This window comes from Mesorhizobium qingshengii, from assembly GCF_027563465.1.
Taxonomy (GTDB): Bacteria; Pseudomonadota; Alphaproteobacteria; order Rhizobiales; family Rhizobiaceae; genus Mesorhizobium; species Mesorhizobium qingshengii_A.
Window position 1 is genome coordinate 336,388 of the sequence record NZ_JAPFQA010000004.1, and the last position, 55,629, is coordinate 392,016.

Consider the following 55,629-nt stretch of genomic DNA (forward strand, 5'->3'; position numbering starts at 1 on the left):
CGGTTACGCTTGGGGCCGAGACCATATCCAAGACGAAGACCTCACAGACGGCTCTTCGGATTACTCGGATAGCTTCAGGGTCCGTGGAGTCACCGGAGGTGTTTTTGCCGGCTATAATATGCAATGGGGCAACATCGTCGGCGGCATCGAAGGCGATATCGAGGCCTCCGGAATTGTCGGCCACAATCCGGACTGGCCGTTTGGCAGTGATGACAATACCCATGTCAACGCCCAAGGCTCATTGCGCGGGCGCTTGGGCTATGCCTTCGACAATTGGCTGCCCTATGTCACCGGTGGTTTGGCGCTGGGAGATATTCGCACGAAGTTCGAGGATGGCGCGGCGACGGATTCCAAGTCGGAAGTCAGAGCTGGCTGGACGATCGGCGCTGGCGTCGCCTACGCTTTCAACAAAAACTGGGTCGGTCAGGCCGAATATCGTTATACAGATTTCGGGAAGGTCACGACTGTCACCGACAACACTGACCCGGGCTGGGAAGAGCACGAACACGTCAAGACCAACGAGCTCCGGATCGGGATCGCTTATAAATTCTGATTTGATTCTGTTCCAAGGCTAGACAGTGGTCAGCACCGCGCCAACCCGGCTTCTAGAACTGCTCACGACGTAGGTGGTTCTTGGCTCGTCGATCGATGCGTTCATACTTCTCGTCCCCGCTCGTTCCTAAACTACCATGAGCTGGGCCTGTTCAGCGGGGTCGACCAGCACGCCGGCAACGATCTTCTGTGGCAGAATCCCGGCCGCCAGCACGTCAGACGGAAGAGCTTCCAAAAATCAGCGAGACATTGCCGCCGGCATGGCGCTCCAGCCGGCCGGCGAGGTCGAGTTCGAGCAGAACCATGAAGACCTGGGCCGGGTGCAGGCCGGTGTGGCGGATGATCTCGTCGACCGGGACCGGCGTCGGGCCGAGCGCCTCGATCACCTTGGCGCGGTCGCTCTCACCGGGTGGCGTTGCGGCCGAGAAGTCGGGCGGCTCCTCAAATGGCGGCACTTCCGGCGCCCGCATGCCGGTCAGTGGGGCGATCGCCCTGGAAATGTCGGACGCTTCGGTAACCAGCGTGGCGCCGTCCTTGAGCAGGCCGTTGGTGCCGGCGGCGCGCGGATCGAGCGGTGAACCGGGCACGGCGAAGACCAGCCGGCCCATCTCGCCGGCAAGCCTGGCGCTGATCAGCGAACCGGAACGTTGTGCTGCCTCGACCACGACCAGCCCAAGGGCGGCACCGGCAACAAGGCGGTTGCGGCGCGGAAAATCCTGGGCGCGCGGCTGCCAGCCGAACGGCATCTCCGAGATGATGGCGCCGCGCTCGGCAATATCCTCGCACAGGCCGGCATTCTCGGGCGGGTAGGGCAGGTCGAGACCTCCCGCCAGCACTCCGATCGTGCCGGTCGAGAGGCTGCCCTGATGCGCCGCCGTGTCGATGCCGCGCGCCAGGCCGGAGACGATCGAGTAGCCGTCGCGGCCGAGATCCGCCGCCAGCATGCGCGCCATCTTGATGCCGGCCAGCGATGCGTTGCGCGCACCGACGATGGCGACTCCGGGCAGCCGGAACACGGCCGCATTGCCCTTGATCGCCAGCAGCGGCGGCGGATTGTCCATGCTGCGCAGCAGCGGCGGATAGTCTGGCTCGCCAATGCCGACAAAGCGTGCGCCCGCCCGCCGCGCTGCCTCCAGCTCCGCTTCGGCTTCGGCAACTGGAGTGATGCGGGCGATCCTGCTGGCACCACCGGAAATCATCAGTTCCGGCAGTATTTCCAGGGCCACCTCGGCCGAACCAAAGCGGTTGATCAGGTCGCGAAAGGAGGCGGGGCCAACATTCTGGGTGCGGATCAGCCGCAGCCAGCTCAGCCGCTGCCGGTCGCTGAGGCGCGGCCCGGCGGACGGCTCGCTCACCCCGGTGGCGCAATCGCTCACCCCTTGGCTCCGATCTTGCCCTCCGCGCCGGCAAGCAGGCGTGAAATGTTGGCCCGATGCTTGATGAAGACGATGATGCTCATCACCACGAACAGGCCGGCAATCCGCGGCGTGCTCAGGAGATAAAGCGCGATCGGCACGACGACGGCCGCCGTCAGTGCCGCCAGCGAGGAGTAGCGGAAGAGGTATGCCATCACCAGCCAGACGACGGCGAAGATCAGCGCCACCTGCCAGGCAAGGCCGGCCAGGACGCCGAGATAGGTGGCGACACCCTTGCCGCCCTTGAAGCCCAGCCATGCCGGGAAGAGATGGCCGAGAAAGGCGCCAAGGCCGGCCCAGATCGCCAGGTCAGGCGCGAAATGGCCTGCAATCAGCACGGCGGCGGTGCCCTTCAGCGCGTCGAGAAGCAGCGTCGCGGCGGCAAGCCCCTTGTTGCCGGTGCGTAGCACATTGGTGGCGCCGATATTGCCGGAGCCGATCTTGCGCACGTCGCCCAGGCCGGCGGCGCGCGTCAGCAGGAGCCCAAACGGGATCGAGCCCAGGAGATAGCCGAACACCAATGCTAGGATCAGGCTGTAAGTCATTGTTTCCCCCGCATTTCCCCTGGCCAACCGGATCAGGTTCGACGCCCCGTTCCCGGTCTATGCCGAGTACACTGTGCGGCCCGCAACTAGCGTTTGCAAGACCTTGCCCTGCAGTCGCGCACCTTCGAAACAGGTGTTTTTCGAGCGTGAGCGGATGCCACTTTCGCTGACGATCCAGGGTTCGTCCAGATCGACCAGTGCAAGATCGGCGATTGCCCCTGGTCTCAGCGTTCCGCCGGCCAGTCCGAACAGTTTTGCCGGCGCGGTGGACAAGGTCTCGATCAGTCTGAGCAATGGCACATCGCCATTGTGGTAGAGCCGCAAGGCCGCGCCCAGCAGGGTTTCCAGCCCGATGGCGCCGGCCGCCGCGTCGGCAAAGGGCAGGCGCTTGGTGTCGACGTCCTGCGGGTCATGCGAGGAGACGATGATGTCGACTGTGCCGTCCCTGACCGCCTCGATCATCGCCAGCCGGTCTTCCTCGGCGCGCAGCGGCGGCGTCAGGCGGAAGAAGGTGCGGTACTCGCCGACGTCGTTTTCATTGAGCGACAGATTGTGGATCGACACGCCCGATGTCACGGTTGCGCCGTCGGTCTTCGCTCTCTTCACGGCGTCCACCGCCATCGCCGTCGATATCTTTGCCGCGTGGTAGGAGCCGCGCGTCAGCCGCGCCAGCGCCAGATCGCGCTCCAGCGGGATGGATTCGGCTTCACGCGGAATGCCGGAAAGACCGAGCCAGCTGGCATAGAGGCCTTCGTTCATGACACCTGATGAAGCAAGGTCGGCATCCTGCGTCTCATGCACGATGGTGGCGCCGAAATCGCGCGCATAGGTCAACGCACGGCGCATCACCAGCGCACTGCCGATGGTGTGACGGCCGTCTGTGAAGGCGACAGCGCCGGCCTCGCGCAGCAGGCCGAACTCAGTCATCTCGCGACCGTCGAGGCCCTTGGTGATCGCCGCAGCCGGAAAGACGTTGACGATCGCCGTGTCCTTGGCCGTGCGCAGCACGAACTCAACCAGCGCCACATTGTCGATTACCGGATCGGTATCCGGCATCATGACGATGGAGGTGACGCCGCCGGCCGCCGCCGCGACACTCGCCGAAGCGATGGTTTCGCGATGCTCGCCGCCCGGTTCGCCAATGAAGACGCGGCCATCGAACAGGCCTGGAATGATCGCCTTGCCGGCACAGTCGACGACGGCGGCTCCCTCGGGGGCGCCCTGGTTCAGCGCCGCCTTGCCGGCAGCGACGATTTTTCTGCCGTCGACAATGACGGTGCCAACCTCGTCGATGCCGCGCGAGGGGTCGACGATGCGGGCGCGCTCAAAGACCGTTATGCTCATGCGCCGCGGCCCTCGTGGTTGCGGCGCGGGTCGAGCAGCGCTTCCATCACCGCCATGCGCACGGCGACGCCCATCTCCACCTGTTCCTGGATGACGCTTTGCGGGCCGTCGGCGATTTCCGAGGCGATCTCGACGCCACGGTTCATAGGCCCGGGATGCATCACCATTGCATCGTCCTTGGCAGCCTTCAGCTTTTCGGCATCGAGGCCGAAATAACGGAAGTATTCGCGCACCGAAGGCACGAAGGCGCCTTCCATCCGCTCGCGCTGCAGGCGCAACATCATCACCACGTCGGCGCCCTTGAGGCCATCGGCCATCGAGCGTGTGACGATGACGCCCATCTTGTCGATGCCGGAGGGCAGAAGCGTCGAAGGCGCGACGACACGCACCTGTGCGCCAAGCGCATTGAGCAGCATGATGTTCGAACGTGCGACGCGCGAATGCAGGATGTCGCCGCAGATCGCCACGATCAGCTTCGACAGCGGGCCCTTGGCGCGGCGGATGGTCAGCGCATCGAGCAGCGCCTGTGTGGGGTGTTCATGCGCGCCGTCGCCGGCATTGACCACGGAGCAGCCGACCTTCTGCGCCAGAAGGGCGGCAGCACCCGCCGACTGGTGGCGGATGATCAGGATATCTGGCCGCATGGCGTTCAGCGTCATCGCCGTGTCGATGAGCGTTTCACCCTTCTTCACCGAGGAGCTTGCCACCGACATGTTCATCACATCGGCGCCGAGCCGTTTTCCGGCGAGTTCGAATGACGACTGCGTACGCGTCGAAGCCTCATAGAAGAGATTGATCTGGGTGCGGCCGCGCAGCGTCGAGGTTTTCTTCTCGGACTGCCGCGAGATCGCGACCGCTCGATCCGCCCTGTCGAGCAGAAGCTCGATATCGGCGGGGGAAAGGTCGCGGATGCCCAGAAGATGGCGGTGGGGGTAGAGCGGCAGGGACGAAGCGTCGGTCATCTCAAGGCGCTGCTATAGGGCGCGGATTTTGCGCCCGCAAGCGCCAGCTTTGGATTGAAGCCTTTCTCCCCGGTATTTTCGTCGCGCGCGCGGCAACGCTTGGCTATATCTAGCCGATGGCCTCGGATTCGTGGCTTTCCGACGATAAGGCCTTTCTACGGATAAAAGGATTGGGCGTGACCGACGACGTGACGAACCAGCCGCCGCCGCTGACGGGCGGCAACGCCTGGCGAGGCGATCCGTTGCTGATCCAGCTTGCCGAGCGTTTTTCCGATCCGGTGCGCAAGGATCTCGACGGGCTTGGCCGTTTCGTGTTGACGCAGGAGGCGCAGGAACTGGCCCGCCTCGCCAATGTCGAGACGCCGAAGCTCAGGACGCATGACCGCCAGGGACGGCGCATCGACCTGGTCGAGTTCCATCCCGCCTATCACGCCTTGATGCGCCGCTCGGTGGCGAACGGGCTGCATTCCTCGGTTTGGGAAAATGGTGACGCCGAGATCGGCCGCCGCCATCAGGTTCGGGCCGCCCGGTTCTACCTGACCGCCGAACTGGAGACCGGGCATCTTTGCCCGATCACCATGACCAGCGCTTCGCTGGCGGCGTTGATGGCTAGCCCGAAACTGTTTCGCGAATGGGCGCCGCGCGTGACGACGCGCAAATATGACCAGAGCCAGAAGCCGCCGGTCGAGAAGGCGGGGCTGACGCTCGGCATGGGCATGACCGAGAAACAGGGCGGCACGGATGTGCGCGCCAATGTGACAAGGGCGGAACGAGCCGGCAGCGGGTTCTATCGCCTGACCGGACACAAATGGTTCATGTCGGCGCCGATGTCGGACGCCTTCCTTGTGCTTGGACAGGCGCCGGAGGGGCTGTCTTGCTTCCTCGTGCCGCGCATTCTCGGCGATGGATCAGGCAACGGCTTTCGCTTTCAGCGGCTGAAGGACAAGCTCGGCAATCGTTCCAACGCTTCCTCCGAGGTGGAATTCGTCAACGCCATCGGCGAGATGGTCGGCGAACCAGGCGCCGGCGTGAAGACGATCATGGACATGGTGACGCTGACACGGCTCGACTGCGCGGTGGCGTCTTCCGCGATCATGCGCGCCGGCCTGGCCGAGGCCGTTCATCACGCCCGCCATCGCCAGGTGTTCGGCTCAACGCTGATCGAGCAGCCGCTGATGCAGCGCGTTCTGGCCGACATGGCGCTCGATGTCGCCGCCGCCACGGCGCTGTCGTTCCGGCTGGCGCGTTCCTTCGACGAAGCGGCAAGCGATCGCGGCGAGGCCGCGTTTGCCCGTGCCATGACGCCGGTCGTCAAATACTGGGTCTGCAAGATCTCGCCGCCGCTGCTCTATGAGGCGATGGAGTGTCTCGGCGGCAATGGTTATGTCGAGGAGGCGCCGCTCGCCCGCTACTATCGCGAAGCTCCGGTCAACGCGATCTGGGAAGGGTCGGGCAATGTCATGGCGCTCGATGTGCTGCGCGTGCTCGGCCGCGCGCCTGGTTTGTTCGAGGATGTGCTGGCCGGCATCGACCGCGATCTCGGCGCTGGCGGACGCGGCACGATCGGCGTGCTGAAGGCGGCGATGCAGGTCGCTGCGACCGACGAGGGTTCGGCCCGGCTGCTCACCGAACAACTGGCCCTGTCGGCGGCGGCGGCGGAATTGCGCCGGCTGGGAGCAGGGCGAATCGCGGATGCCTTCGTCGAGACGCGCTTGGCCGGTCAGTGGCGCAACACCTATGGCATGCTCGATTCGCGCCACGATGCGCGCATGATCATCGACACGCTCTATCCGCCGGTGAACTGAGCCACGAACGTCGCGCGAAACCGGTACACCGTCCTGATTCAAGGTGCTCGCCGGCGTCTTCGCAACACCCTGTGGATGGCCGTTAACCTTAACAAATGGTTTCCGTTGCGGCGACGGGCGGCAAAGCCCACTGTCTGGCGAGAGCACGGAATGGTTCAAATTGGCCATCCTTTGCTCCGCGAAGCAGGAACGCCGATGCGACACGTACTGAGCTCTTTTCTGGCCTTGCACTGGGCGATCGTTTTCGGCCTGCTCGCGCTCATCTGCATCGACGGAAATCGCGGTGTGGCGGCGGCGCTTGGCGTGCTGGGTGCCACCGTTGAGGGGACTCGCTTCGTCGATCTCGACAACGTCATCGTGGTGGCGCCACTCGCCACCGCATTGCTTGTCGTGGCGGTGCTGTTTTTCTGGGCCTTTGTCGAAACCCTGATCAACGACGCGACCAGCGCGGGCGCCGACAGCATTGCCCGCATCGCCTTCATCTCAGCCTCAGGCGTGTTGTCGCTGATCGTCATCGGCGGCGCCGCGCAAGGCATCAATGGGCTGCTCATGGCTGTCGCCGTGCAGTTGGCCGCGCTTCTGGCGTCCTATGTCGCCATGCTCACCGAACGACGGTCCGCGGTCGCGGCAGCCGCTTCGGGCGAGGGCGAGATCCGCGCCGTCGCCCACGGCATGGCAAAGGCGGCTGCGCACAACTCGCTGCTTTCACTCATTTCTGGCCGGACAGGGTCGAATCCGAAGGGAGGCCGCTGATGCGTTACGTCTTCGCATTGTGGGCGGCGCCGATGGCGATCTTCTGGGGCTGGTTCTATCTGTCGGCCAACGACATCAATTTCGGCTACGTCATGTTCAGCCGGCAGATGCACGACTTCTTCTTCCAGCTCTATGGTCAGATGCTCGGCATCGATCCAGCTATTATCCCCGGCATGGTGGCAAAGACGTGCATCTTCGACGGGCTTCTGCTGATGGCGCTGTGGGCGTTCCGCCGTCGCCGCGAAATCGCCGGCTGGATCAAGCAGCGCTGGGCGGCTCGGGTTCCGTTCGAGCAGACGCACCGAGCGACTGAAGCCGGTCCAGAACTCCCTGCAGAATAAAGGCCGCCGCCGCCGAATCGATCTTTCCGGCGCGCTTGCGGCGCGAGAAATCCATCTCGATCAGCGTTCTTTCGGCCGCGACCGTCGATAGTCTTTCATCCCAGAGCACGAAGGGCAGATCGCTCATCTGTGCCATGTTGCGGACGAAGGCGCGCGATTTCTGCGCGCGCGGCCCTTCCGACCCGTCCATGTTGATCGGCAGTCCGATCGCCACGGCGCCGACATTCTCCTTGCGCAGCAAGGCCAGCAGCACGGCGGCGTCGAGCGAGAACTTCCTTCGCAGGATGACCGGGCGCGGATGGGCGAAGGAAAACCTCTGGTCCGAAACCGCGACGCCGATCGTCTTGTCGCCGAGATCAAGTCCCGCCAGCGTTTTGCCGCCGGCAAGCCGCGCCGGCAATTCCTCGATGCTGATAACGCCCAACGGCTGTCCTTTGCCTCTCGACGCCGCGCGTTCTCTCAAACGGGCGACGGACACAGTAACCCTTTGATCTCAGGGCTATCGGCGTTCTATCCTCTGGCAAGGCAAAAATCGAGGAATGCATTCATGAAACTGACCTGGTACGGCCACTCGGCCTTCCGCATCGAAACCGCTGATGCAAAGATTCTCATCGATCCCTACCTGATCGGCAATCCCTCCTGGACGGGGGGCTGGGAAGGGCTGGCTGAGGGAGTGACGCACGTGCTGCTGACGCATGGACACAGCGACCATATCAGCGGCGCGGTGGAAGTGCTCGGCAAGAGCGGCGCCCAGCTGGTCGCCAATTTCGAGATCTGCATGTATCTGGTCGGCAAGGGCGTCAGCGACAAGAAGATCAACCCCGGCAACATTGGCGGCACCGTCGATTGCGGCGGGTTCACCACCACGTTCGTCCAGGCGCTGCACTCATCCTCGTTTCCGGACGAGGGCGGCCTGAACACCTATCTCGGCAATCCGGGCGGCCTTGTCCTGCATTTCCCGGAAGACAGGACGCTCTACCACATGGGTGACACCGACATTTTTTCCGACATGGCGCTGATCAACGAGTTGCACGAACCAAAGATCGGCATCGTGCCGATCGGCGACCGCTTCACCATGGGTGGCGCGGTGGCAGCTCTTGCCTGCCGCCGCTTCTTCAAGTTTGAAACGGTCATCCCTTGTCACTTCGGCACGTTTCCGATGATCGATCCGACCGCCGAGAAATTCGAGGCAGGCCTGGAAGGATCCGGTGTGAAGGTGGCATTGCCAAAGATCGGCGAGACGATCACGCTTTAGAAATAGAGAAAGCGGAATGAAACCATGTCCTTGAGGCAATCTCTTTGCGTGTCCATGTTTGTCGCGGCGTCGCCCGCGCTCGCCGCGGATGACTTCATCGACGGAGTCTATCTTCAGTCCGAGGAGCTTTGCGCACAGGCCAAAAAGGATACGTTGCAGACGCTGATCGACGCCGGCAACATCGTGCTTTCGGCACACGGGCTGCAGGGCGTCGAATACAATTGCGAGTTCGTGCAGATCAGCAAGGCGACGATTTCGCCAAGCTGGGCGGTGACGGCGATCTGCCAGGAACCGGGATATGTCTTTCCCGATGTCCTCTCGGTGACGCGGATGAGCGCGACGCAGCTCGATCTCGTGTCGGTCCGGCCCGTCGACGACGAGAGCGAGGCAAGCGGCAACAGCGGCAGCTACTATTTGTGTGAAGGCATTGCCCTTCCGTGACGATGTTGACCGAATAAGGTCGCCAGCGCCCCCCGGCACGATGCATGTTGCGCACCGCGCGCCGCGCCGCTATAGCCCGAACTGGTTTTCCCCGAGGCAAAAACATGTCCGTTGACCTTCAGACTGTGAAGCGCGTTGCGCGTCTCGCCCGTATCGCGGTGAGCGAAGAAGATGCCGAACGCATGACCGGCGAGTTGAATGCCATACTGGGCTTCGTCTCGCAGCTGAACGAGGTCGATGTTTCCGGTGTCGAGCCGATGACCTCGGTGACGCCGATGGAGATGAAGAAGCGCCAGGACGTCGTCACCGACGGCAACAAGGCGGCGGATATCGTCGCCAACGCACCGGCGACCGAAGAGAATTTCTTCCTCGTGCCGAAGGTCGTGGAGTAGCCGGCCCATGGCAATCGAGATCGCCATCGAAACGCCGCTGCAGGACGAGGTGCGCGGCCTGGTCGAGGAACTCAACGAAACGTTGCTCGAACTGACGCCGCCGGAGCACTGCTACCACATGACGGTCGAGCAGATGGCCGGTGAGGATACGACCGTTTTCATAGCCCGCGACAATGGCCTGGCCATCGGCTGCGGTGCGCTGAAGCGCCATGATGGCGGCGTCGGCGAGGTCAAGCGGATGTACACGCGGCCTTCGCATCGCGGCCGCAAGATCGGCGCCAGGATCGTCGAACGGGTCGAGGCGCTGGCGCGCGACGAGGGCCTGAAGCGCCTGGTGCTGGAAACCGGCGATCGTCATCCCGCTGCCTGGACCGTCTACGAACGTGCCGGATTTTCGCGCTGCGGCCCGGTGCTGGATTATCCCGATTCCGAGTGGTCGGTTTTTTACGAAAAGAGCCTTTGATGAGCGACCTGACCCAACTGACGATCTCCCAGGCCCGCGCCAGGCTGCGCGGCAAGGAAATTACCGCGACCGAGATCACCGAGGCCTATCTCGCGGCCATCGATCGTGCCAATCCGGCGCTCAATGCCTATGTCGCGGTGACCGGCGACAAGGCGCGCGACATGGCCAGGGCCTCCGACGCCAGGCTGGTCAAGGGCGAGGGCCGGGCGCTGGAAGGCATTCCGCTCGGCATCAAGGACCTATTCGGTACCGAAGGCGTCCACACCCAGGCCTGCAGCCATGTGCTCGACGGCTTCAAGCCGCGCTACGAATCGACCGTTACCGCCAATCTGTGGGCCGACGGCGCGGTCATGCTGGGCAAGCTCAACATGGACGAATTCGCCATGGGCTCGTCCAACGAGACTTCCTACTATGGGCCGGTCATCAACCCTTGGCGGCGATCGCGCCTCGATACGGTGGTGATGCCGACAACGCATCAGGGCGACGGCGGCTTCGTCTCCGCCGGCGGCACCAAGACCGCACGTACCCTGGACAATGCGCAGCTGGTGCCGGGTGGTTCTTCCGGCGGTTCGGCGACCGCTGTCTCGGCCTTTCTGTGCGCCGGCGCGACGGCGACCGATACCGGCGGCTCGATCCGCCAGCCTGCCGCCTTCACCGGCACCGTCGGCATCAAGCCGACCTATGGCCGCTGCTCGCGCTGGGGCATCGTCGCCTTCGCCTCGTCGCTCGATCAGGCCGGACCGATCGCCCGCGACGTGCGCGATGCCGCGATCCTGCTCGGATCGATGGCGTCCGTCGATGCGAAGGACACGACGTCGGTCGACAGGCCGGTGCCGGACTATGAGGCAGCGATCGGCAAGCCGATCAAGGGCATGAAGGTCGGCATTCCCAAGGAATACCGCGTCGACGGCATGCCCGAAGAGATCGAGGCGTTGTGGCAGAAGGGCATTGCCTGGCTCAGGGATGCCGGCGCCGAGATCGTCGACATCTCGCTGCCGCATACCAAATACGCGCTGCCGGCCTATTACATCGTGGCGCCCGCCGAGGCTTCGTCCAACCTCGCCCGCTATGATGGCGTCCGTTACGGGTTGCGCGTGCCGGGCAAGGACATCGTCGACATGTACGAGAAGACCCGCGCCGCCGGTTTCGGCCGCGAGGTCAAGCGCCGCATCATGATCGGCACCTATGTGCTGTCGGCCGGCTATTACGACGCTTACTATCTGCAGGCGCAGAAGGTGCGCAATCTGATCAAGCGGGATTTCGAGAATGTCTTCGCCGCCGGCGTCGACGTCATCCTGACCCCGGCAACACCGTCGGCCGCCTTCGGCATCGCCGACGAGGATATGGCCGCCGATCCGGTCAAGATGTACCTGAACGACATCTTCACTGTCACCGTGAACATGGCGGGCCTGCCGGGCATCGCCGTGCCCGCCGGGCTCGACGCCAAGGGGCTGCCGCTCGGCCTGCAGTTGATTGGCCGGCCGTTCGATGAGGAAACGCTGTTCCAGACCGCTGCCGTCATCGAGCAGGCGGCCGGCACGTTCCAGCCGCAGAAATGGTGGTAGGGTCGTTTCTCATCTAGCGCATGACCCCGAAAATCGGAATCGATTTTGGAAAGGATCATCCGCAAAGATTAAAGCGTTACAGCGTCCTTTGCGCGTCCAAAGGATGCGCGGCGCTGTAATGAGGTGAGGGATGTTCTTCTATCTTTCCAAGATCTTCTGGTTCTTCATCCAACCGCTCAACCTGACGATCTTCCTGCTGCTGGCGGGGCTGATCGCCGCGGTGATCGGCCGGCGGCGACTGGCCGCCACCGGCAGCGTGCTGGCGTTTCTGATCCTTGCGCTGTCGGCATGGTCGTCACTCGGCGCCATGATGCTCAACCCGCTCGAGCAGCGTTTTCCGCGCCCGCCGCTGCCGGAGAAGGTCGACGGCATCGTCGTGCTCGGCGGTGGCCTGGAAGGCGTCATCAACCTGGCACGTGGCGGCTACGAGCTGAATGCCGGCGGTGACCGCATGGTCGAGACGGCAATCCTCGCCCGACGCTTTCCCACGGCCAAGGTGGTCGTTTCCGGCGGCACCGGCGAGCTGTTCCTGGAAGGCGAGGGCGACGCCGATACGGCACCCCGATTGCTCGGCGCGCTTGGCGTGTCACCAGAGCGGCTGATCCTGGAGAACAAATCCCGCAACACCTACGAAAATGCTGTCTTCACCAAGGCGTTGATAACGCCGAAGCCCGGGGAAACCTGGCTGCTGGTGACCTCGGCCTTCCATATGCCGCGCGCCAAGGCGCTGTTCGACAAGGCCGGTTTTGCGACACTTCCCTGGCCGGTCGACTATCGCACTTCGGGGCGGGAAGGCATTGGCCTGTTCCGCGACAACCCGGCTGATTCGCTGCAAGCGACCACCGTGGCGATCCGTGAATGGATCGGCCTCTTCGCTTATTGGCTGTCGGGCCGGATCGACCAGCCGTTCCCGGCGCCGGGCGGCTGACCGATCACGGCGCGCCGCGCCGCCGAGAAGAACTGGCGCCGCACCAGGACGGCCAGCAGCAGAAGCGTCGACAGCACGAACACCGCCGGGTCGACGAACCAGCCGAGATAGCCGATCGAGAAGAACACGCCACGCAGGCCGGAGTTGAAATGCTTGCCGGCCAGCATGTTCATCTGCGCCGCACGCCACACCGCCGTCTCGGTGACCGGGTTGCGCGAGGCTTCACCGTGCGGGATCGGCACGGCGCCGATCAGGATCGTGCAATAGTTGAACAGCCGGTAGGCCCAGCCGAATTTGAAGAAGGAAAACGCCAGGATCAGCACCAGTCCGAACACCTTTATCTGAAAGGCCGCGCGCGATGGCGCGCCACCCAGGGGCAAGGTGCTGAGCACTTCAAGAACCCGGTCGGACGCACCGAGCAAGGCAAAGCAACCGCCGAGCGCGATCAGCGAGCTGGAGGCGAAGAACGCGGTACCTTGCTGCAGGCCGCTCATGATGGCGGTGTCGACGATGCGGATCTCGCGCTCGGCCATGGTGCGCATCCAGGCTTCGCGTTGCGCATTCATCGCCGTCGTCAGCGATACGCGGCTAACCAGCTTGCCGTCGGAGGCAAGCGTGTGCAGCACCCACGCAACGAGGAAGAAAGCCAGCGCAGCGAGATCAGCAGTCGAAAGGTTGAGGGAATCGCCCATGGGCTGAATTTATCACATTCAGCGCGATCGATTCGATGACCGGCATATGGCGATTGACAACCAATGTCGCTGCCGGAGCAAACAAGGTCGGCAGGTGCTGCGCCGCGATTTCCAAAAGAGCGGAAACATCGTGGGAATTCCTATATGTAGTCCTCGACGTGACTCCAGGAGACAAAGTGTTCCTTTCGGTTTTCGACCTGTTCAAGATCGGCATCGGTCCATCGAGTTCGCACACGATGGGGCCGATGACGGCCGCGGCGCGGTTTCTCGACGAAGTCGCTGGAAATGACTGGCCGCGTCCGGCCGGCGTGAAGGTCGACCGTCTCGCCGCCAGTCTGCATGGCTCGCTCGCCTATACCGGCATCGGCCACGGCAGTGACCGCGCCGTCATTCTCGGTCTTGCCGGTCTTACGCCGCAGACTGTCGATCCCGATCAGGCTGACGGCATTGCCAGCCGCATCACCGCCGAGAAGCGCATTTCTCCACCCGGCCACCCCTGCTACCGTTTCGACCCGGCCACCGATCTGGTGCTGGACCGCAAGACGCCGCTCACCGGCCATGCCAACGGCATGGCCTTCTATGCCTATGACGCCGGCGACCGCCTGCTGCTCAAGCGCATCTACTATTCGATCGGCGGCGGCTTCGTGGTTTCTGAAGAAGAACTGCAGCGGATGAAAGCCAAGGGGTCGGTGACGACCGAAGGCAAGAAAGTGCCTTATCCCTTCAAGAATGCCGTCGAGATGCTGGCGATGGCCGGCAAAAGCGGTCTCTCCATCGCCGACATGAAGCGCGTCAACGAAGAGACACAGATGTCGCGCGAGGAGCTCGACGCCGGCCTCGACGGCATCTGGAGCGCCATGAAGGGCTGCATCGACCGCGGCCTTTCGCAGGACGGCATCATGCCGGGCGGGCTGAAGGTGCGCCGGCGCGCAAGAATGCTGCACGACAAGCTGCAGGAGCAGTGGCAGCAGAACAAACCCAATCCCTTGCTCGCCAACGACTGGCTGTCGATTTATGCGATGGCCGTGAATGAGGAGAACGCCGCCGGTGGGCGCGTGGTCACCGCGCCGACCAACGGTGCCGCCGGCACGCTGCCGGCGGTTCTGCGCTACTGGCTGCATTTCCATCCCGAGGCCGACCAGCCGAGCATCCGCGACTTCCTGCTGACGGCGGCGGCCGTCGGCGGCATCATCAAGACCAATGCCTCGATTTCGGGTGCCGAAGTCGGCTGCCAGGGCGAGGTCGGGTCCGCGTCAGCGATGGCCGCGGCCGGCCTGTGCGCGGTCATGGGCGGCACGCCCGAACAGGTCGAGAACGCCGCCGAGATCGCGCTCGAACATCATCTCGGCATGACCTGCGATCCGGTCGGCGGGCTTGTCCAGGTGCCGTGCATCGAGCGCAATGCGCTGGGCGCGGTCAAGGCGGTGACGGCCGCGTCGCTGGCCATCAAGGGTGACGGCGTCCATTTCGTGCCGCTCGACGCGGCAATCGAAACGATGCGCCAGACCGGCCTCGACATGAACGAGAAGTACAAGGAAACCAGCCTTGGCGGGCTCGCGGTCAACGTCGTCGAGTGCTGAGAGTCCTGTCAGGCTTGATATCTGTGGATTGGCACTGTGGAGAAGTCCGTCAGGCCGTTGACGCGTCGGCGTCCCGGACTAAACCTTAGCGAATGGCTCTCAACATTCTGAAACTCTGCGTCGGCTGCGACAGCGTCGAGGATCTCGAGGAATGGATCGAGTTCCGTCTCGACGAACGCCGCCGGGCCGGTGAACCGGTCGAACACTGGCATACCACGCGCATGGTGCCGACGCGCGGTGCCGAGGTCACCGATGGCGGTTCGCTCTACTGGGTGATCAAGGGCAATGTGCAATGCCGCCAGCTGATCACCGAGATCCGGCCGTTCACCGACAACGAAGGCATCGGCCGCTGCCATCTGATTCTGGATCCGCAAGTCGTGCGCACCGACTGGCAGCCGCGCCGGGCCTTTCAGGGCTGGCGCTATCTGAAGCCATCGGATGCACCGCTCGATCTTGGCAAGGGCAAGGCTGGGCTGGTCGAGATGCCGCCGAAACTCCGGCGCGAGCTTGCCGATCTCGGCTTGCTGTAGGACATCACGCCGAAGCGTTTGCCTGCCCCTGTCGGCGCTGGAGCCATTCCATCCCGATGGAATGGGATGGGGTTCGTTTGAACATGATCTCTTCCCGCAGTTTGCTGGCCCTCAATCTTGCTCCACACTGGACTTGCCAGCGGCGCGACAACGCCACATCTTGAAATTCATGAGCGAGGAGAACCTGTCGAGGTCGACAAAGGCCGTTGTCGCGCCGGCCAAGCCTGAAGGCATCGCCGTCAGGGCCGGATCGCACGGCGTTTCTGTCTTCCTGTCGGGGGCAGGCCATGATTCCGGCGCAGAAAAAGTGTTTAGGGAACTTGCGCGGCTGTCCACACGGGCAGGGAATCCGCGGGGCGGTGGGAAATGTTAGGCGCGATTATCGTTCTGGGCGCATTGCTGCTGGTGCTTCTGAGCGCAGCCACCGCGTTCCTCCGTGCGGATCCGGCCAGGCTCGCAAGCGGAATGAGAACGCTGGCGCCGATCCTGCTGGCGCTGGTGGGCGGCACCTTGCTCCTGGTCGGGCGTGAAGGGATCGGCGGTATCATCCTGTTCGCGGCAATTGCATGGTATGGCGCCACGCGCGTGAGCCGTCCGGATGCGAAGCTGGCATCTGGAAAGCGCTCAACAGTGCGGACAGCCGCGCTCGAAATGGAGCTTGATCACGAAACGGGCGGTCTCGAAGGACTCGTTCTCGCCGGCCGCCATGACGGCAAGATTCTTGGCGCGATGGGGCAGGCTGAAATGCAGCAGCTTTACCGTGAGCTCTCCGGCGATCCGGAGAGCCGGCAATTGCTAGAGACGTATCTTGACGGCAGATTTCCCGTCTGGCGCAAAAACGCTGAGACGAACGGTGGCGAAGGGTTGGGTGTTGCGCCAGGTCCGGGCGCCATGACTAAGGAGGAGGCCTACAAGGTCCTTGGTCTTGAAGCGGGGGCCGCCGCGGCGGATGTCCGCAAGGCGCACCGCCGCCTGATGCAGCGCCTGCACCCCGATATCGGCGGCACGTCTTTCCTGGCGGCGCGGATCAACGAAGCCAAGGACGTCTTGCTCTCTAATCACAACTAGTCTCCTTCGACGCAGAATTCTTCCGGGAGATGGCTCCGACGCAGCCCTACTGCTGGACGGCGTAGCACTCGATGTTCTTCTTCTTCAAAGCGGTACAGGCCTTCCAGGCGGCGGTCTTCGAACCAAAGCCACCGAAGCGGGCGCGGTAATAGGTGACGCCGTCCTTGTCGAAGGCGACGGTGAAGCCGGAAGCGTCGGCCAGCACCTTGGGTGCCTGCTTGGCGGTCTTGTCGAGGACGGCCTGCGCTTCGGACTGTTTCGGCGACGAGGCGACCTGGATGGCCCAGCCCGACGGCACCGAAGCGGTATTGACCGGGTCGACAGCGGGCGTCGGCTCGGCATAGGCGGCCACGACCTGGGCCGTGGCGACCTGCGGGGCGGAGACGATGACTGTCTTCACCTTCTTCGCCGGAACAACCGGTTTGGTTTCTTCGACCGCGGCATTGTCGTCGGAGCTGTCATCGTCCTGGGCAACGGTCGAGTCGTCGGCGACGGCTGCATCGGCTGCATCGGCGCTGGCCACGGCCACCGGCTTGTCGTCCGGCGTCGGCGCGTCGTGCTTGGGCAGCAGCACCTTGGCAAGTGCCTTGATTGGGTTGCCGCTGTCAGCCTGGGCGACCAGGGCACCGCCGCCGCGCGTCGAAGCCCTGGGCAAGTAGGTGTTGATCAGGGACGCCATCTGGTTGTCGCGGCTGCCGCCGGAGGTGCCGCCCATGACCACGGCGACGAGGCGGCGATTGCCGTCCGATACGGACGAGACGAGATTGAATCCCGAGGCGCGGGTGTAACCGGTCTTGATGCCGTCGACGCCCTTGATGCGCCCCAACAGGCGATTGTGGCCATTGATCCGCTGACGGCCATAGAGAAAGGACCGCTGCGAGAAGTAGGCGTAATACTGCGGGAAATGTTCCCTGAGCGCGATGCCGAGAGTCGCCATGTCGCGTGCCGTCGTGAACTGGCCGGGGTCGGGCAAGCCGTTGGCATTGCGGAACACGGTGCCGTTCATGCCCAGCTGTCGCGCCTTGGCGGTCATCATGCGGGCGAAACTGGTTTCGTTGCCGCCGAGCATTTCACCGAGCGCGGTTGCCGAGTCGTTCGCCGACTTGGTGACTATCGACAGGATCGCGGTGTCGACGGTGACCGAGCCGCCAGCCTTCACGCCGAGTTTGGTCGGCGCCTCGGCGGCGGCATGGGCGGAAAACACGACAGGTGAGTTCCGGCTGATCCTGCCCTTCGCCAGCGCCTCGAAGGTCAGATAGAGCGTCATCATCTTGGTGAGAGAGGCCGGATAGCGCCTGCCATCGGCATCCGCCGAGTAAAGCACCTTGCCGGTCTTGGCGTCGACGACAATGGCGGCGGACCTTGCCGCCAGTGACGAGGCGGCATCGGCAACGACGAACGTCATCGCCATGGCGACGATCATGATCGTTTTAAGGGAAGAGGTGGATTTGGAAACGATGCCCGACAACGCCTGACGCACTGATACTTCCTTTGAATTCTCGTTGCTTCGGAGGCGGCAAAGGGATCCTGCCTCACTTTCGGCCAAGCTACCGAGGCAGCGTTACCAATCCGTTTATGGTAACCGCCGCGTTCACCATTTTCTTCGGGCTTGAAGCTCTCTTTATTCGATTTTTAGCCATTGCCTGCGCAGGCAGGCCCGCAGGACCAGCGGAATATTGACTTTTGTGCGGCGCACAATATATTAGCGTGCATTGCACAAGGGCGCCCCGAAGAAGGACGCTTCAACCGTCAAGGGAATGCGTGAAATGACCCAGACCTATGAGGACTTCAGCAAATACGGCAAAGAGTTCGCCGACACCGGATTGAAGAGCTTCGCTTCGCTCTCCAAGGGCGCGCAGGCGATCGCCACTGAGGCTGGCGAATACACCAAGAAGAGCTTCGAGGCCGGCAGCGCCGTGGTCGAGAAGATCCTTTCGGCCAAGTCGCTGGAAAAGGCGATCGAGATCCAGTCCGACTATGCCAAGCAGTCTTACGAGGCGTTCGTCGCCGAGGCCACCAAGATTGGCGACCTCTATGCCGAGCTCGCCAAGGAAGCCTACAAGCCGTTCGAATCGATTGTCGCCAAGGCGAAGTAATTTCGCCTGGGCGAAGTGATTTCGCCCGACGTCACCCATATCTGGCCCTTTGGGCCCGGGACAAAGCCCGGCTGCGGAAACGTGGCCGGGTTTTTTCATGCCAATTTCAGCTCCGGGGCCTCGCGCCCCCTCACGATTGCGAAAATCGGCCGGCACGATTGAAAAAATCGGCCCGGTTTCGCCACCTAGCCATATTGTCAGCTAAACAGAAGGGCTTAAAATCGTTCATCGAACACCTACATGTCGAACTCGCATGAGGATTCGAAAGAGGCAGGAATACGTGACTATCGGTTTGACTGCCACGAGACGCGTGGTGCGAATGCAAAACGGGGACGGCGACGGCAATGAGGCCGGCCGTGGGACGGCCGTCATTACGCGCACCAAAACCAAAACCAAGAAGCCCAGCCTCTATCGGGTCCTCATCCTCAACGACGACTACACGCCCATGGAGTTCGTGGTTCATGTGCTGGAGCGTTTTTTCCAGAAGGATCGCGAAGCCGCCACACGCATTATGCTTCATGTTCACAATCATGGGGTGGGCGAGTGCGGGGTCTATACATTCGAGGTGGCCGAGACCAAAGTGTCCCAGGTCATGGATTTCGCCCGACAGAATCAGCATCCGCTGCAATGCGTGATGGAGAAGAAGTGAGGTAACATGCCGGCTTTCTCCCAAGGCCTGGAAAAGGCGCTTCACCAGGCGCTGACGCTCGCCAATGAGCGGCACCATGAATATGCAACCCTTGAACATCTGCTGCTCGCGCTCATCGATGACACCGAGGCGGCCGCCGTTATGCGCGCCTGCAATGTCGATCTCGACGAACTGAAGCACACGGTGCTCACCTATATCGACACCGAGCTCGACAATCTCGTCACCGGCTACGACGAGGACTCCAAGCCAACAGCCGGTTTCCAGCGCGTCATCCAGCGCGCGGTGATCCATGTGCAGTCGTCGGGCCGCGAGGAAGTGTCGGGCGCCAACGTGCTCGTCGCCATCTTCGCCGAGCGCGAGAGCCATGCCGCCTATTTCCTGCAGGAACAGCAGATGACCCGCTATGACGCGGTCAACTACATCTCGCACGGCATCGCCAAGCGTCCCGGTGCATCCGAGACGCGCTCGCCACGTGGCGCCGATGACGAACAGGGCGGCCAGAACGGCGCCGAGCCTCAAGAGGAAGGCGGCAAGAAAAAGCAGCAGCAGGACGCGCTGACCGCATATTGCGTCAACCTCAACAACAAGGCCAAGGCCGGCAAGATCGATCCGCTGATCGGCCGCGAGTTGGAGATCAACCGCACCATCCAGGTGCTGTGCCGCCGTTCCAAGAACAACCCGCTCTATGTCGGTGATCCCGGCGTCGGCAAGACGGCGATCGCCGAGGGCCTCGCCAAGCGCATCGTCGAGGGCGATGTTCCCGAAGTGCTGCACAACGCCACCATCTTCGCGCTCGACATGGGCACGCTGTTGGCCGGCACGCGCTATCGCGGCGATTTCGAGGAACGGCTGAAGCAGGTCGTCAAGGAACTCGAGGATTATCCAGGTGCCGTGCTGTTCATCGACGAGATCCATACGGTGATCGGGGCCGGGGCGACATCGGGCGGTGCCATGGACGCATCCAACCTGTTGAAGCCGGCGCTGTCGTCGGGTGCGATCCGCTGCATCGGCTCGACCACCTACAAGGAGTTCCGCCAGTTCTTCGAGAAGGACCGCGCTTTGGTTCGGCGCTTCCAGAAGATCGACGTCAACGAGCCGACCATCGAGGACGCCATCGAGATCATGAAGGGTCTGAAGCCCTACTATGAGGAGTTCCACAAGGTGAAGTTCACCAACGAGGCGATCAAGGCCTCGGTGGAACTGTCGGCCCGCTATATCAACGACCGCAAGCTGCCGGACAAGGCGATCGACGTGATCGACGAGACCGGCGCCTCGCAGATGCTGGTGCCCGAGGCGAAGCGCAAGAAGACCATCGGCATCAAGGAGATCGAAGCGACGATCGCCACCATGGCCCGTATCCCGCCGAAGACGGTTTCGGCCGACGACGAGAAGGTGCTGCAGGGCCTCGACGTCGAGCTGAAGCGCGTCGTCTATGGTCAGGACACCGCGATCACCGCGCTGACCTCGGCCATCAAGCTGGCACGTGCCGGCCTGCGCGAGCCGGAAAAGCCGATCGGTTCCTACCTGTTCTCGGGGCCAACCGGCGTCGGCAAGACCGAAGTGGCCAAGCAATTGGCCGCCTCGCTCGGCGTCGAACTGATCCGCTTCGACATGTCGGAATACATGGAACGCCACACCGTATCGCGGCTGATCGGCGCGCCTCCCGGCTATGTCGGCTTCGACCAGGGCGGTCTTCTGACCGATGGCGTCGACCAGCATCCGCACTGCGTGCTGTTGCTGGACGAAGTCGAGAAGGCGCATCCGGACCTGTTCAACATCCTGTTGCAGGTGATGGACCACGGCAAACTGACCGACCACAACGGCAAGCAGATCGACTTCCGCAATGTGATCCTGATCATGACCACCAATGCGGGTGCATCCGATGCGCAGCGCGCGGCGATCGGTTTCGGTTCGACCAAGCGCGAAGGCGACGATGTCGAGGCGATCAACCGGCTGTTCACGCCGGAGTTCCGCAACCGGCTCGATGCGATCATTCCGTTCGGCTCGCTGCCAGTGCCGGTCATCCATCAGGTGGTGCAGAAGTTCGTCATGCAGCTCGAGGCCCAGCTGTCGGAACGTGGCGTCACCTTCGACCTGTCCCCGGAGGCGATCGCCTGGCTGGCCGACAAGGGCTATGACGAGCGCATGGGGGCGCGGCCGCTCGGCCGGGTCATCCAGGAGCACATCAAGAAGCCGCTGGCTGACGAGGTGCTGTTCGGCAAGCTGAAGAAGGGCGGCACGGTGCGCGTCACCGTCGAGAAGAAGGAAACCGGCGAGACCGGCCTGAAGCTCGAATCGCTCGCCGACGAGGCTCCGGTCAAGCCGAAGAAGGAAGAGCCTGAGGATGCTCCCAAGCCGCGCAAGGCCGTGGCGAAAAAGCCCGCGGCGAAGAAGCTGGTGATGCAGAAGCCGGAGCCCAAGGGCAAGGACGGCGGCAAGCGCAGCCTCGTGCCGCAACTGCCACGAAAGAACTGACCCTGACGAAAGTCGAAAAAGCCCCGGAAACGGGGCTTTTTTCATTGGCTCAACGGGTGCAGGTGACCATTCAGATAGCCATCCTGAACGGTGCGCCACGATCGGAAAGTCGAGGATCGTCCAGGCCATTCAAAGCCGATGATCGAAGGCTGAACGTCACCGCACCGCCAGCGCTGCCCGTATCTTTTCGGCATTCCGCGCCAGCACTTCGGGCTTCTCCATCCCGCCCGTGTGCGGCTTCAGCGGGACGCCGTCGAAGCGCGGGATGACATGCACGTGAAGATGATAGACGGTCTGCCCCGAGGCCGGCTCATTGAACTGCAGGATGGTCACGCCATCGGCGCCGAAGGCTCCCTTCACCGCCAACGCCACTTTCTGGACGACCGTGAAAAGCGGACCGAATGTCGATGGATCGGCGTCGAGCAGGTTGCGCGACGGCGCCTTCGGCACCACGAGCGTATGGCCCGGCCCTTGCGGCATCACGTCCATGAACGCCACCACAGCCTCATCCTCGTAGACGCGGTGCGAAGGGATTTCGCCGCGCAGGATCTTGGCGAAGATGTTGTCGGTGTCATAGGCGGTTTCAGCCATGGCGAACGCTCCGGATTGTGGTTCGCCCGGTGTAGCCGAAGCCTCCCGTGGGCGGCAAGGCAATCAGGCGAGGTCGACCATGCCTGCATCGACAAGCGTGCGGTGGAAACGCCTTTTGCGCGGCGATGCGCTTTCGAAGTAAGGCGCGGCGCACTCGTTCAACAAGGCGGCTCGCGTGGCGAACACCGCATCGAGCGGCAGCCCGGCCGCCAGCAAGGTCAGCGTCGACAGGAAGGCCGAATCGAGCACCGGCGGAGCAGGGAGATCGTCCGGCAGTTCGCCGTTGATGGGCTCGATCGCGTAAAATGTCTCGCGCAAGGCCAGGTCGGAAGGCGGCAAGCCAGTAAGCGATGTGGTGAACGACGGCTGGTGGTCGCCATAGCGAATGATGATGGCCGGTTGGCCGTCCAGCAGGACTTCGAGCCGTTTGCGAAAGGACGCATAAGCCGCGACGCTCTCGGCCAACCGCACGACATATTCGCCGTAAGATGCGACGCCGGTCGCGGCGACGGCTTCGCGGCGCAGTTCAGCATGCCGGTCGACCGGGAAAACGCGGCGGCGGTGGTCGCCATGGTTCATGAGTGTCGTTATCGAGAGAAAGCAGGGCCTGCCGTCCGCCAAGCGGCGCGAAAGCTGATCGAGCCCATGGTCATAAAGTTGCCCGTCATGATTTTCCCGCTTCCAGCGCTCGGCATCGAACGGGGGCGGCAAGGTTTCGGCATAGCTGACATCATCGAAGCCGATCGACTTGTAGAACCGGCCGCAACTGACGAAGGAAGGCCGGTCGCAGCTGATATGCGACACGCTGTAGCCGATACCGGTCAGGACAGAGGGAAGCGCATGCCGCACGCGCCCGCTCAGAAGATGAAAGACGAAGCGGCTGTCGTTCCCAAACGACAGCGAGGAGAGACCCGTCAGCACCGAAAATTCCGTCTGCAGGGTGCTGCCGCCAAAGACGTCGACATGCAGCGTTCCACAGAGGCTGTCCGGCGGCGTGAAGAACGGCTCGAATGCCTGATTGACGGGTATGCCGAGCCGTCGCGGGTCAAATGTCGATTCATGCATGATCATGACGATATGCGGCGGTTTCTCATACGCCGACCGTCTTTGCCGGCACTGGCGGCAAGAGCGGCAGCGGGTCCGGATCGATGTCGACAAAGCCTGGCAGCCGCGATGGACCCGCGCCGAACCATGAGGCGACAAAGGCGGAGAGATGAACCCGGTCGTCGGTCAGGTGGTGGAAGCGAAATCGCTTCAACCCTCCACTCACCCAGAAAACGCATAGATATACGATTGCCGTCGCCCCGAACAACGCTAGTCGCTGTGGCAACGGCATTGCCGGCTCTGCAAACGTCAACGCCAGAACAACGATCAGTGCGAGGATCGCGATCATGCCGGCCAGGGCGGGAATTGCCATGCGCGCGTGGTCGGCCAGAACAGTTCGAAAACTGCTTGCCGCGAGATGACAGATATCGCCGGCCAGGAAATTGAAACCGAGATGACGATATTTCAGTTTGGAAACGATGCCGATCGCCGCGGTCAACATCAACGCAGCCCACAAGGCGACGACGTTGCCTGGAAAAACGAGATGCGCGAGGCCAAAGAGAAGAAAGAAGGTTGCAAAGCCAAGGGGCCACGCCGAGCGCTTGCCTTCCAGCCAGGCAACCAGCAACGAGGCGGCCACGAGTCCCGCCGCACCGAGCCATTGCCCGACACCCAGAGATCCCAAACCCTGCATGCTTCCCCCGTGGGTGCCTGAGCACCCATGCCCCGAGCTTGGCTTAGCGGATTCCGGCTGGACGGTAAACAGCGGCGGCTGCCACGCCGAAAGGCCTGTTATTCCTCCAGGTCTTTGCGGAACGGGGTGTGCTCTCCCAGATATTCGCCCATCCGTTCCACCTCGCGCCGTTCGCGCTTGAGATAGTCGGCAACAGCGTTGCGCAGCCCGGGATGGGCGATGTAGTGCGCGGAATGCATGGTCACCGGCTGGTAGCCGCGCGCCAGCTTGTGTTCGCCCTGCGCGCCCGCCTCGACCACCTTCAGCTTGCGCTCGATGGCGAAGTCGATCGCCTGATGGTAGCAGACCTCGAAATGCAGGAAGGGGTGGTCCTCGATGCAGCCCCAGTTGCGGCCATAGAGCGCGTCGGAGCCGATGAAATTTATGGCGCCGGCAACATAGCGCCCGTTGCGCCTGGCCATGACCAGCAGGATGTCGTCGGCCATGCGCTCGCCGATCAGCGAGAAGAACTGGCGGTTGAGATAGGGCCGGCCCCATTTGCGGCTGCCGGTGTCCATGTAGAAGGCGAAGAAGTCGTCCCAGGCCTTTTCGGTGAGGTCCTTGCCGGTCAGCCAGTCGATCGAGATGCCGTCGGCGAGCGCCTCGCGCCTTTCCTTCTTCATCGCCTTGCGCTTGCGCGAGGCGAGGGTGGCGAGGAAATCGTCGTAGGTTGAAAAGCCTTCGTTGAAGAAGTGGAACTGCTGGTCGGTGCGATGCAGGAAACCTGCCGCTTCCAGCACCTCCACGTCGCTCTCCTGCGCGAAGGTGACATGTGCGGAAGAGACGCCAAGCTTGTCGGTGACCGCCTTCAGTCCGGCAGCCAGCCCGGCCTTCACGGTGCCGATGTCCTCGCCCCTGGTGACCAGCAGGCGAGGGCCGGTGACCGGCGTGAACGGCACCGAGCATTGCAGTTTGGGATAGTAGCGACCGCCGGCACGATCGAAGGCATCCGACCAGCCATGATCGAACACATATTCGCCCTGGCTGTGCGACTTGAGATAGCACGGGACCGCACCGAGCAGCCTGCCTTGCGCGTTCTCCAGCCTCAGGTGATGACCTTGCCAGCCGGTGCGCCGCACGGCGCAACCAGACTCTTCGAGTGCGCTCAGAAAAGCGAATGAAACAAGGGGGTTGTAGCCGTTTTCCGTGCCGCTGCGCGTGGTGCCGCCGAAGCTGTTCCACTCATCGCAGGTGAAAGCGCCGATGCCCGCGGCGACGCGGATCGAATAGTCCGCATTTGCTGTCTGCCCATCGCCGTCGTCGCCCTGATCCATGAGGCTTATTTAAGCTCCGTCCGGCTTGGTACAAGTCACGTTTCAGGCAACCCGACCTCAGGCCGCATTGACAAGATCGGGCTCGAATCCTTCGAACGTCATCTGGTCGGCGTATTTGAAGGTCAGGTCGACAGCCGGCTGGTCGTGCACGGTCCAGGTGATCACTGGCATGCCGAGCTTTTCACGCACAAAGCTGACGAACCGGTTCGGCAGATCACCGGCGGCGTAGGAAGTGAAGGCGATCTCGTGCGCCAGCATGGCGAAATGTGCCTCGATCAGCTGGTTTTCCTTGCCATAGGCGGTCAATCCGGCCGGAATGCCCGGCGCGTGTTTGGAAAAATCGCGGATCAGCCAGTGATCGAACGACATGATCGCCGCTTTACCCTTGTAGCGCTTCAGGATCTTGCCGACACGCGCCACGAGGCCCTCGTCGCGGCCGGGAACCCCTTTCAACTCCACCACCATCGGTACGCGGCCATCGACCAGGTCGAGCGCTTCCCGCAGCGTCGGCACATGGTCAGCCGTGCCACCGACTTTCAGCGCACCCATCTCAGCCGCGGTGCGCTGCCAGACGAAGCCGTCCTGTCCGGTCAGCCTTTGCAGGTCGCCATCATGGATGATGACGGGAACGCCGTCAGACGACAGATGCACGTCGCATTCGATGGCATAGCCGCGCTCGGCCGCCGCAGCGAAAGCGGAAAGCGTGTTTTCCCATCGCGTCTTGTTCATGTCGTGGAAGCCGCGATGGGCGACGGGCCGGGCGGTCAGCCAGGATAGGTCGGTCATGGTTGTCTCCTGGCTCATTCGACTTCGAAGATCGCTTCGATCTCCACTGCGGCATTAAGCGGCAGGGACGCCGTGCCGACGGCGGAGCGGGCATGCTTGCCGCGCTCGCCGAGTGCCGCGACCAGGAAATCGGAGGCGCCGTTGGCGACCAGATGCTGTTCGACAAAATCCGGCGTGGAGGCGACGAAGACGGTGATCTTCACCAGGCGGCGGATTTTCTCGAGGTCGCCGAGTGCGGCCTTGGCCTGCGCCAGGATGTTGATCGCGCAGTACTTTGCCGCGTCCTTGCCGGCCGCGGTGTCGGCATCCCGGCCAAGCGGGCCGCTCGCCTGCAGCTTGCCGTCCTTGAGCGGCAACTGTCCGGCGGTGAACAGCAGGTTGCCGGTTCTGCAATAGGGCACGTAGTTGGCGGCGGGCGCGGCGGCGACAGGAAGTGTCACGCCCAGATCGCTTAGCCGCTTTTCGATTGTCTCACTCATTGGTTTTCCCTATTGCTGGAAGGCGCCGCGCTGGCCGGGCCGAAATTGCTATTTTTGCCTCGCTTCCGCCACGACTTTTTTTAAGCTGGACCATCTTTCCCTGCGGCCTGCCACCAGCCGCGACGATCGGAGCACCTCATGCGCGCAATGCGCTTTGCATTTCCTGCCGTTCTGTTATCGGCGGTCTTCTCGATGGGCCCTGCTTTTGCCGTGCCGGCACTGCAAGCGCATCGCGCTGTTTACGACCTCACGCTCGACAAGGCTTCCGATCGCTCTGGGATAACAGGCATATCCGGCCGCATGGTCTATGAGTTCAACGGCTCGGCTTGCGAAGGCTATACGGTGAAATTCCGCTTCGTCACCCAGATCGTCACCGCCGACAACACGAGGCTGACGGACCAGCAGACGACCACTTTCGAAGATGCGGAAGGCAAGACATTCTCGTTCGTGACGAAATCCTTCGTCGACCAGAACCTCGACAAGGAGGTCAAGGGCATCGCGACGAAAGAGACAAAGGGGCTCAAGGTCGATATCGACAAGCCCGAAAAGAACAGCCTCGAGCTGGCCGCGACCCAGTTTCCGACGCAGCATCTGGTCGAGCTGATCGGCAAGGCCGAGAAGGGCGAGAGCTTCTATGAAACCAACCTGTTCGACGGCTCCGAGGACGCCAACAAGGTGATGACCACCACTGTCGTGGTCGGCAAGAAAACCGATGCCGACAAGACCGACCCGGAGGCGCCGGCGCTGGCGAAGCTCGCCACCGACAAATACTGGCCGGTCGAGATCGCCTATTTCGACGGTACCGACAAGTCAGGCGAAGAGGTGCCCGAATACCGGATCAGCTTCAAGCTGCATGAGAACGGCATCACCCGCGACCTCGTCATGGACTATGGCGACTTCTCGATGACGGGAAAGCTGGTCAATCTTTCATTGTTCGACCAGTCGAAAGCCTGCCCCACGAAATAGTGCCGTGGCTGACGCTTTTGACTAACCTCGACACGGCGCCCGCGCGGTCAAGGACTTGAACGCGCCGCAATTGCTTCTCACCTTCTCTCTCGGATTTTGCGGGGGAGCAGCTTGAGCAGGATCGATGTTTTCGTGGCGCCAAGGCCCAACCCGGCGCTGATCAACATCATGACGTCGGTCAACCGGATCGTCATGCTGCGGGGTGTCCCGGGCCTTCGCGATATCTTGCCGTTCAACCGCCTGGCCGGGTTGCGCGGCGTCGCCAACATCCGTCACATCGATTTTCCCGATGCCGACCTTCAGCGGCTGCGGGCCAGTTGCGGTACAGGCAAGGCCACCTTCATCACGCCCAATCATCCCGAGTTCTTCACCGACTGGATGATCGACAAGGAGATCGTGTCGCAGGTCAGCCCGCTCACGGCCTCCTGGGCGACGAACGGTGTCGTCAACGGTCTCGGCCGGCTGATGCAGAAATTCTGGCTGGCCAACAACCTGATCGCCCAGATACCCGGCAACAGCGCTGCCGCCAGGGAGCACTCGGTGGCCTGGGCCGTGAAAGGACATGGCGTGCTCCTGCACCCCGAAGGCGGCGTCGGCTGGCACGGCAATGTCGTTGCGCCATTGCTGCCGGGCGCCGTGGAAATGGGGCTCGAAGCTCTCAGGCAGGGGCGGGCGGCTGATCCGAATTTCAAGGTCTGGATCGCGCCGGTGGTCTGGAAACTCGCCTTCACCGGGAATGTGGAGCGGGCGCTGGCAAAGGAGTGCGCCTATGTCGAGCGAAATCTGAAAATCGAGCGCAACCCCACCGACACGCTGCCGCAGCGCATCCATCAAATCTATTCGATGCTGCTGGCCCGCGATGAGGCCGCCTGGGCCATGCCATCCGACGAAAGCGCACCCTATGCCGAGCGCCAGCAGGTGTTGCTGCTCGCGCTGGGCCGCCGGCTTGGTGAAGCCATCTCATTCGACGCTGCCGACGCCCCCATCGCCGAGCTTCTGCGGCGGTCGCGCCGCTGGCAGCGCGAGAACGCCGGCGATGTCGAACGTCAGAAGCGGGTCCGCGCGCTCGCCGACACGATCCAGAGATTGCAACGTGTCGGGTCCTGGGCGTCGGCCAATCCGAGCATCACGCAGGAGGAGATCGCCGAACATCTGAAACGGATTCGCAACGACTATTGCAGGAGCGGACTGCGCGACACGATGAACCGGTTCATTCCGCAGCCGGTCGGGCCGCGTTGCGCCCATATCCGGGTGCCCGATCCACTTGGTCTGCATGCCTATGCCGGCTCGGTCGAGGATGCGGTTGCCGAGTTGCACCGGCGTATGCAGGAAACAGTGACCGGCACGGTGGTGGAAGTCGAGGCCGGTCGCGGCTTCATTTTCCATCCGAATCCCTTCTATCATCGCTAGGCGGGTTCCGACCGGCGCGAACTGAAGGAATGCGGCGAGCCTCATGGCGGTCTATGTCGACGCGGCGATCTGGAAATGGGTTGGTCATCGCTGGTGCCATCTGCTCGCCGACGACACCGACGAGTTGCATCGCTTCGCCGCGGAGCTTGGCATCAAGCGCTCATCCTACCAGGGACCACCCAAGACATCGGCGCCGCACTATGACATAACCGGCTTCGAGCGCGACCGCGCGGTGCGGCTCGGCGCCATCGAATGCAGCCGCGAGGAGATCGTCGCGATCTTCAGGCGGGTGAGGGTGCCGAACGGCAAGGTAAAGCGCTGACGGCAGGGCGCGCATCGTCGCACGCCGGACCACAGAAGCCACACGACTTGCGTTTGTCGCGCATCCCCTCTATATGCGCGCTCATTCCACACACGGACTTTGGTGTCTGCCCGGGAGAAATCCGGCTGAAACCTCCGGTGGCGTTCGAGGACAAAGTCCAAGAATGCCTGTGTCCGTGGAGGCTAACCGGAAAGGAAATAAGAATGGCTCTGCCTGATTTCAGCATGCGCCAGCTTTTGGAAGCTGGCATTCACTTCGGCCACCAGACCCACCGCTGGAACCCGAAGATGGCGCCCTACATCTATGGCGCTCGCAACAACATCCACATCATCGACCTCTCGCAGACGGTGCCTTTGCTGCACCAGGCGTTGAAGCAGGTTTCCGACACTGTCGCCAAGGGCGGCCGCGTGCTGTTCGTCGGCACCAAGCGCCAGGCTTCGGACATTGTTGCCGACGCCGCTCAGCGTTCGGCCCAGTATTATGTCAACTCCCGCTGGCTTGGCGGCATGCTGACCAACTGGAAGACGATCTCGAACTCGATCCGGCGCCTGCGCAAGCTCGACGAGATGCTGGCCGGCGAGGCACAGGGCCTGACCAAGAAGGAGCGCCTGAACCTCGACCGCGAACGCGAGAAGCTCGACAAGGCGCTCGGCGGCATCAAGGACATGGGCTCGACGCCCGATCTGATGTTCGTGATCGACACCAACAAGGAAGCGATCGCCATTCTCGAGGCCAAGCGCCTCGGCATTCCGGTGGTCGCCATCATCGATTCGAACTGCGATCCGGACAAGATTGATTTCCCGATCCCCGGAAATGACGACGCGGCCCGCGCCATCCAGCTGTATTGCGATCTGATCGCCAAGGCTGCGATCGACGGCATCGCCCGTCAGCAGGGCGCGCTCGGCGTCGATATCGGCGCTTCCATCGAAGCTCCGGTCGAGCCGGCGCTCGACCCGGCCCCGGCATCGGAAACCCCCGAAGCCTGATAGTCGAAGGCCGGTTGCGGCCTTCATCTTTCTCGTATTTTGGCACGCTAAACAGACGCATCATCGAGTACCGATGGTGCGTCGGTGCATTTAAAACAAAGAGGCGACAATGAGCATTTCGGCTGCACAGGTCAAAGAACTCCGCGACTTGACCGGCGCGGGCATGATGGACTGCAAGGCGGCGTTGACCGAGACCAACGGCAACATGGAAGAGGCCGTCGACTGGCTGCGCAAGAAGGGTATTTCCAAGGCCGACAAGAAGGCTGGGCGCACCGCGGCCGAGGGCCTGATCGGCGTCGACAACGGCGTGCGCGAAGCCGCCGTGGTGGAAGTCAATTCCGAGACCGACTTCGTTGCCCGCAATGCGGCGTTTCAGGAAATCGTCGCCAATGTCGCCAAGCTCGCTCTGGCCTATGGCACGACGGAGGCCGTGGCCGCCGCGAAGTATCCGGGTTCGGACAAGTCGGTTGCCGACACCATCAAGGACGCTGTCGGCACCATTGGTGAAAATATGGGCTTCCGCCGCTCCGCCAAGCTGACCGTTCCGCACGGTGCGGTCGCCAGCTACGTCCACAACGCGGTTGCCGACGGCCTTGGCAAGCTCGGCGTGCTGGTCGCGATCGAGACCACGGGCAATGAGCATGCCGCCAACGCCTTTGGCCGCCAGGTCGCCATGCATGTCGCCGCCACCAACCCGATGGCGCTGACCGCCGAGCAGATCGATCCGGCAGCGGTCGAGCGCGAGAAGGCGATCTTCTCCGACCAGGCACGCCAGTCCGGCAAGCCGGAAGCGATCATCGAGAAGATGGTCGAGGGCCGCCTGCGCAAGTTCTATGAAGAGGTCGTGCTGCTGAAACAGGCCTTCGTGCTCAATCCCGACATCACCGTCGAGAAGGCGCTGAAGGATGCCGAGAAGGAGATCGGCGCGCCGGCCAAGATCTCGGCCTATCTCCGTTTCGCGCTGGGCGAAGGCATCGAGAAGGAAGAGACCGATTTCGCGGCGGAAGTCGCGGCGGCGGTCAAGAAGTAAGGCTGCCTTCGGGCAATTTATCCTTCTGACGAGATTTTCGGCCGGGCGTCCGCAGGGGTGCCCGGCCGATTTCTTGCGCGGTATCGATGAAGGCCCGGAGTTTCGGTGCCATGGACGCTCGGCGCGGGAAATAGAGGAAGGCTCCCGGCTCCTCGATCGAGGTCTCGCGCAGCACCTCGACCAACCGCCCCGCCTCGATATCGGCTCGCACCAGCGGTTCGAACAGATAGGCAAGGCCGATGCCGGCCAATGCCATGTCGCGCGCCGACAGCGAATCGGTGACAATGGCGCTGCCACGCGTCTCGAAGCCGATATCCTTGCCGTGGTCGGACAGATCCCAGCGGTAGAGCGCGCGTGATCGCAGCATCCGGTAACCGATGCAGTTGTGCTGGGAGAGATCCACCAGCGTTCGCGGCTTTCCGTGTTGGCCGATATAGGCCGGGGAGGCGACAATGACTGTCCGGAACGGCGGGGTGAGGCGCACCGCCACCATGTCGTCCGCGATCATCTCGCGCAGCCGGATTCCGGCGTCGAAGCCTTCGCCGACGATATCGCTCAGGCGGTCATCGGTCACGATCTCGACCGTCACATCGGGAAAGCGCACAGCCATCGCCGACAGAACGGGCATCAGCGCCAGCGGCAAGGCCAGTCGTGGTGCATTGATCTTGAGAAGCCCGCTCGCCCTGCCCTTGATCGAGCGAATGCGCTCGATCCTGTCCGCGATGTCCTTCAGCGCCGGTTCCGCCGCGGCCACAAGCGCCTCGCCGGCCTCGGTCAAGCCGACGCTGCGCGTCGTTCGGGCAAACAACGGCTGGCCGATCCGTTCCTCCACCAGCCGCACCGCATGGCTGACGGCGGACGGGCTCATGCCAAGTTCGGCGGCGGCTAGCGCGAAGCCGCCGCGCCGCGCAACGGCGACGACGACGGGAAGGTGGCTGAGGAGATCACGATCCATTCATGCATGATATCGCATAGTCCATGCGGATAATACACCCTTATCAACCGGGACGGGCGGGAGCATCTACGCCGCATCGCCGCAATTGGCGAAGCAGGAGACAATGATGACCATGTACTACACCCTCGGCCGCAGCGGCTTGCGTGTCAGCAGGCTCGCGCTCGGCACCATGACTTTCGGTACGGAATGGGGCTGGGGCGCCGACAAGGAGACGGCGCGCGCCCTGGTCGACGCCTATCTCGAGGCAGGCGGCAATTTGTTCGACACCGCCGACCTCTACACCGGAGGCACGGCCGAAACCTGGCTTGGCGAATTCATCGCCGAGCGCGGACTGCGCGATAAAGCGGTCATCGCCACGAAATTTACCTACAACGCCGAACCCGGCAACCCCAATGCCGGCGGCAATGGCCGCAAGACGATAATACGAGCCGTTGAGGGTTCCCTGAAACGGCTAGGCACCGACTACATCGATCTCTACATCCTTCACACCTGGGACAGGCTGACACCGCCCGAAGAGGTGATGCGCACGTTGGACGACCTGGTTCGTGCCGGAAAGATCCGCCATGTCGGTCTGTCGAACGTGCCGGCCTGGTATGCGAGCCGGGCCCAGGCCGTGGCCGAGCATCGCGGCTACGAGCCGGTTTCGGCGCTGCAGCTCGAATATTCGCTGGCCGAGCGCAACATCGAGCATGAATTCGTGCCATTCGGCACCCGCCATGGCGCCGGCATCATGGTCTGGAGCCCGTTGGCGAGCGGCCTTCTCAGCGGGAAATACCGTTCCGGCGCGGACGGCAAGGCAAGTGGCAGGCTGGAAACGATGCGCGGTTCGACCAATCCCGGTTTCCAGAAATTCAACGACCGCAATTGGGAAATCGTCGCCGAACTGGAGAAGGTCGCCGATCAGATCGGCCGCAGCATGGCCCAGGTCGCGGTGAACTGGGCCGCGACCAGCCCCGGCATTGCGTCCGTGATCATCGGCGCGACCAAACTGGATCAGCTCAAGAACAATCTGGGCGCGCTCGATTTCGACATTCCGGCGGACCTGCGGGCGCGTCTCGATACCGTCAGCAAGCCGGTCACGCCCTTTCCCTATTCGTTCTTTGGCGCCGAGATCCAGGGCGGCATAACGGGAGGATTGGCCGTCGGCGACAAGCCGCTCGGCTACACGCCCGACCTTTTGATGCAGGGCAGCTTTGCCGGCGTTTCCTAGAAGATCGTCCCTGGATTTCCGCCTTGGGCGCCGCGTGACATCGCGGCGCCCTTCGTGTATCGGAAAACGGCATCGCGCCATTGTCGGGGCGGCGCCTGCGCGAGGGTAGCCACCCTGAACGCGCCATACGCAAAATGACGAGGCCCAGATGACGGTGAAGCCCCTCTACCGACGTGTCTTGCTGAAAGCGTCGGGCGAAGCATTGATGGGCGAACAGCATTTCGGCATCGACGTATCCGTCGTCGATCGTATCGCCGGCGACATCGCCGAGGCTCGCGCCTTGGGCATCGAGGTCGGCGTCGTCATCGGCGGCGGCAACATCTTTCGCGGCGTGGCCGTCGCCTCCAAGGGCGGCGATCGCGTCACCGGCGACCACATGGGCATGCTTGCCACGGTCATCAATTCGCTGGCGCTGCGCACGTCGCTGAACAAGATCGGCGTCGACGCCGTGGTGCTTTCCGCGATCGCCATGCCCGAGCTCTGCGAGAGCTTTTCGCAACGCCAGGCGACCGCCTACATGAACCAGGGCAAGGTGGTGATCTTTGCCGGCGGCACCGGCAATCCGTTCTTCACCACTGATTCGGCGGCGGCACTGCGCGCGGCGGAAATCGGCGCCGACGCGCTGTTCAAGGGCACGCAGGTCGACGGTGTCTACTCGGCCGACCCGAAGAAGGACCCGAATGCGACGCGTTTCGAGCGCATCAGCCATGGCGAAGTCATAAAACGCGGCCTCTCCATCATGGATACGGCAGCGATTGCACTTGCGCGTGAAAACAACATTCCGATAATCGTCTATTCGATCCACGAAAAGGGTGGTTTTGGCGATATTCTGAGGGGCGGCGGCCGCTGCACGGTCGTCGCGGACGATTGATCCGGGGCCGGATCCCGAAAAAAGGGAAACCGGCTTTCGAAAATCAGGCTCGAACACGGGGTCTTGCCCCCGAAGCAGTGAACCCGCGTCAGACGGGTCGAGGAGACTAGGATGAGTGGTGAGTATGACGATCTCAAGCGGCGCATGGATGGGGCAATCGCCGCGTTCAAGCATGATCTGGCTTCGCTGCGGACCGGTCGCGCCTCCAGCAATCTGCTCGACGCGATCCAGGTGCAGGCTTACGGCACCACCATGCCGATCAACCAGGTGGCCAACGTCTCGGTGCCGGAGCCGCGCATGATTTCGGTGTCGGTCTGGGACAAATCGATGGTCGGTGCGGTCGACCGCGCCATCCGCGAATCCAATCTGGGCTTCAACCCGATCGTCGACGGCACCAATCTCAGAATTCCGCTGCCGGAGCTCAACGAACAACGCCGCAAGGAACTGGTCAAGATCTCGCACGGCTACGCCGAGAATGCCCGTGTCGCCGCACGCCATGTGCGTCGCGACGGCATGGACTTCCTGAAGAAGGCGGAGAAGGACGGCGACATCAGCGAGGACGACCAGCGCAAGCGCTCCGACCAGGTCCAGAAACTGACCGACGAGACGATCAGCACCATCGATCACCTGCTTTCCGATAAGGAAGCTGAAATCATGCAGGTTTAGGGTCGGTCGGCAGCGGCTGGCTCGAAAGCGAGAACATGGCAACGCCCGCGCATGTCGCGATCATCATGGACGGAAACGGACGCTGGGCCAAGGCGCGCGGCATGCCGCGGCTTGCCGGTCATCGCGCCGGTGTCGAGGCGCTGCGCAAGACGGTGCGCGCGGCACCTAGTCTCGGCATCTCCTACCTGACTGTCTATGCCTTCTCGTCGGAGAACTGGTCGCGACCAAAGTCCGAAGTCAGCGACCTGATGGGCCTCCTGAAGCTTTTCATCCGCCGCGATCTCGCCGAGTTGCACCAGAGCGGTGTGCGGGTCAGGATCATCGGCGACAGGGCAGGGCTGCAGCCCGACATCCGAGGGTTGCTCGATGAAGCCGAATCGCTGACCGCCGGAAATGAATCGCTGACGCTGGTGATTGCCTTCAACTATGGTGGACGCGACGAGATCGTTCGCACGGCACGCAAGCTGGCTTCGGCCGTGGCGCGTGGCGAACTCGACAGCGAGGCGATCACCGCCGAAAGCTTTGCCGGCTGTCTCGACACGCATGGCATTCCCGACCCGGAACTGGTCATACGCACCAGCGGCGAGCTCCGGCTGTCGAATTTCCTTTTGTGGCAGGCCGCCTATAGTGAGCTCGTCTTCCTGCCTTGCTTCTGGCCCGACTTCAGCCGCGAGCACCTTGCCGAGGCCTTGCGCGAGTTTGCCGGCCGCGAACGCCGTTTTGGCGGACTCGGCCCGCAGGACGTCGCTTCGCGACCGGCCGCGAGATGAGCAATCTTCAGCTCCGCGTCATTTCGGCAATCGTGCTTGCCATCATTACCCTTGGCTTGACCTGGTTTGGAGGTCTGCCCTTCAGGTTGCTTTGCGCCGTGATGTCGGCGGTGATCTTTTACGAATGGACGCGCATGTCGCGCCCGACCGAGGGCACGGGCCTGGGTTTCCTGCCCGAAGCACTGCTTGTTGTTTTCATTGGCGCCTTGATTGCCGGCCTTGCCGCATCCTGGCTGCTGCCTCTTGTCGTGATCGTGGTTGCCGCAACGGCGATTGCCGCCTCGATTCGCAAGGCCGGACAATGGGATGCGGCCGGCCTTGCCTACGCCACGGTTTCCGGCCTGTCGCTTGCTTTGCTGCGCGATGGCGACCGCTCAGGCCTCGTTGCCATACTGTTTCTGTTCGCGGTCGTCTGGGCCACCGATATATTTGCCTACTTTGTCGGCCGTGCCGTTGGCGGTCCGAAACTGGCGCCTTCGATCTCTCCGGGCAAGACACGTAGCGGGGCGCTTGGCGGCGCTGCCGGGGGCATCGTCGCGGGGTTGATGCTGGCCGCCGCCGCCGGTGTCGGCAATCTGGCGCTGCTCGGCCTGGTGGCGCTCGCGCTTTCGATTGTCGCGCAGGCCGGCGACCTGTTTGAATCCTGGGTCAAGCGCCGCCATGGCCGCAAGGATTCGGGTACGCTCATCCCGGGCCATGGCGGCGTCATGGATCGTGTCGACGGGCTTGTCGCGGCTGCTTTCGCCCTATACGTCATCGGCTGGATTTCGGCGACCGCCGATCATCCGGCGCAGGGGCTGTTTCCCATTTGAGCGGTGGCATTTCGCGATCCGATGCGCACGACGCCTTGGATTCGCCCGGATTGATGTCACAGTCACGGCGCTACCTGCGCCGTGGAAGAATTTGAGGGCATGACTTGAACGAGATTCTTCACGCGATCTTCAGCACGGAAGGCTTCTTTCTCGGCACGCTCGTGCCTTTCCTGTTCGTGCTGACGGTGGTGGTGTTCGTCCATGAAATGGGCCACTACCTCGTCGGCCGCTGGTGCGGCATTGGGGTCAGGGCCTTCTCGATCGGCTTCGGCCCGGAACTCTTCGGCTTCAACGACAGCCACGGCACGCGCTGGAAACTGTGCGCGATACCGCTCGGCGGCTATGTAAAATTCGTTGGCGACATGAACGCCACCTCGAGCCAGCCTTCTTCGGAAGAGATCGAAACGCTGACCGAGGAAGAGCGCAAGGTCGCCTTCCATACGCAACCGATCTGGAAGCGCGCGGCGACGGTGGTGGCCGGGCCGCTGTTCAATTTCCTGCTGACGATCACCGTCTTTGCCGTGCTGTTTGCCGCCTATGGGCGCTATGTCTCGGAACCGATGGTGGCAGAGGTGACCGTCGACAGCCCGGCGGCGAAGGCAGGTATCCTGCCAGGCGACCGATTCGTCAGCGTCGACGGCGGCAAGGTCGAAACCTTTGGCGACGTCCAGCGCCTGGTTTCGGGCCGGGCAGGCGACACCATCACCTTCGTCATGCTGCGCGACGGCAAGGAAGTCACCGTGACCGCGACGCCGCAGCTGATGGAACAGGAGGACGCGCTCGGCAACAAGGTCAAGGTGGCCGTGATCGGCGTCGTCAACAACAAGGAACTCGGCCAGCCCCGCCTCGTCACCTACAGCCCCGCCGGCGCGCTGACCGCGGCGGTCGAGGAAACCGGACACATCATCCAGCGCACCGGCCAGTTCCTGCAGCGCTTCGTCGTCGGGCGCGAGGACAAATGCCAGCTGGGCGGCCCGGTGAAGATCGCCGACATGGCTGGCAAGGCGGCAAAACTGGGTTTCGAATGGCTTGTGCAACTCGTGGCGCTGCTGTCTGTGGGGATAGGTATTCTAAACCTTTTGCCGATTCCCCCCCTCGACGGCGGCCATCTGTTGTTCTACGGGGTGGAGGCCATCATCCGTCGTCCGGTGTCTGACCGGATGATGGAAATGGCCTATCGGGCCGGGTTGCTTCTGGTGCTGTGCTTCATGGGGTTCGTTTTCTGGAACGATCTGTTTGGGTGCTGAAATCATGAAGAAATTTGGCCTGAGCATGGTCGATGTTGAGACGCCGTTTACCATGCACGGGGATATGAGTGACGCGAAAGCCACGCCGCAGGGTTAAGTAAATACAAATTAACCAGAAGCCTTGCGTGTAGGGAAAATCCGGTTAATACGGTAGGGGAAATTACCGCACGTCCGGTTTTCTCGCCGTGGGGACTACGAGAAAAGGTTATTAAGCCCGATGAAGGCAGCATCCAAGTTTCTGAGCGCCGCTTCCGCGGTGGCCCTGTCTGCGGCTCTGGTCGTGCCAGGCGCGCTCGCAGTGCAGTTCGTTGCCACATCGGCGGCCGAGGCGGCTGTCGTCAGCAGAGTTGAAGTGAGCGGTAATCAGCGTATCGACGCCGAAACCATCCGCAACTACATCACCATCAAGCCGGGCAAGGCTTTCTCCAGTTCCGATATCGACAACGCGATCAAGGCGCTGTTCGGCACGGGCCTGTTCTCGGATGTGCAGATCAACCAGGTCGGCTCGACGCTGGTGGTCAAGGTTGCCGAATACAAGGTCGTCAACCAGGTGCTGTTCCAGGGCAACAAGAAGCTCAAGGACAATGCCCTTGCGGCAGCGGTGCAGTTGAAGCCGCGCGGAACGTTCTCGCAAGCGACGCTCGATGCCGACGTCGAATCGGTCAAGGCTGCGTACAAGCGCATCGGCCGGGACGACGCCGCCGTGACCACCCAGGTCATGGAGCTCGGCGACAATCGCGTGAACGTGGTCTTCAACATCAACGAAGGTGGCCGCACGCAGATCGCCGCAATCAACTTCGTTGGCAACAGCGCCTATTCCAGCCGTCGCCTTTCGGATGTGATCACGACCAAGCGCTCGTCGTGGATTTCGTTCGTGCTGCGCGACGACGTCTACGACGACGACAAGCTGCGCGCCGACCAGGAACTGCTGCGCCGCTTCTACTACAATCACGGTTATGCCGACTTCCAGGTCGTGTCCGCGGTCGGCGAGCTCGACAACACGACGAACAAGTACACCGTCACCATCACCGTTCAGGAAGGCGACCGTTACACGTTCGGCGACGTCAGCGTCGAGAGCACGATCCCGGAAGTCGACAGCAAGTCGCTGGAATCGGTGGTCGAGACCCACAAGGGCGACGTCTACAACGCCAAGGATGTCGAGAACACCATCATCGCGCTGACCGAGAAGGTGGCCGGTTCAGGTTATGCCTTCGCGCAGGTGACGCCGCGTGGCGACCGCAACTTCGAGAATCACACCATTTCTGTGGTTTATACCGTCGACCAGGGCACCAAGGCCTATGTCGAGCGCATCGAAATCCGCGGCAACGATCGCACGCGTGACTATGTCATTCGCCGCGAATTCGATGTCAGCGAGGGTGACGCCTTCAACCAGGTGCTCATCCAGCGCGCGAAGAAGCGTCTGGAAGACCTCGGTTACTTTGAGAAAGTCGATATCTCGACGGTGCCGGGTTCACAGCCAGACCAGGTCGTGCTGGTGGTCGATGTGGTCGAAAAGTCGACCGGCGAGTTTTCTGTCGGTGCGGGTTATTCGACCGGTGGCGACACGGCTGGCCCGTCCGTCGAAGGATCGATCACCGAGCGCAATTTCCTCGGCCGCGGTCAGTTCATCAAGCTGTCGGCGGGCGGCGGCAAGAATTCGCGGGACTACAGCATTTCGTTTACAGAGCCATATTTCCTCGGCCGGCGCATCGCAGCGGGCTTCGACGTCTACAAGTCGACCCGAAATTACAACAACTACAACAGCGACACGACCGGCGCGACCGTGCGTTTCGGCCTGCCGATCACCAACAGCATCTCAACTCAGCTGGCGTACAATATCTCGCAAGAGAAATACAAACTGAACGACAGCTGTGATGGGAATGGCGACGGAATCCCTGACCCTGGTTGCAATGTCTCCGCAGCTATCTTGGATGGTATCGCACAGAGTCCCTGGATCAAGTCGTCGGTCAGCCTCGGTCTGGTCTACAACACCATCGACGACATGAAGAACCCGCATGAAGGCATATATGCCAACGTGTTGACGGAAGTGGCTGGACTTGGTGGCGATGCCAAGTTTGTCAAGGTCACCGGCCGTGCCAGCGTCTACCAGACGCTGTCCGAGCAACTGGATCTGGTCGGGCTGATTTCAGGTGGCGCAGGTGTTGTCGAGGGCTACGGTAGCGATGGCGATCTGCGTGTCTTTGACCATTTTCAGAGCACGGATCGCATGATCCGCGGCTTCGCTTATGGCGGCATCGGTCCAGTCGCTGCAGGCACCAGCGGCGATCATCTGGGTGGCACAACCTATTTCAACGCCTCGGCGGAAGCACAGTTCCCTCTGCCGGTCATTCCTGAGAGCTTTGGCCTGCGCGGCGCGGTATTTGCCGATGCAGCAACGCTTTATGGCAACAAGATCAGCGATCAAAGCCAGGTCGATCAGTCGTCGGTTGGCATGAAATTGCGTGCCTCGGTCGGCCTTGGCCTGATGTGGGCCTCGCCGTTCGGCCCGATCCGTATCGACTATGCGATCCCGGTCAAGAAGGAAGCGTCAGACGACGTGCAGGAATTCAACTTCGGCATATCGACCCGCTTCTGATCGGCGGCCAACGATGCTCCCGGATCCCACAGATCCGGGAGAAATGTTCCGAACTAGCTGGATATAGCTTCTGGAATGACCGATCCGGTGTTCTTCGCGCCATCACGCCGGTATACGGCGGGCGAAGTCGCGAATCTGACCGGCTCGGTGCTTGTCGATTCCGGCCACTCCCAAATTGCGATCGATGCTCTGGCGCCAGCCAACGAAGGCGGCGAGAATGCGCTCGTTTTCGTCGATGGCAAGCGCAATTCCGCGCTGATGCCGTCGCTGCGCGCGGCGGCGGTGCTGTGCCCGGCGGAATTCGCCGGCAAGGCTCCGGCCGGCATTGCCGTCCTCATCCACCCGCGCCCGCAACAGGCATTCGCGCTGGTCGGACGACTGCTGTTTCCGACGGCTGCGACACCGGGGCCAATGACCAGTGAAACCGGTGTCTCGCCGCATGCTCATGTCGATCCGACCGCGCATGTCGAGGCGGGTGCGGTCATCGAGGCAGGCGCGGTCATCGGGCCGGGGGTTTCGATCGGCAGCCGCACGGTCATCGCACCCAATGCCGTCATCGGACAGTCCTGCCAGATCGGCCGCGACGGCTATGTCGGCCCGGGCGCCAGCATCCAGTATGCGTTGATCGGCAACCGCGTCATCATCCACGGCGGCGCCAGGATCGGCCAGGACGGCTTTGGCTTTGTTGCCGGCGCCAAGGGACCGGAGCGCGTTCCGCAGATCGGGCGGGTCGTTATCCAGGACGATGTCGAGATCGGCTCCAACTCCACTGTCGATCGCGGGGCCATGTCCGACACGATCATCGGCCAGGGCACCAAGATCGACAATCTCGTGCAGATCGCTCATAACGTTCGCATCGGCCGCAATTGCATAGTGGCCGGGCTTTCGGGTATTTCGGGTTCCGTTGTCGTGGGTGACAATGTCACCATGGGCGGCGGGGTTGGGCTTGCGGACCACCTGACGATCGGGTCTGGGGCCAAGCTCGCCGCCAGAAGTGGGTTTATGAGCAATGTCCCCGCAGGTGAGATCTGGGGCGGTTATCCGGCACAGCCAATGGCGGAAGCCATGCGCGAGATAGCCATGTTGCGAACGATGGCAAGGGCACGCAAGCAGGGCAAGGGAAATGGCTGATATGGTGGCGGCTACGACGCTGGAAGCGGTCGACATCATGGGGCTGATGAAGCTCCTGCCGCACCGCTATCCGTTCCTGATGATCGACCGTATTGTCGACATCGATGGCGACGAGTCCGCCGTCGGCATCAAGAACGTGACCATAAACGAGCCGCATTTTCAGGGACATTTCCCCGAGCAGCCGGTCATGCCGGGCGTGCTGATCGTCGAGGCGATGGCGCAGACCGCCGGCGCCATCTGCATCCGCAGCCTGGGTACTGAAAAGCCGTCACTGGTCTATTTCCTGACCATCGACAACGCCAAATTCCGCAAACCGGTCGTTCCCGGCGACCAGTTGAAGATCTATGTCAAGAAAATCAAGAAACGCGGCAACCTGCTCAAATTCGCTTGTGAAGCCATGGTCGACGGCGCCAAGGCGGCCGAGGCCGAGATTTCAGCCATGATGGTCACCAGCGACTGACGATCGAATGCTTATGAAAATCAAGACATCAATCCATGCTTCCTCCGTCGTGGAGGAAGGCGCTCAGATCGGCCAAGGCGTGCGCATCGGACCGTTTTGCCACGTTGGCGCCGATGCGGTGATCGGCGACGGCGTCGAACTGGTCAGTCATGTCTCGGTGATGGGCGCGACCACCATTGGCGCCTCGACCAAGGTCTATCCGATGGCGACATTGGGCGCGCCGCCGCAGAACACCAAGCACAAGGGTGGCCGCACCACCCTGGTCATCGGCAAGAACTGCACGATCCGCGAAGGCGTCACCATGCATCTCGGCACCGATTCCAGCCGTGGCGAGACGACGGTCGGCGACAATGGCAATTTTCTTGCCTACGCCCATATCGCCCATGACTGCGTCGTCGGCAACAACGCGACCTTCGCCAATGGGGCTACGCTTGGCGGTCACTGCGAAGTCGGCAACAATGTCTATATTGGCGGCCTGACCGCCGTCCATCAGTTTGTCCGCATCGGCGACAACGCCTTTCTGGGTGGCTGCTCGGCGGTCGTCGGCGATGTCATCCCCTATGCCATCGCGGTCGGCAATCGTGCCAGCCTGCGCGGCCTCAACATCATTGGCCTGAAGCGTTCCGGCCTGCCGAGGTCCGAAATCCATCTGCTGCGCAAGGCCTACAGGTTGATTTTCGATCGTTCCCGCACCGTTGGCGAGAACATCGAATTCGCCAAGGCGGAGTTCGCGTCGTCACCGACCGCCATGAAGATCATCGATTTCATCACCAGTCGCGGCAAGCGGCACTACGCGGTGCCGTCGCTCAAGGGCGGCGATGGCGACGATGTCGATGACGAAGACTGAGACAGCGCGAGCGGGTCTTGATCTTTCGCCGGGCGCCAGGATCGGCATCGTTGCTGGCGGCGGCAGCCTCCCGGTCGAAGTCGCGGTCAATGCGGCGGACCTGGGCTATCCACCCTTTGTCATCCTGATGGAAGGCGAGGTGGACCGCATGGCCGAGCTCTCTCGATATGAGCATGAAAGCCTCGCCCTGGAAGGTATTGGCTCGCTTATACCGCTGCTGAGGCGGCACCGGATCACCCATCTGGTGCTTGCGGGTGAAATCAAGCGCCGGCCGCGGCTGCTTGCGCTGCGCCCCAGCCTCGGCCTGCTCGCGGTGATCCCCCTGGTGGTCATGGCGCTTGCGCGTGGCGACGATGGCCTGCTGAAGGTCGTGGCACGAGGTCTCGAGGCGCGTGGAATTAAGGTTGTCGGCGCCCACGAAATCGTGCCGGACCTTGTTGCCGCCGAGGGCATCCTGACGAAGGCCGCACCCAGGAAATCGGACTGGCGAGACATTGAAGCCGGCCTTGCCGCGGCGAAGGCGATAGGCGCGCTGGATATTGGCCAGGCGGCGGTCGCGGTCGGCGGCCGGACCATCGCACTCGAAGGCATCGAGGGGACGGCCGGATTGCTCGACCGTGCGAAGTTGCTGCGCGGCCACGGCCGGATAGCGGGGAAGACCCGAGGTGTCCTGGTCAAGTGCGCCAAGCCCGGCCAGGAACTGCGCGCGGATCTCCCTTCCATTGGCCCGCGGACGGTTGAAGCGGCGCATGCGGCCGGGCTTGCCGGCATTGCCGTCGAAGCGGGACGATCGCTGGTTCTAGAAGGCCCGGAAACCATCTCGAGTGCCAACGCACTCGGCCTGTTCATCGTCGGTCTGCCTGCCGCCACGGAGCCGCATCATGGCTGACAAGGCGCTGAAGATCGCGATCGTTGCCGGCGAGGAGTCCGGCGACCTGCTTGGCGCCGATATCGTGCGTTCGCTCGGCCGGGCGACCGGTCGCGAGGTGCAACTCGTCGGCCTCGGCGGCCGTCATCTGCAGGCGCTGGGACTGGCATCGCCGTTCGATGCCGGCGAGATCGCCCTCATGGGGTTCAGCGCGATCCTGCGTGACCTGCCGCGCCTGATGCGTCGGATCAACCAGCTGGCCAAAACCGTTGTGGACGAAAGGCCCGATTGCCTCGTCACCATCGACAGTCCGGACTTTTCGTTGCGCGTCGCCAGGAAGGTGCGTGCGGCCAACCCTTCGATCCCGATCATCCACTATGTCTGCCCGAGCGTATGGGCGTGGCGGCCGGGCAGGGCGGCGGCGATGAAGCCGTATGTCGATCATATTCTCTGCATCCTGCCATTCGAGGTGAAGGAACTCGAGCGGCTGGGCGGCCCGCCCGGCACCTATGTCGGGCATCGCCTTACGCATGATGCGGGCGTGCTCGCGGCGGCCAGGGCGCAGGACCTGCCGCGCGACCTTGCCGGGGACCGCGTGAAGACACTGCTCGTCCTGCCCGGCTCGCGACGTGGCGAGGTGCGGCGGCTGCTCGACCCGTTCGGCGAAACGGTGTCGATGCTGCGCGCGCGCGGACATCGCCTGCGCCTGCTGCTGCCGACGGTTCCGCATGTCGCCGACCTCGTCAAATCGTCAGTCAACCGTTGGGATGAAAAGCCCGAGATCATCGTCGATCCCCAGCGCAAATGGCAGGCCTTCGGCAAGGCCGATGCCGCACTGATCGCGTCCGGGACGGTGTCGCTGGAATTGGCGCTGGCGGGGGTGCCGATGGTCTCGTGCTACAGGCTCGATCCCGTCGCCCGCGCCGTGGCGCCATACCTGCTGTCGGTCTGGTCGGCGCTGCTGCCCAATCTGATCGCGGACCGCGCGCTGGTTCCCGAATTCTACAACGAGTATGTCAGGCCGAACAATCTGGCCCGGCAGATGGAAGCGCTGTTCGCCGACAGCGGTATGCGCGCCTGGCAGAAGAGCGGATTTGCCGAGATCACCCGGCGCATGGCGACCGACAAGCCATCCGGCGAGATCGCGGCGGGCATTGTGCTCCGTCACATAAAAAAAGCGCCCTGACGGGCGCCTTTTCCACTCCAGAGAGTCTCGATCAGCGCTTGGCGATCGGCACGTAGTCACGCTCCGGTGCACCGGTGTAGAGTTGGCGCGGGCGGCCGATCTTCTGGCGCGGGTCCTCGATCATCTCCTTCCACTGGGCGATCCAGCCGACGGTGCGGGCGACCGCGAACAACACCGTGAACATGGTGGTGGGGAAGCCCAGCGCCTTCAACGTGATGCCGGAATAGAAATCGACATTGGGGTAGAGCTTCTTTTCGATGAAATAGGGGTCGGTCAGCGCGATCTTTTCCAGTTCCATGGCTATGTCGAGCAGCGGATCGTCCTTGATGCCAAGCTCGCCAAGAACCTCATGCGCCGTCTTCTGCATGATCTTGGCGCGCGGGTCGTAGTTCTTGTAGACGCGGTGGCCAAAGCCCATCAGCCGGAACGGGTCGTTCTTGTCCTTGGCGCGAGCGATGAACTCCGGGATGTGGTCGACATGGCCGATCTCGCCCAGCATGTTCAGCGCCGCTTCGTTGGCGCCGCCATGGGCCGGGCCCCACAGGCAAGCGATACCGGCGGCGATGCAGGCGAACGGGTTGGCGCCCGACGAACCGGCGAGACGAACGGTCGAGGTCGAGGCGTTCTGCTCGTGATCGGCGTGCAGGATGAAGATGCGCTCCATGGCGCGCGCCAGCACCGGGTTGATCTTGTACTCCTCGCACGGCACGGCAAAGCACATATGCAGGAAGTTGGCGGCGAAATTCAACTCGTTCTTCGGGTAAATGAAGGGCTGGCCGATGTGGTACTTGTAGGCCATCGCGGCGATCGTCGGCATCTTGGCGATCAGCCGCATCGACGCCACCATGCGCTGGTAGGGATCGGAGATGTCGGTGGAGTCGTGGTAGAAGGCCGACAGCGCGCCGACCACGCCGCACATCACCGCCATCGGGTGCGCGTCGCGGCGGAAGCCGGTGAAGAAGCGCGACATCTGCTCGTGCACCATGGTGTGGCGCGTCACGCGGTAATCGAAGTCGTCCTTCTGCGCCTTGGTCGGCAATTCACCATAGAGCAGGAGATAGCAGACCTCGAGGAAATCGCCATGCTCGGCCAACTGGTCGATCGGATAGCCGCGGTGCAAGAGGATGCCGGCGTCGCCGTCGATGAAGGTGATTTCGGACTCGCAGCTCGCGGTCGAGGTGAAGCCGGGATCGTAGGTGAAGGCGCCAGTGGTGCTGTAGAGCGAGGCGATGTCGATGACGTCGGGCCCGACCGACCCACTTCGCACCTTGAACTCATGGGTCTTGCCTGCGAATTCGAGTTTTGCCGTGGCCTCCTGGGTCTTGCCGCCAAATTCCAGTTTTGTCGCAGCTTCGGTCATTGCAAACTCCTTCTTGTTTCCTCATGCCGGCAGCGGCAAATTGTGCAAGGCGACACGTCGAAATCACCGCAATGCGCGTATTCGCCACCGCATTTCAGGAGGTGCGTGCCAGATTGGGCCAAGGCCTAATGTTGCACTGCGAAACCCGCCTTTCAATGCCAATCTTCTTGGGCCAGTTTGCTGCTAATCGATTTGATCGGATATGCGCGCCAGGCTTTCCTCGCGGCCGAGCACGGCAAGCACGTCGAACACGCCAGGCGAGGTGCTTTTGCCGGTCAGGGCGGCGCGCAAGGGCTGGGCCACGGCGCCGAGTTTATGGCCGCCTGCCTGCGCGTAGTCGCGGATCGCGGACTCTGCCGCCGCGGCCGTCCAGTCGCCTGAAACCGCGCTCAAGGCCTCGTGTGCGCCGCGCAGGATCTTGCGGGCATCGTCATTGAGCAAAAGCGCCGCCTTGTCGTCGATCGGCAGTGGTCGGGTGGCAAACAGGAAGGCGGCGCCATCGACAAGCTCGACCAGGGTCTTGGCGCGCTCTTTCAAACCTGGAAGTGCCGCCAGCAACTGGGCCTTGTTCCTGTCGTCGAGGCGCGCGGCCATGGCCGGGCCACCCTCGAGATAGGGCAAGGTGGCGATGAATATCTCGAACAGCTCGGCATCGCTCATGCGCCGCATATGGACGCCGTTCAATGCCTCCAGCTTGGCGAAATCGAAGCGGGCCGCGCCCTTGTTGACGTCGCCGATGTCGAACCAGGAAATCATGTCCTTGATCGACATAATTTCGTCGTCACCATGGCTCCAGCCGAGGCGCGCCAGGTAATTGAGCAGCGCCTCCGGCAGATAGCCCATGGCGCGATAGGCCTCGACGCCGAGCGCGCCGTGCCGCTTCGACAGCTTGGCGCCATCGGCGCCGTGGATCAGCGGGATGTGCGACATCGACGGCACGTCCCAGCCCATGGCGTGATAGATGACCGTCTGGCGGGCTGCGTTGGTCAGGTGATCGTCGCCACGGATGATGTGCGTGACACCCATGTCGTGGTCGTCGACGACGACGGCGTGCATGTAGGTCGGATTGCCGTCCGAGCGCAGGATAATGAAGTCGTCGAGATCCTTGTTGGGAAAGCGCACCTCGCCCTGCACGCGGTCGTGCACCACGGTCTCGCCCTCGGTCGGCGCCTTGATGCGGATAGCGCCCTTGACGCCTGCAGGCGCCTCGGACGGGGCGCGGTCGCGCCATTGTCCGTTGTAGCGCGGCGGCAGGCCCTTGGCGCGTGCTGCCTCGCGCATCGCTTCCAGTTCGGCAGGTGTTTCGTAGCTGTAGTAGGCCTTGCCCATGCGTACGAGTTCTTCAGCCACCTCGCGGTGGCGCGGGGCGCGCTCGAACTGCGACACCGGCTCGCCGTCCCAGGTCAGACCGAGCCAGGAAAGCCCGTCGAGAATGGCCGCGGTCGCAGCATCGGTCGAACGCTCCCTGTCGGTGTCCTCGATGCGCAGCAGCATGATGCCGCTGGTGTGCTTTGCATACAGCCAGTTGAACAGCGCCGTGCGGGCTCCGCCGATGTGCAGGAAGCCAGTGGGCGAGGGGGCAAAACGGGTGACGACCTTGTCGGGCATGGAACTCTCGGGAAACGGCTGAAGCGGGTGTGGATGCGCGGACTTTCGCGCGTTGCGCGTTCATGTAGCATAGGGTGTCGAGGGCGCAAGGGGCAGACCCGATGGCTGGACGAGGCTGGGGCTCGGATCAGGGCGAGGACGCCGCCATTGGCGTCAGCGAACGGTCCCTGTTTGCAACGCTTCCACCGGCCTCGCCGCGGTCGCCATTGCCCCTCGTGCCGAGCCCCGGAGACCAACCGTTTCAGGCGGATGTCTCCACCCCCGTTCCGGTTGCCGGAGCCGGCGCGATCGTGCGTCTGCACCGGCAATTCGGTCGGGTTTCGCTGCCTCGCCTGCGCCATAGCGTGGCCACGGCGGCGGGCCTCGAACTTGACCGGGGCATTGCCTTCCTGCTGGTGCCAGTCTGCCTGGCTGGCGGAGCGGTCGGCTACTTTTCTCTGGCGGCGGAGCCTGACTTTGCAAAACCCGTCGCGGTCGTCGCCCTCGCGGGGTTCTGTGCGCTTGTCTCGCGTCCCTGGCAGAAAACCCATCTGTGCTTCATGGCAGCGTTGTTATGCGCGCTGGGCTTTCTTGCCGGCAAGGTCGAGACGTGGCGGGCCGGAACTCAGATGCTGGGCTCGGAGATCTCGACGCAAGTGACCGGCCGCGTCGTCTCGCTCGACCAGATGGAGAGCGGCCGTATTCGGCTGACCATCGACGTGACGTCGACCGCCCGGCCGAAATTGCGCTATATGCCGGAACGCGTTCGGCTTTCGGCGCGTAAAATACCGGCCGAGATAACCGCCGGCTCCCTGATATCGGGTTATGCCAAGCTGTTGCCGCCGACCGGCCCCGTGCGACCGAACAGCTACGACTTTTCTTTCGATAGCTATTTCTCCGGCATAGGCGGCAGCGGCTTCTTCCTTGGCAATCCAAGGATCGTCGCGGCCGATGACGATGACATGCGGCTGGCGGCCCGTCTTTCCTCGGCGGTAGAAAATGCCCGCGAAGCCATCGCGGACCATATCAGGGGCAGCGTCGGTGGCGCCGAAGGCGAGATCGCCGCGGCGCTGATCGTCGGCGTGCGCGCCGGCATTCCCGATGAAATCAACGAAGCGATGCGGCGGACCGGCATCTATCACATCATTTCCATTTCCGGACTGCATATGGCGCTGGTCGCCGGCACCATCATGGGTTTGCTGCGCGGTGCCTTCGCCCTGTTTCCGGACTTTTCCGCGCGCCGGCCGGTCAAGAAATACGCGGCAGCCGCGGCACTTTTCTCGATCGCGGCCTATCTCATCATCTCGGGCATCGTCGTTGCCGCCGAGCGCAGCTTCATCATGCTGGCGGTGATGCTGGTTGCCGTGCTGTTCGATCGCGCGGCCCTGACCATGCGCAATCTGGCGATCTCGGCGATCGCCGTGATCGTGGTGTCGCCGCATGAGGTGGTCGGCCCAAGTTTCCAGATGTCGTTCGCCGCGACCGCGGCGCTGGTCGGGGCCTATGCCGGCTGGTCGGATTACCGCGCGGGGAAAACGAGACCGCCGCCGCCAAAGCGGTCGTTGCCCGGTTTCCTGACGCGAAAATTCCTGCTGGCGATGGGTGGCCTCGCCATGACCTCCATCATCGCCGGCAGCGCGACGGCGCTGTTTGCCATCTGGCATTTCCAGCGCGTGTCGCCGCTCAGCTTGTTCGCCAATCTGGCCATCATGCCGATCGTCTCGCTGGTGGTGATGCCTTTCGCCGTCCTCAGCGCGCTGGCGATGCCGTTTGGCGTCGATGGTCCCTTTCTCTACGTGATGGGCAAAGGCCTGACCGCGATGATCGCCTTGTCGGCGTGGATCTCGGAACGCTCGCCGATCGATGCCGTCGGGTTGATTTCACAACAATCCGTGCTGCTGGTGGCGATCGCCCTGGTCATTGCGACTATGGCGACGACATGGCTGCGGCTCTTGGCACTGCCATTCGCGCTTGCCGGCCTGTTGACCGTCTCGGATACGCGCACGCCGGATGTGCTGATCTCGGAGGACGCGAGGCTGGTGGCGCTGCCGATCGGCGGCGGCGAACTCGCGGTCAGCCGGGCGCGTCCGAACGAATTCACAGTTGACAACTGGAAACGCGCGCTGGCATCCGAAACCATTGTCGTGCCGGAGGTGTTCGACAAGGGAGACGGACAATTCGACATCGCGGATTCCGCCGAACTGCCACCGGGAGCGCCCTTCTATTGCACCGCCGGCGTATGTCTCGCCAGGCACCCGTCTGGCGCGATCATTGCGCATGTCGAGGACCGCAAGGATGCCTGGAAAGCCTGCGGCTTCGCGGAGCTGATCGTCATCAATGACGCGACGGCTTATGATCCCTGTCACGATCCGCTGGTTCTGGTCATCACCAAACGGCAACTCGCCCGCAAAGGCAGTGCGGCCGTCTTCTTCGATCGCCGATCGGCAATCATGCCAGCAACGGTCAGCTTCGCTGTGAACAGGCCATATCGACCCTGGCACACCCAGCGCAAATTCTCACGCGAGGCGAGGGGGTTGCCGCCCTATCGCAAACTTGAAAAGCAGCTTGCCAGCCCTGTTCAGTAGCGCCTGATCAGTCCGACGAGCTTGCCTTGCACCTTGACCCTGTCCGGTCCGAAAATACGTGTTTCATAGGCCGGATTGGCGGCTTCGAGGGCAATAGAGGCACCCTTGCGGCGAAACCGCTTCAGCGTCGCCTCCTCGTCGTCCACCAGCGCCACGACGATCTCGCCCGGGCTTGCGGTATCGGCATTGCGGATGATGACCGTATCGCCGTCGAAGATACCAGCCTCGATCATCGAGTCACCCTTGACCTCCAGCGCGTAGTGTTCGCCACCCATGATCATGTCCGGCGGCACCGAGATCGAATGCGTCTGATGCTGGATGGCGTCGATCGGCACACCGGCGGCGATGCGACCCATCACCGGGATCGACACCGCGGAGACCGCATCGTCGTCATTGCCGGCCGAGGGCATGCGCGAAGACGCCGGCTTGATCTGCCGGCCAAGGCCGCCGCCTTGACCGAGGCTGCCCTGGATGACGCTTGGCGAGAACTTGCGCGCCGCATTGAGGCCGGGCGCGATCGAATCCGGCAGCCGCAGCACTTCCAGGGCGCGCGCGCGATTGGGCAGCCGGCGAATGAAACCGCGTTCCTCGAGCGCCGTGATCAGTCGATGAATTCCGGATTTTGAGGCAAGATCGAGCGCTTCCTTCATCTCGTCGAAGGAGGGCGGAATACCGCTTTCCTTGAGCCGTTCATGGATGAACATCAGCAGTTCATGTTGCTTGCGCGTCAGCATGGCGGCCCCCGAGGCATTGAACGAGGTTTGAACCAGAATCGAAAAACAAACCCAGAACAAACACTATCTGTTCCAGTTGTGTTCCGCAACCGTTTAAAGTTTAGTGAATTTGTTAAGACGGCTGAAGTTATTTGGCGCTCGGCGGCGGGCCGTGATCGCTGCTCGCCCGCCGCCGCTGTGCGCTTGCACGCGTTGAAATTGTTTTGGTTAACGGCCTGTGGACCAGCCTGTGCCGAGGCTTGGCATCCGTCGCCGACAGACATCGGGAAGGGCTTTTTCACCTTCACCAATCGTTCACCCGCCGTGAACGAAACGAAGCCAAAACGCCAACTTTTGCCCGAGAAACGCCTATGTTGGCCTAGCCGCTGTCCGTCACTACGTCACCGCTTGTTTGTGCCGCCGTCGCCGGCATGGACATAGACATGCAGTGTATAGCCGATATGGGCTGTCATCAGCGCTTTCGCGCGTTCGATGTTACGATCCAGCGCCGCTTCCATGAGCGCGGTATGATGTTCGATCGCGACGGCCTGGCGCAACGCCTGCATGGCCTCCTCATAGCCATGCAGCAGGCCGATGGCCGCCCGCAACGTTGGCGCCAGGCCAAGGAAGCGGTGATGGCGACGCAACTGATCCGCGATGGTGGACTGGAAGTTGAGCAGCCAGGGGGATGTTGCCGCGCTGAGCAGCGCCGCGTGGAAAGCCTCGTGCCTTTCGTCCCATTCGTCGACCACGTCGTCGGATTGGTCGTCGACCGCGGTCTTGCAGCGCGACAGCCGGTAATGGGCGGTGACGACGGCATCTTCCCATTCATGACCGCCTTTCTCGATCGATTCCTGGAGCAGAGGCAGCTCAATCACCAACCTGGCGCGTGACAGGTCTTCCAGTTCGGCGCGCGAGACCGGAGCGACGGCGAAGCCGCGATTGCTGATGGAAGTCACCAGGCGCTCGGCCTCCAGCCGCGACAGCGCTTCGCGCAACGGTGTCCAGCCGATGCCATAGCCATTGCGCAGCGCGCTGAGCTTGAGCGGCGCGCCGGGCCTCAGGCGGGTCGTGAGGATATCGCGACGCAACAGCCTGTAGGCCGCTTCAGTCTTCGAGTGTCCTTCATCCAACATCGTTGCCCATCCGCGGAGTGCAGGCCTAAGGTTATATATCAAAGGCTTCCATGGCGTAAATTATATATAATATTTGACACAAACCAGCAGACTGCGCATGATCGGCACGCCGATTTCACTTGTCGTGTTTATCAGGGCGCGTTTATGCGCGGAGGACGATCGATCATGAATGCAGCTCCCGATCTCGCGGCAATCGAGGCGATGGATGCCGCGGATCCGTTGCGCTCCATGCGCGATCGCTTCGTCTTGCCGGAAGGGGTGATCTATCTCGACGGCAATTCGCTGGGTGCCGCTTCACCCGCCGTCTTCAACGAGATCCAGAAGGCCGCGACGCATGAATGGGCGCAGGACCTCATTCGTGCCTGGAACACCGCCGGCTGGTTCGACATGCCGGTCGCGCTCGGCGACCAGCTCGGACGCCTGATCGGCGCCGCCGCTGGCCAGACGGTGGTCTGCGATACGACCTCGATCAACATCTACAAGGTGCTGCATGCGGCGCTTGGCATGCGGCCAGACCGGTCGGTCATCGTCGCCGAGGGCGACAGCTTTCCAACCGACCTCTATATGGCCGAAGGCGTGGCCTCGACGCGACCGGGCACTGTGCTGCGGCTTGAGGGCGTCGATGCGCCAACCATCGAAGAGCTGATCGATGAGCGCGTCGCCGTCATCCTGGTCAACCACGTCAATTACAAATCCGGCCAGTTGCGCGACATGGCGACACTGACGCGCAAGGCCCATCAAGCCGGCGCGCTGATCGTCTGGGACCTCTGCCACACGGCGGGTGCCTTGCCGGTCGAGCTCGACGGCGCCAATGCCGATTTCGCTGTCGGCTGCACCTACAAGTACCTCAATGGGGGCCCGGGCTCGCCGGCCTTCATCTATGCCGCGAAGCGCCACCATGGCGATGTCCGCCAGCCGCTCAGCGGCTGGTGGGGCCATGCGCGGCCTTTCGCCTTCGAACAGGGCTATGCGGCCGGCGTCGGCATCCGCCGGTTCTTGTGCGGCACGCAGCCGGTATTGTCGATGCGGGCGCTCAAGGGCGCGCTGGACCTCTGGGACGAGGTCGACATGGCGGCGGTGCGCGAGAAGAGCATCGCGCTGACCGAGCTGTTCATCCGGCTTGTCGAAGCCAGATGCGGCGCCTTCGGCCTCGAACTCGAAAGCCCGCGCAACGGCAATGAGCGCGGCAGCCAGGTGTCGTTCCTCCACCCGCATGGCTACCAGGTGATGCGCGCCTTGATCGAGCGTGGCGTGATCGGTGATTTCCGCGCGCCGTCGACCATCCGCTTCGGCTTCACGCCGCTCTATGTCGGCTACAGGGACGTCTTCCAGGCGGTCGAGGTGCTGGAGGATATCCTGCGCACCGGCGCCTGGCAGGACGCCCGCTTCGCGGTCAAAACGGCGGTTACTTGAGAAATCAGAGCCGGGTGCGAACCGTCCACAGCTCCGGAAACAGGACGACCTCCAGCATCTTCTTCAGATAGGACGCGCCCGACGTGCCGCCGGTGCCGCGCTTCATGCCGATGATGCGCTCGACCGTCGTGACGTGGTTGAAGCGCCAGCGGCGGAAATAATCCTCGAAGTCGACCAGTTTTTCGGCCAGCTCGTAGAACATCCAGTAGCGCTGCGGGTCGCGGTAGACGGTCTGCCATGCCATCAGAACCGCTTCACTCTCGGCGCGTGTCTCACGCCAGTCCGTGCGCCTGGCGTCGGCGCCGATGTCGAATCCGTTGCGCGCCAGAAGCAGCAGCGCTTCATCGTAGAGCGATGGCTCAGCCAGGATGGCCTCCAGCTTCTGGCTGAGGTCCGGCCGGTGCTTGTGCGGGCCGAGCATGGCTGGGTTGCGGTTGCCGGCCACGAATTCGATGGCGCGATATTGCCAGGACTGGAAGCCCGAGGACTGGCCGAGCGCGTCACGGAACTCGGTGTATTCACTGGGCGTCATCGTCCGCAGTACGTCCCAGGCATTGTTCAACTGCTCGAAAATGCGGGCGACGCGCGACAGCATCTTGAAGCTCGGCTCGAGACGGTCCGCACGGATGGAGCGGATCGCGGCGCCGAGCTCGTGAAGAGCGAGCTTCATCCATAATTCCGAGGTCTGGTGCTGGATGATGAACAGCATCTCGTCATGTGCGGATGACAACGGCGTCTGCGCGTCGAGCACCTTCTCCAGGTGCAGATAGTCGCTGTAGGACATGCGTTCCTTGAACGACATCTGTGCGCCTTCGGACGCCGGATCGTATGGCTCGCTCAATTGATTTTCTCCGTGCGCAGCCGGAAGCGCTGGATTTTGCCGGTCTGGGTCTTGGGCAAGGCGGCGGTGAATTTCACCGATCGCGGGTATTTGTAGGGGGCGATCGTTGCCTTGACATGGTCCTGCAGGCGCTTGGTGGTCAAGGCGTCTGGCGCCACGCCTTGCACCAGCACGACATGCGCCTCGACGATCTGGCCGCGTTCGGCATCCTTGGCGCCGATCACCGCGCATTCGACGACATCAGGATGCGACAGCAACGCTGCCTCGACCTCGGGCCCGGCAATGTTGTAGCCGGCGCTGATGATCATGTCGTCGGAGCGCGCGGCGAAATGGAAGAAGCCATCCTCATCCTGGGTGAAGGTGTCGCCGGTGAGGTTCCAGCCGTCGCGCACATAGTCCTTCTGCCTGATATCGGCCATGTAGCGGCAGCCGGTCGGCCCGCGTACCGCCAACCTGCCAGTTGTGCCGCGCGGCACCTCGCGCATCTCTTCGTCGACGATGCGCGCCTCGTAGCCACCCACGGGCTTGCCGGTCGATGCCGGCTTCATGTCGCCGAAGCGGTTGGAGATGAAGATATGCAACATTTCGGTGGCGCCGATGCCGTCGAGGATCGGCTTGCCGGTCTTTCGCGTCCACTCTTCGAAAACCGGAGCTGGCAACGTCTCGCCGGCCGAAACGGCGACGCGCAGCGATGACAGGTCGGCGCCCTCATCCATGGCTTTCAGCATCGCGCGGTAGGCGGTTGGCGCAGTGAAGGAGATGGTTGCTTTGTAGGTCTCGATGATATGGATCATGTTGGGCGGTGTCGCCTGCTCGAGCAGCGTCGCCGCCGCGCCGAAGCGCAGCGGAAAGATGGCAAGCCCGCCAAGACCGAAGGTGAAGGCGAGCGGCGGCGAGCCGACA

Annotated in this window: 55 protein-coding genes (2 of these 55 cut by a window edge); 35 read left to right on the forward strand and 20 right to left on the reverse strand. The window is 62.8% G+C overall.

All coding sequences use genetic code 11. From position 1 onward, the window contains the following. Positions 1-553 carry the 3' portion of an outer membrane protein gene (locus OOJ09_RS12915; protein ID WP_269905583.1) on the forward strand. It extends 128 nt beyond the left edge of the window, so only the last 553 of its 681 coding nucleotides appear in the window; the start codon falls outside the window, past its left edge; it ends in the stop codon at positions 551-553. 214 nt (positions 554-767) lie between these two features. Here the strand turns inward: OOJ09_RS12915 and dprA are convergent, their stop codons facing one another. Genes dprA through OOJ09_RS12935 form a run of 4 tightly spaced genes read right to left on the reverse strand, consistent with a single transcriptional unit; the run spans position 768 to position 4,818 of the window. Continuing rightward, positions 768-1,907, reverse strand: coding sequence for a DNA-processing protein DprA (gene dprA / locus OOJ09_RS12920; RefSeq protein WP_269905653.1), 1,140 nt, complete (start codon positions 1,905-1,907; stop codon positions 768-770). 17 nt (positions 1,908-1,924) lie between these two features. Next, the gene (plsY, locus tag OOJ09_RS12925) at positions 1,925-2,512 is read right to left on the reverse strand and encodes a glycerol-3-phosphate 1-O-acyltransferase PlsY (protein WP_269905584.1); all 588 of its coding nucleotides are present in this window, start codon (positions 2,510-2,512) and stop codon (positions 1,925-1,927) included. Positions 2,513-2,569: 57 nt separating this feature from the next. Then, positions 2,570-3,856 (reverse strand): dihydroorotase, encoded by a 1,287-nt coding sequence (locus OOJ09_RS12930; RefSeq protein WP_269905585.1) that lies wholly within the window; start codon positions 3,854-3,856, stop codon positions 2,570-2,572. Beyond that, on the reverse strand, positions 3,853-4,818 hold the full coding sequence (locus tag OOJ09_RS12935; RefSeq protein ID WP_269905586.1) for an aspartate carbamoyltransferase catalytic subunit: 966 nt from the start codon (positions 4,816-4,818) through the stop codon (positions 3,853-3,855). The genes OOJ09_RS12930 and OOJ09_RS12935 overlap by 4 nt, the downstream gene beginning before the upstream one ends. A gap of 176 nt (positions 4,819-4,994) precedes the next feature. Here OOJ09_RS12935 and OOJ09_RS12940 point away from each other — a divergent pair, with 176 nt between their 5' ends. The 3 genes from OOJ09_RS12940 to OOJ09_RS12950 all read left to right on the forward strand — a co-directional run bounded on the left by OOJ09_RS12940 (position 4,995) and on the right by OOJ09_RS12950 (position 7,717). Next, on the forward strand, positions 4,995-6,623 hold the full coding sequence (locus OOJ09_RS12940) for a DNA alkylation response protein (RefSeq protein ID WP_256752778.1): 1,629 nt from the start codon (positions 4,995-4,997) through the stop codon (positions 6,621-6,623). A gap of 195 nt (positions 6,624-6,818) precedes the next feature. After that, complete coding sequence (locus OOJ09_RS12945) at positions 6,819-7,376, forward strand: hypothetical protein (RefSeq protein WP_269905587.1); 558 nt, start codon at positions 6,819-6,821, stop codon at positions 7,374-7,376. Next, positions 7,376-7,717 carry a DUF6105 family protein gene (locus tag OOJ09_RS12950; protein ID WP_269905588.1) on the forward strand — a complete coding sequence of 114 codons (342 nt, stop codon included), beginning with the start codon at positions 7,376-7,378 and terminating at the stop codon, positions 7,715-7,717. Before OOJ09_RS12945 ends, OOJ09_RS12950 begins: the two co-directional genes overlap by 1 nt. On the opposite strand, the gene ruvX is transcribed toward OOJ09_RS12950, so the two are convergent. Beyond that, positions 7,635-8,141 carry a Holliday junction resolvase RuvX gene (gene ruvX / locus OOJ09_RS12955; protein WP_269905589.1) on the reverse strand — a complete coding sequence of 169 codons (507 nt, stop codon included), beginning with the start codon at positions 8,139-8,141 and terminating at the stop codon, positions 7,635-7,637. The two genes, OOJ09_RS12950 and ruvX, sit on opposite strands and share 83 nt — an antisense overlap. Before the next feature lie 123 nt (positions 8,142-8,264). Here ruvX and OOJ09_RS12960 point away from each other — a divergent pair, with 123 nt between their 5' ends. From OOJ09_RS12960 to OOJ09_RS12985, 6 genes are all read left to right on the forward strand, one after another. Beyond that, positions 8,265-8,972, forward strand: coding sequence for a metal-dependent hydrolase (locus tag OOJ09_RS12960; RefSeq protein WP_269905590.1), 708 nt, complete (start codon positions 8,265-8,267; stop codon positions 8,970-8,972). 24 nt (positions 8,973-8,996) lie between these two features. Beyond that, positions 8,997-9,413: a hypothetical protein gene (locus tag OOJ09_RS12965; protein WP_269905591.1), complete on the forward strand. Its 417-nt coding sequence runs from the start codon at positions 8,997-8,999 to the stop codon at positions 9,411-9,413. A 104-nt stretch (positions 9,414-9,517) separates the two neighbouring features. Next, positions 9,518-9,805, forward strand: coding sequence for an Asp-tRNA(Asn)/Glu-tRNA(Gln) amidotransferase subunit GatC (gatC, locus tag OOJ09_RS12970; RefSeq protein ID WP_269905592.1), 288 nt, complete (start codon positions 9,518-9,520; stop codon positions 9,803-9,805). 7 nt (positions 9,806-9,812) lie between these two features. Further along, the gene (locus OOJ09_RS12975) at positions 9,813-10,268 is read left to right on the forward strand and encodes a GNAT family N-acetyltransferase (RefSeq protein ID WP_269905593.1); all 456 of its coding nucleotides are present in this window, start codon (positions 9,813-9,815) and stop codon (positions 10,266-10,268) included. Continuing rightward, complete coding sequence (locus tag OOJ09_RS12980) at positions 10,268-11,833, forward strand: amidase (protein ID WP_269905594.1); 1,566 nt, start codon at positions 10,268-10,270, stop codon at positions 11,831-11,833. The genes OOJ09_RS12975 and OOJ09_RS12980 overlap by 1 nt, the downstream gene beginning before the upstream one ends. A 130-nt stretch (positions 11,834-11,963) precedes the next feature. Beyond that, the gene (locus tag OOJ09_RS12985) at positions 11,964-12,761 is read left to right on the forward strand and encodes a YdcF family protein (protein ID WP_269905595.1); all 798 of its coding nucleotides are present in this window, start codon (positions 11,964-11,966) and stop codon (positions 12,759-12,761) included. On the opposite strand, the gene OOJ09_RS12990 is transcribed toward OOJ09_RS12985, so the two are convergent. After that, the gene (locus OOJ09_RS12990) at positions 12,710-13,453 is read right to left on the reverse strand and encodes a DUF599 domain-containing protein (RefSeq protein ID WP_269905596.1); all 744 of its coding nucleotides are present in this window, start codon (positions 13,451-13,453) and stop codon (positions 12,710-12,712) included. The two genes, OOJ09_RS12985 and OOJ09_RS12990, sit on opposite strands and share 52 nt — an antisense overlap. A gap of 176 nt (positions 13,454-13,629) precedes the next feature. On the opposite strand from OOJ09_RS12990, the gene OOJ09_RS12995 reads away from it, so the two are divergent. The 3 genes from OOJ09_RS12995 to OOJ09_RS13005 all read left to right on the forward strand — a co-directional run bounded on the left by OOJ09_RS12995 (position 13,630) and on the right by OOJ09_RS13005 (position 16,631). Beyond that, positions 13,630-15,033, forward strand: a complete 1,404-nt coding sequence (locus OOJ09_RS12995; protein ID WP_269905597.1) for an L-serine ammonia-lyase — start codon at positions 13,630-13,632, stop codon at positions 15,031-15,033. 92 nt (positions 15,034-15,125) lie between these two features. Beyond that, positions 15,126-15,563 (forward strand): DUF1489 family protein, encoded by a 438-nt coding sequence (locus OOJ09_RS13000; protein WP_269905598.1) that lies wholly within the window; start codon positions 15,126-15,128, stop codon positions 15,561-15,563. A gap of 366 nt (positions 15,564-15,929) precedes the next feature. After that, positions 15,930-16,631, forward strand: coding sequence for a DnaJ domain-containing protein (locus OOJ09_RS13005; RefSeq protein ID WP_269905599.1), 702 nt, complete (start codon positions 15,930-15,932; stop codon positions 16,629-16,631). Between the two features lie 46 nt (positions 16,632-16,677). On the opposite strand, the gene OOJ09_RS13010 is transcribed toward OOJ09_RS13005, so the two are convergent. Next, positions 16,678-18,111, reverse strand: coding sequence for an SPOR domain-containing protein (locus OOJ09_RS13010; protein ID WP_269905600.1), 1,434 nt, complete (start codon positions 18,109-18,111; stop codon positions 16,678-16,680). Between the two features lie 286 nt (positions 18,112-18,397). Between OOJ09_RS13010 and OOJ09_RS13015 the strand changes: the two genes are divergently transcribed. From OOJ09_RS13015 to clpA, 3 genes are all read left to right on the forward strand, one after another. Beyond that, positions 18,398-18,727 (forward strand): phasin family protein, encoded by a 330-nt coding sequence (locus OOJ09_RS13015; protein WP_091574827.1) that lies wholly within the window; start codon positions 18,398-18,400, stop codon positions 18,725-18,727. Between the two features lie 319 nt (positions 18,728-19,046). Then, a complete protein-coding gene (clpS, locus tag OOJ09_RS13020; RefSeq protein ID WP_167364898.1) occupies positions 19,047-19,376 on the forward strand; it encodes an ATP-dependent Clp protease adapter ClpS in 330 nt (109 codons plus the stop codon). Between the two features lie 6 nt (positions 19,377-19,382). After that, positions 19,383-21,851 carry an ATP-dependent Clp protease ATP-binding subunit ClpA gene (gene clpA, locus OOJ09_RS13025; RefSeq protein ID WP_269905601.1) on the forward strand — a complete coding sequence of 823 codons (2,469 nt, stop codon included), beginning with the start codon at positions 19,383-19,385 and terminating at the stop codon, positions 21,849-21,851. A gap of 156 nt (positions 21,852-22,007) precedes the next feature. On the opposite strand, the gene OOJ09_RS13030 is transcribed toward clpA, so the two are convergent. The 6 genes from OOJ09_RS13030 to OOJ09_RS13055 form a co-directional block, all read right to left on the reverse strand. Next, a complete protein-coding gene (locus OOJ09_RS13030; protein WP_269905602.1) occupies positions 22,008-22,442 on the reverse strand; it encodes an HIT family protein in 435 nt (144 codons plus the stop codon). A gap of 63 nt (positions 22,443-22,505) precedes the next feature. Next, positions 22,506-23,513, reverse strand: coding sequence for a sulfatase-like hydrolase/transferase (locus tag OOJ09_RS13035; RefSeq protein ID WP_269905603.1), 1,008 nt, complete (start codon positions 23,511-23,513; stop codon positions 22,506-22,508). A 19-nt stretch (positions 23,514-23,532) separates the two neighbouring features. Continuing rightward, a complete protein-coding gene (locus tag OOJ09_RS13040) occupies positions 23,533-24,114 on the reverse strand; it encodes a hypothetical protein (protein ID WP_269905604.1) in 582 nt (193 codons plus the stop codon). Positions 24,115-24,278: 164 nt separating this feature from the next. After that, positions 24,279-25,493: a GNAT family N-acetyltransferase gene (locus OOJ09_RS13045; RefSeq protein ID WP_269905605.1), complete on the reverse strand. Its 1,215-nt coding sequence runs from the start codon at positions 25,491-25,493 to the stop codon at positions 24,279-24,281. Positions 25,494-25,550: 57 nt separating this feature from the next. Continuing rightward, entirely contained in the window at positions 25,551-26,279 is a 729-nt protein-coding gene (locus tag OOJ09_RS13050; protein WP_269905606.1) for a glycerophosphodiester phosphodiesterase, read from the reverse strand. Between the two features lie 14 nt (positions 26,280-26,293). After that, positions 26,294-26,758 (reverse strand): RidA family protein, encoded by a 465-nt coding sequence (locus tag OOJ09_RS13055; protein ID WP_269905607.1) that lies wholly within the window; start codon positions 26,756-26,758, stop codon positions 26,294-26,296. Positions 26,759-26,896: 138 nt separating this feature from the next. On the opposite strand from OOJ09_RS13055, the gene OOJ09_RS13060 reads away from it, so the two are divergent. The 5 genes from OOJ09_RS13060 to tsf all read left to right on the forward strand — a co-directional run bounded on the left by OOJ09_RS13060 (position 26,897) and on the right by tsf (position 31,472). Further along, positions 26,897-27,724: a cell envelope integrity EipB family protein gene (locus tag OOJ09_RS13060; protein ID WP_269905608.1), complete on the forward strand. Its 828-nt coding sequence runs from the start codon at positions 26,897-26,899 to the stop codon at positions 27,722-27,724. 111 nt (positions 27,725-27,835) lie between these two features. After that, a complete protein-coding gene (locus OOJ09_RS13065; RefSeq protein WP_269905609.1) occupies positions 27,836-29,134 on the forward strand; it encodes a hypothetical protein in 1,299 nt (432 codons plus the stop codon). 43 nt (positions 29,135-29,177) lie between these two features. Further along, positions 29,178-29,456 carry a DUF4031 domain-containing protein gene (locus tag OOJ09_RS13070; RefSeq protein WP_091574809.1) on the forward strand — a complete coding sequence of 93 codons (279 nt, stop codon included), beginning with the start codon at positions 29,178-29,180 and terminating at the stop codon, positions 29,454-29,456. Positions 29,457-29,659: 203 nt separating this feature from the next. After that, positions 29,660-30,442 (forward strand): 30S ribosomal protein S2, encoded by a 783-nt coding sequence (gene rpsB / locus OOJ09_RS13075; RefSeq protein ID WP_269905610.1) that lies wholly within the window; start codon positions 29,660-29,662, stop codon positions 30,440-30,442. A 109-nt stretch (positions 30,443-30,551) separates the two neighbouring features. Continuing rightward, the gene (gene tsf / locus OOJ09_RS13080; RefSeq protein ID WP_269905611.1) at positions 30,552-31,472 is read left to right on the forward strand and encodes a translation elongation factor Ts; all 921 of its coding nucleotides are present in this window, start codon (positions 30,552-30,554) and stop codon (positions 31,470-31,472) included. On the opposite strand, the gene OOJ09_RS13085 is transcribed toward tsf, so the two are convergent. Further along, on the reverse strand, positions 31,462-32,427 hold the full coding sequence (locus OOJ09_RS13085; RefSeq protein WP_269905612.1) for a LysR family transcriptional regulator: 966 nt from the start codon (positions 32,425-32,427) through the stop codon (positions 31,462-31,464). The two genes, tsf and OOJ09_RS13085, sit on opposite strands and share 11 nt — an antisense overlap. Before the next feature lie 103 nt (positions 32,428-32,530). On the opposite strand from OOJ09_RS13085, the gene OOJ09_RS13090 reads away from it, so the two are divergent. The 12 genes from OOJ09_RS13090 (at position 32,531) to lpxB (ending at position 45,091) form a co-directional block, all read left to right on the forward strand. Next, a complete protein-coding gene (locus tag OOJ09_RS13090; protein ID WP_269905613.1) occupies positions 32,531-33,637 on the forward strand; it encodes an aldo/keto reductase in 1,107 nt (368 codons plus the stop codon). A 148-nt stretch (positions 33,638-33,785) separates the two neighbouring features. Continuing rightward, the gene (pyrH, locus tag OOJ09_RS13095; protein WP_091574801.1) at positions 33,786-34,508 is read left to right on the forward strand and encodes a UMP kinase; all 723 of its coding nucleotides are present in this window, start codon (positions 33,786-33,788) and stop codon (positions 34,506-34,508) included. 111 nt (positions 34,509-34,619) lie between these two features. Next, positions 34,620-35,174, forward strand: a complete 555-nt coding sequence (frr, locus tag OOJ09_RS13100) for a ribosome recycling factor (RefSeq protein ID WP_015317784.1) — start codon at positions 34,620-34,622, stop codon at positions 35,172-35,174. A 35-nt stretch (positions 35,175-35,209) separates the two neighbouring features. After that, entirely contained in the window at positions 35,210-35,944 is a 735-nt protein-coding gene (locus OOJ09_RS13105) for an isoprenyl transferase (protein WP_269905614.1), read from the forward strand. Then, positions 35,941-36,756 (forward strand): phosphatidate cytidylyltransferase, encoded by an 816-nt coding sequence (locus tag OOJ09_RS13110; RefSeq protein ID WP_269905615.1) that lies wholly within the window; start codon positions 35,941-35,943, stop codon positions 36,754-36,756. The genes OOJ09_RS13105 and OOJ09_RS13110 overlap by 4 nt, the downstream gene beginning before the upstream one ends. 104 nt (positions 36,757-36,860) lie before the next feature. Then, the gene (gene rseP, locus OOJ09_RS13115; RefSeq protein WP_269905616.1) at positions 36,861-38,003 is read left to right on the forward strand and encodes an RIP metalloprotease RseP; all 1,143 of its coding nucleotides are present in this window, start codon (positions 36,861-36,863) and stop codon (positions 38,001-38,003) included. Positions 38,004-38,220: 217 nt separating this feature from the next. Next, positions 38,221-40,599 (forward strand): outer membrane protein assembly factor BamA, encoded by a 2,379-nt coding sequence (bamA, locus tag OOJ09_RS13120; RefSeq protein WP_269905617.1) that lies wholly within the window; start codon positions 38,221-38,223, stop codon positions 40,597-40,599. A gap of 75 nt (positions 40,600-40,674) precedes the next feature. Next, complete coding sequence (gene lpxD, locus OOJ09_RS13125) at positions 40,675-41,730, forward strand: UDP-3-O-(3-hydroxymyristoyl)glucosamine N-acyltransferase (protein ID WP_269905618.1); 1,056 nt, start codon at positions 40,675-40,677, stop codon at positions 41,728-41,730. Next, positions 41,723-42,190 carry a 3-hydroxyacyl-ACP dehydratase FabZ gene (fabZ, locus tag OOJ09_RS13130; RefSeq protein ID WP_256752815.1) on the forward strand — a complete coding sequence of 156 codons (468 nt, stop codon included), beginning with the start codon at positions 41,723-41,725 and terminating at the stop codon, positions 42,188-42,190. The genes lpxD and fabZ overlap by 8 nt, the downstream gene beginning before the upstream one ends. 13 nt (positions 42,191-42,203) lie before the next feature. Then, a complete protein-coding gene (lpxA, locus tag OOJ09_RS13135; RefSeq protein ID WP_269905619.1) occupies positions 42,204-43,037 on the forward strand; it encodes an acyl-ACP--UDP-N-acetylglucosamine O-acyltransferase in 834 nt (277 codons plus the stop codon). After that, the gene (locus OOJ09_RS13140) at positions 43,024-43,926 is read left to right on the forward strand and encodes an LpxI family protein (RefSeq protein ID WP_269905620.1); all 903 of its coding nucleotides are present in this window, start codon (positions 43,024-43,026) and stop codon (positions 43,924-43,926) included. The genes lpxA and OOJ09_RS13140 overlap by 14 nt, the downstream gene beginning before the upstream one ends. Then, positions 43,919-45,091 carry a lipid-A-disaccharide synthase gene (gene lpxB / locus OOJ09_RS13145; protein ID WP_269905621.1) on the forward strand — a complete coding sequence of 391 codons (1,173 nt, stop codon included), beginning with the start codon at positions 43,919-43,921 and terminating at the stop codon, positions 45,089-45,091. The genes OOJ09_RS13140 and lpxB overlap by 8 nt, the downstream gene beginning before the upstream one ends. Positions 45,092-45,122: 31 nt before the next feature. Here lpxB and gltA read toward each other — a convergent pair whose 3' ends face one another. Together gltA and gltX are read right to left on the reverse strand one after the other, a co-directional pair. After that, positions 45,123-46,451: a citrate synthase gene (gltA, locus tag OOJ09_RS13150; RefSeq protein WP_091574775.1), complete on the reverse strand. Its 1,329-nt coding sequence runs from the start codon at positions 46,449-46,451 to the stop codon at positions 45,123-45,125. A 183-nt stretch (positions 46,452-46,634) separates the two neighbouring features. Then, entirely contained in the window at positions 46,635-48,059 is a 1,425-nt protein-coding gene (gene gltX, locus OOJ09_RS13155) for a glutamate--tRNA ligase (protein WP_269905622.1), read from the reverse strand. 101 nt (positions 48,060-48,160) lie between these two features. Between gltX and OOJ09_RS13160 the strand changes: the two genes are divergently transcribed. Further along, positions 48,161-50,623, forward strand: a complete 2,463-nt coding sequence (locus tag OOJ09_RS13160; protein ID WP_269905623.1) for a ComEC/Rec2 family competence protein — start codon at positions 48,161-48,163, stop codon at positions 50,621-50,623. Here OOJ09_RS13160 and lexA read toward each other — a convergent pair. Together lexA and OOJ09_RS13170 are read right to left on the reverse strand one after the other, a co-directional pair. After that, positions 50,617-51,357, reverse strand: coding sequence for a transcriptional repressor LexA (lexA, locus tag OOJ09_RS13165; protein ID WP_269905624.1), 741 nt, complete (start codon positions 51,355-51,357; stop codon positions 50,617-50,619). The two genes, OOJ09_RS13160 and lexA, sit on opposite strands and share 7 nt — an antisense overlap. Before the next feature lie 380 nt (positions 51,358-51,737). Continuing rightward, positions 51,738-52,472, reverse strand: a complete 735-nt coding sequence (locus OOJ09_RS13170; protein WP_269905625.1) for a GntR family transcriptional regulator — start codon at positions 52,470-52,472, stop codon at positions 51,738-51,740. Between the two features lie 165 nt (positions 52,473-52,637). Between OOJ09_RS13170 and kynU the strand changes: the two genes are divergently transcribed. Continuing rightward, on the forward strand, positions 52,638-53,885 hold the full coding sequence (gene kynU, locus OOJ09_RS13175; protein ID WP_269905626.1) for a kynureninase: 1,248 nt from the start codon (positions 52,638-52,640) through the stop codon (positions 53,883-53,885). A gap of 4 nt (positions 53,886-53,889) precedes the next feature. On the opposite strand, the gene kynA is transcribed toward kynU, so the two are convergent. Further along, a complete protein-coding gene (kynA, locus tag OOJ09_RS13180; protein WP_269905627.1) occupies positions 53,890-54,726 on the reverse strand; it encodes a tryptophan 2,3-dioxygenase in 837 nt (278 codons plus the stop codon). After that, a protein-coding gene (locus OOJ09_RS13185) for an AMP-binding protein (RefSeq protein WP_269905628.1) crosses the window boundary here: on the reverse strand, positions 54,723-55,629 show its 3' portion. The gene runs 719 nt beyond the window's last position; only the last 907 of its 1,626 coding nucleotides appear in the window; the start codon falls outside the window, past its right edge; it ends in the stop codon at positions 54,723-54,725. The genes kynA and OOJ09_RS13185 overlap by 4 nt, the downstream gene beginning before the upstream one ends.

What these genes read in the sequence shown, in the direction of transcription:
- fabZ (WP_256752815.1), top strand. Translation starts at nt 41,723, where the DNA reads ATGGCTGATATGGTGGCGGCTACGACGCTGGAAGCGGTCGACATCATG.
- gatC (WP_269905592.1), top strand. Translation starts at nt 9,518, where the DNA reads ATGTCCGTTGACCTTCAGACTGTGAAGCGCGTTGCGCGTCTCGCCCGT.
- OOJ09_RS13160 (WP_269905623.1), top strand. Translation starts at nt 48,161, where the DNA reads ATGGCTGGACGAGGCTGGGGCTCGGATCAGGGCGAGGACGCCGCCATT.
- OOJ09_RS13085 (WP_269905612.1), bottom strand. Translation starts at nt 32,427, where the DNA reads ATGGATCGTGATCTCCTCAGCCACCTTCCCGTCGTCGTCGCCGTTGCG.
- clpS (WP_167364898.1), top strand. Translation starts at nt 19,047, where the DNA reads ATGCAAAACGGGGACGGCGACGGCAATGAGGCCGGCCGTGGGACGGCC.
- tsf (WP_269905611.1), top strand. Translation starts at nt 30,552, where the DNA reads ATGAGCATTTCGGCTGCACAGGTCAAAGAACTCCGCGACTTGACCGGC.
- OOJ09_RS13090 (WP_269905613.1), top strand. Translation starts at nt 32,531, where the DNA reads ATGATGACCATGTACTACACCCTCGGCCGCAGCGGCTTGCGTGTCAGC.
- OOJ09_RS13170 (WP_269905625.1), bottom strand. Translation starts at nt 52,472, where the DNA reads ATGTTGGATGAAGGACACTCGAAGACTGAAGCGGCCTACAGGCTGTTG.
- pyrH (WP_091574801.1), top strand. Translation starts at nt 33,786, where the DNA reads ATGACGGTGAAGCCCCTCTACCGACGTGTCTTGCTGAAAGCGTCGGGC.
- OOJ09_RS13070 (WP_091574809.1), top strand. Translation starts at nt 29,178, where the DNA reads ATGGCGGTCTATGTCGACGCGGCGATCTGGAAATGGGTTGGTCATCGC.
- OOJ09_RS12935 (WP_269905586.1), bottom strand. Translation starts at nt 4,818, where the DNA reads ATGACCGACGCTTCGTCCCTGCCGCTCTACCCCCACCGCCATCTTCTG.
- plsY (WP_269905584.1), bottom strand. Translation starts at nt 2,512, where the DNA reads ATGACTTACAGCCTGATCCTAGCATTGGTGTTCGGCTATCTCCTGGGC.
- bamA (WP_269905617.1), top strand. Translation starts at nt 38,221, where the DNA reads ATGAAGGCAGCATCCAAGTTTCTGAGCGCCGCTTCCGCGGTGGCCCTG.
- OOJ09_RS13050 (WP_269905606.1), bottom strand. Translation starts at nt 26,279, where the DNA reads ATGACCGACCTATCCTGGCTGACCGCCCGGCCCGTCGCCCATCGCGGC.
- OOJ09_RS12965 (WP_269905591.1), top strand. Translation starts at nt 8,997, where the DNA reads ATGTCCTTGAGGCAATCTCTTTGCGTGTCCATGTTTGTCGCGGCGTCG.
- OOJ09_RS13030 (WP_269905602.1), bottom strand. Translation starts at nt 22,442, where the DNA reads ATGGCTGAAACCGCCTATGACACCGACAACATCTTCGCCAAGATCCTG.
- frr (WP_015317784.1), top strand. Translation starts at nt 34,620, where the DNA reads ATGAGTGGTGAGTATGACGATCTCAAGCGGCGCATGGATGGGGCAATC.
- OOJ09_RS13105 (WP_269905614.1), top strand. Translation starts at nt 35,210, where the DNA reads ATGGCAACGCCCGCGCATGTCGCGATCATCATGGACGGAAACGGACGC.
- OOJ09_RS12980 (WP_269905594.1), top strand. Translation starts at nt 10,268, where the DNA reads ATGAGCGACCTGACCCAACTGACGATCTCCCAGGCCCGCGCCAGGCTG.
- lexA (WP_269905624.1), bottom strand. Translation starts at nt 51,357, where the DNA reads ATGCTGACGCGCAAGCAACATGAACTGCTGATGTTCATCCATGAACGG.
- OOJ09_RS13045 (WP_269905605.1), bottom strand. Translation starts at nt 25,493, where the DNA reads ATGGATCAGGGCGACGACGGCGATGGGCAGACAGCAAATGCGGACTAT.
- OOJ09_RS12985 (WP_269905595.1), top strand. Translation starts at nt 11,964, where the DNA reads ATGTTCTTCTATCTTTCCAAGATCTTCTGGTTCTTCATCCAACCGCTC.
- OOJ09_RS12960 (WP_269905590.1), top strand. Translation starts at nt 8,265, where the DNA reads ATGAAACTGACCTGGTACGGCCACTCGGCCTTCCGCATCGAAACCGCT.
- lpxA (WP_269905619.1), top strand. Translation starts at nt 42,204, where the DNA reads ATGAAAATCAAGACATCAATCCATGCTTCCTCCGTCGTGGAGGAAGGC.
- OOJ09_RS12945 (WP_269905587.1), top strand. Translation starts at nt 6,819, where the DNA reads ATGCGACACGTACTGAGCTCTTTTCTGGCCTTGCACTGGGCGATCGTT.
- OOJ09_RS12975 (WP_269905593.1), top strand. Translation starts at nt 9,813, where the DNA reads ATGGCAATCGAGATCGCCATCGAAACGCCGCTGCAGGACGAGGTGCGC.
- OOJ09_RS13055 (WP_269905607.1), bottom strand. Translation starts at nt 26,758, where the DNA reads ATGAGTGAGACAATCGAAAAGCGGCTAAGCGATCTGGGCGTGACACTT.
- OOJ09_RS12930 (WP_269905585.1), bottom strand. Translation starts at nt 3,856, where the DNA reads ATGAGCATAACGGTCTTTGAGCGCGCCCGCATCGTCGACCCCTCGCGC.
- gltX (WP_269905622.1), bottom strand. Translation starts at nt 48,059, where the DNA reads ATGCCCGACAAGGTCGTCACCCGTTTTGCCCCCTCGCCCACTGGCTTC.
- lpxB (WP_269905621.1), top strand. Translation starts at nt 43,919, where the DNA reads ATGGCTGACAAGGCGCTGAAGATCGCGATCGTTGCCGGCGAGGAGTCC.
- OOJ09_RS13110 (WP_269905615.1), top strand. Translation starts at nt 35,941, where the DNA reads ATGAGCAATCTTCAGCTCCGCGTCATTTCGGCAATCGTGCTTGCCATC.
- lpxD (WP_269905618.1), top strand. Translation starts at nt 40,675, where the DNA reads ATGACCGATCCGGTGTTCTTCGCGCCATCACGCCGGTATACGGCGGGC.
- OOJ09_RS13015 (WP_091574827.1), top strand. Translation starts at nt 18,398, where the DNA reads ATGACCCAGACCTATGAGGACTTCAGCAAATACGGCAAAGAGTTCGCC.
- OOJ09_RS13140 (WP_269905620.1), top strand. Translation starts at nt 43,024, where the DNA reads ATGACGAAGACTGAGACAGCGCGAGCGGGTCTTGATCTTTCGCCGGGC.
- gltA (WP_091574775.1), bottom strand. Translation starts at nt 46,451, where the DNA reads ATGACCGAAGCTGCGACAAAACTGGAATTTGGCGGCAAGACCCAGGAG.
- kynU (WP_269905626.1), top strand. Translation starts at nt 52,638, where the DNA reads ATGAATGCAGCTCCCGATCTCGCGGCAATCGAGGCGATGGATGCCGCG.
- OOJ09_RS12950 (WP_269905588.1), top strand. Translation starts at nt 7,376, where the DNA reads ATGCGTTACGTCTTCGCATTGTGGGCGGCGCCGATGGCGATCTTCTGG.
- clpA (WP_269905601.1), top strand. Translation starts at nt 19,383, where the DNA reads ATGCCGGCTTTCTCCCAAGGCCTGGAAAAGGCGCTTCACCAGGCGCTG.
- OOJ09_RS13000 (WP_269905598.1), top strand. Translation starts at nt 15,126, where the DNA reads ATGGCTCTCAACATTCTGAAACTCTGCGTCGGCTGCGACAGCGTCGAG.
- OOJ09_RS13060 (WP_269905608.1), top strand. Translation starts at nt 26,897, where the DNA reads ATGCGCGCAATGCGCTTTGCATTTCCTGCCGTTCTGTTATCGGCGGTC.
- OOJ09_RS13005 (WP_269905599.1), top strand. Translation starts at nt 15,930, where the DNA reads ATGTTAGGCGCGATTATCGTTCTGGGCGCATTGCTGCTGGTGCTTCTG.
- OOJ09_RS13035 (WP_269905603.1), bottom strand. Translation starts at nt 23,513, where the DNA reads ATGATCATGCATGAATCGACATTTGACCCGCGACGGCTCGGCATACCC.
- OOJ09_RS12990 (WP_269905596.1), bottom strand. Translation starts at nt 13,453, where the DNA reads ATGGGCGATTCCCTCAACCTTTCGACTGCTGATCTCGCTGCGCTGGCT.
- rpsB (WP_269905610.1), top strand. Translation starts at nt 29,660, where the DNA reads ATGGCTCTGCCTGATTTCAGCATGCGCCAGCTTTTGGAAGCTGGCATT.